This is a genomic window from Sneathiella sp. HT1-7 (assembly GCF_020731145.1).
GTDB lineage: Bacteria > Pseudomonadota > Alphaproteobacteria > Sneathiellales > Sneathiellaceae > Sneathiella.
This window is the reverse complement of record NZ_JAJFZN010000001.1, coordinates 57,672-113,382: the sequence shown is the minus strand read 5'-3', so window position 1 is coordinate 113,382 and position 55,711 is coordinate 57,672. Positions and strand designations below refer to the sequence as shown.

Below are 55,711 nucleotides of genomic sequence, written 5' to 3'. Positions count from 1 at the left end.
GGCGAGCGCGCCAAACAGAACGGCTTTCACAAATGCCGGGCTTTTACCATCTAGGGCGCAATAGAAACTGGCGGTTACATCATCGGCAAAAGGAACCTTGCCGATATTCCTGCGAAGTTTCTGGGCAAACTCCCGCATGACAAGGCGCTTGTCATTTTCAAGCTTTGTCTCATCAAAGGCGGAGATATCGTCATCGTTTGGTTCAGACATATGAGTAATATGTAGCTGCTTCCGTGGCTTTGCAAGAAGGCTGTTCTTCACAATTTGATGCAGGCAGTATATGGAAAGATATCAAATTCAGGATCATTCCACAAAATACTGGAGAACAAGAATGGATATTTCCGACAAATCAGCAATTGTTACAGGTGGTGCCTCAGGTCTCGGTGAGGCGACCGCCCGAATGCTGGCAGCTGCGGGAGTCAAAGTTGCGATTTTCGATATGAACACAGAGCTTGCGGAAAAGGTCGCATCGGAAATTGGCGGCGTCGCCTGCACCACCAATGTAGCTGACGACGCATCGGTGGAGGCCGCGTTCGATAAGGCGCGGAATACCCATGGACCAGCCCGCATTCTTGTAAATTGCGCCGGTATCGGCCCGGCGGCTAAAACCTATTCCAGCAAGGGTATGCACCCGCTTGATAAATTCGAGCAAGTCATCGCGGTTAATCTGGTTGGTACCTTTAACTGCCTTCGCCGGGCGAGCGCCGATATGGCTGCCCTGGATCCGATGGAAAGTGGGGAGAGGGGCGTCTGCATCAATACGGCGTCTGTCGCGGCCTTTGACGGTCAGATCGGTCAGGCGGCCTATTCCGCGTCAAAAGGAGGTATCGTCGGCATGACCTTGCCGATCGCGCGCGATCTCGCCTCAATCGGCGTCCGGGTTGTCACGATTGCCCCGGGTTTGTTTGAGACACCGCTCCTTAAAAGCCTGCCTGATGATGTACAGGCGGCGTTGGGCGCTTCCGTGCCATTTCCGAGCCGTCTTGGCTATCCTTCGGAATATGCGAAGCTTGCTCGACAGATCATGGAAAACCAGATGCTGAACGGGGAGGTTATCCGGCTTGACGGCGCGATCCGGATGGCACCGAAGTAATCTTATTCGGCGACTTTGTTCATAAAGGTTGCAAGCTCAATATCCTTGCTGCTCAGGCCATCAACGTCATGAGTGGCAAGGGTAACCTCCACCCGATTATAGACATTGAACCATTCGGGATGATGATCCATCTTTTCGGCTTTGAGCGCGACGCGGGTCATAAAGGCGAAGGCATGATTGAAATTCGAGAATTTGAACGATTTCTTGATTGCCTCTCGGCCGTCTACCGCCGTCCAGCCATTAAGGGCACGTAACGCCTCTTCAATTTCTTCCGCGCTTAGTCTAACAGTCATGGATATTCTCCCGTTAACAGGTTATGACGCCGGATAACTATGTTGATGCAAACTATGAATGTCTAGAGTGAGACGATAACCGATGACAAAAATAAGCGAGGTAAGCCGGAATTGGTGGCATGAGGAAACGGAAGGAATCGCTTTTACTCACGCCCTCGATATGGAGCTACTGCATTCCGAGCAGAGCCCGTTTCAAAAGATCGAGATTTATGAGCATCAGGTTTTCGGTCGAGTCCTTACGCTGGATGACCTTGTGCAGGCGTCACACGCGGATGAGTTCATGTATCACGAGATGGCGGTACATGTTCCGCTGCTGGGTCGCAAGCGGGAAAAGGCGAGCGTTCTGATCGTCGGTGGCGGGGATGGAGGCATCCTGCGCGAGGTCTTGCGCCATGATTTTGTAAACCGGGTTGTCATGGTGGAAATCGACCGCCGGGTGATTGAGGTTTCAAAAGAATACTTGGCCATTAACGGCGATTATGAGGATGCGCGAGTTGAGCTGATTATTGGCGATGCCGCAGATTATATGCGCACCGCACGGGCAACAGGAGATAAATTCGACCTGATCATCCTTGATCTGAGCGAGCCGGTCGGACCGTCCTCCAGTGTCTTCACCCGCGGTTTTTGCGAGGATTTCTCCGCCTGTATCAAGGAAGACGGAGTTGTCCTCGACAGCGACAGTATTTTTGTCGGCAAAGACCGTGCCTATTTCCTTCAGGAACTTTGCGGTGACACGGATCAGAATCTCGTCTCGATTATGCAGCGGGACAAGCTGCTTCCACATGTGGCGGGTTATCGTTCTATTGTTCAGCTCTATCCGGCGGCGGAGTTCGGCTTTTTTCTTTATAGCCACGACGGCCATGATTATTCTAATCCAGTCGCTTCCCTGACGGGACGGCATTATAATGCGGAATTGCACAAGGCTGCCTTCGCGCTACCGACCTGGTGGCGGGAAAATCTCGGATTTTGATAAAACTAGGCATATGAAGGAAACGCCCCTAACAGTAGATTTTGTTTCTGGCGCCGTTGACTACCGACGGCGCAAGGGCGGTGGTCGCGGGCAAGATCTCCCCAAGGCATTGGGGTTTCGGCCGGGCATTACACCCAATATTGTCGATGCAACAGCGGGGCTAGGGAGAGATGCCTTCTTACTTGCCTCTCTTGGGGCAAAGGTTACTTTGATTGAGCGGAACGACGCGGTGCATCGCCTGCTGCAAGAAGCGATGGCGCGTGCGCACGGCGCGAGCGATACACATGCGGAGATTATCCGTCGCATGACGCTGATCAACGCGGATGCGAGAGATATTCTGCCCGAATTAAAACCGGAAACGGTACTCATTGATCCGATGCATCCGCCCAGAGATAAATCCGCCTTGGTCAAGAATGAGATGCGGCAACTGCGCGATCTAGTCGGGACTGATCCTGATTGCACGGAACTCATGCGTGTTGCCCTTGAGGTGGCATCGAAACGGGTCGTCCTGAAATGGCCGCGCAGGGCTAAAGGAATTACTGACTTCCCCAAACCGTCCCATCAAATTATTGGTAAATCGACGCGATATGATGTCTTTATGACGGGACTGGCGAAAGCAGATCGAAACTGACTTCTTCCTGATAAATCGCGGCCGAGGAGGAAAGGTGGCTTGAAAACAGGGTGAAGCTAGTCACCGGCAAGGTTTCCGTTTTAAACAAGGCATGGTCGGTCAGGAAATTGCGGACCCTCTCATAGGGGGAGTTGTGGACGCGCGCGAGCGTAATATGAGGTCGAAATCTCCGGTCATCAACTGTTGCGCCGACAGATTCGATCGCGGTCACGATTTTCTGATGGAGTAGGTTGATCGCAGATGTCGGGCGTACACCGGCCCAAAGAATACGGGGCCGTTTATTGCTTCCAAAAACACCGACGCCTTCAATATCTATATCAAATGCAGGATATTTTATTCGGCCAAGTGCCAAAGAAATATCCATCATCATCGGACTCTGCACTTCGCCAATAAAGGCAAGAGTTACATGAGAATTTTCTGCGGCAATCCATCTAGCATCAGGAATGCCACCTCGCAACGCACCGATGCGCTCCTTGATTTCTTCTGGCAATGCGATGGCAACGAAAAGACGCATTGAGATTGTCCTTATTTCAGTAAACTGAAGATGGCTCTAACGATCAATTAACTCCGTCACATAGGGCAACATGTTGCCGACGATAACTTTTACGCCTTCAGCGTTTGGATGAATATAGTCATCTTGATTTAATGCCGGGTCGGCAGCAACGCCTTCCAGAAAAAAAGGGTAATAGTTGGTTTTATATTTGCGGGCAAGATCGGGAAAAATCTGGTCAAACGCATTGGCATATTCAGATCCCATGTTCGGCGGAGCTTTCATACCTGTGAGCAGTATGGGAATATCTTTCTTTTGAATGAGTTCGATAATCTGACTTAAATTGCGCCGTGTTTCCTCCGGCTCAATACCTCGAAGCGCATCATTGGCGCCAAGTTCCAGAATGATAAAATCGGCACCATTTCCGATTGCCCAGTCTAACCTCTGTAGTCCGCCTGCGGTGGTATCGCCAGAAACGCCAGCATTCTCTATTTTTACGTTGTAGCCTTTTGCCTGCAGTGCGGTTTCGAGTCGTGTGACAAAATCTTCCCCTGTCGGCAGGCCATATCCCGCGGTCAGGCTATCCCCGACGGCGACAATCCGCCTTGTTTCTTCGGCCTGAGCGTATGACGTTGTGCAAAAAACCGCAAAAATCAGCGCTAAAACATTGAATTTCATCATCTACCTGCCATATCCCATAAATTAGCATCTGTCGTCTTTTGCACTGGAATTACTTTGCCTCAAGAACCCATCATCAAACTATCAGACATTCACCTAACACTTAAGTCCGATGCCGGCCCCGTCAATATCTTACGTGGTATAGATTTGACATTACAACAAGGGGAGACTGTTGGGATTATCGGTCCATCGGGTTCAGGTAAATCCACTTTGATGTCGATCATGGCGGGACTGGAACTTCCGACATCCGGCTCAGTAGAGATTGCGGGGCAAACACTCGAAAATCTGAATGAAGATGCGTTGGCACGGTTTCGCCGGGAAAATATAGGCATTGTTTTTCAGTCATTTCATCTCATCCCGACGATGACGGCATTAGAAAATGTAGCCATTCCGCTTGAGTTGGCAGGTGACAAGGATGCATTTTCTGCCGCGACTTCCCGGCTTGAGGCCGTCGGCCTTGCGGACCGCGCGACCCATTATCCGGCGCAGCTATCCGGTGGGGAGCAACAACGCGTGGCTCTCGCGCGGGCATTATCAACAAATCCAAAAATCCTCCTCGCTGATGAGCCGACCGGAAACCTCGATGGGAAGACTGGAGAACTCATTGTTGATCTGATGTTTCAACTGCATGAGAAAGAGGGAACAACGATGGTGCTGATTACCCATGACGATGCGCTGGCCCGTAAATGTACGCATCAAATCCGTCTCGAAGATGGACGTGTTGTTTCACGGGAAACAGGTCGCGAAGAGGTATTGGCGGGTGAATAAAGGAAAAAACCCGGAATCACTTGCGCTTGCTTTGAAGCTGGCCAGACGGGATCTACGCGGCAATCTAAAAGGATTTCGCATTTTTCTGGCCTGTCTCATCCTGGGGGTGGCTGCCATTGCGGGCGTGGGCACCCTTTCAAGTTCCATCACCGCCGGATTGAGGGCAAATGGCCAGGTAATCCTTGGCGGGGATATCGATATCCGCCTGACCCATCGCAGCGCAGAGCAAGAAGAGCGTCAGTGGATTGAGGCACAAGGCGAGGTTTCAGAGGTGCAGACCTTGCGTGCAATGGTTCGGGATATATCGACGGATCGCCGGACTCTTTCTGAATTGAAAGCAATCGACAACGCCTATCCTTTGTTCGGGGCGTTGACCCTAACGCCAGAATCAGGAACGGAAACCCCTGATACTCTTCTCCAAAAAAGTGACGAGCTATATGGTGTTCTTATTGAACAAAGCCTGAGTGACCGCCTTGATCTTCCATTGGGCGGTCAAGTCCGGATCGGGGAGCTAAACTTCGAGGTGCGCGGCATTATCCTGTCGGAACCTGACAAAGCGTCGCAGGGTATGGCCCTCGGCCCCCGCACGATTATTTCTTCCGCAGCATTGAATGAAACTGGCCTTGTTCAGCCGGGTAGCCTGATCCGTTATCACTACCGAGTTGCGCTTGCGCCTGGAAAGACGGTTCCCGAATTTTATGAGGAGGTGAAGACTGCCTTTCCAGATGCCGGATGGCGGATACGGGATGCTTCCAACGGAGCGCCGGGTATCAAGCGCTTTGTTGATCGGGTGGCGCTCTTTTTGACATTAGTCGGGCTTACGGCACTGGTCGTTGGGGGCGTTGGCGTCGGTAACGCTGTCCGGGCGTATCTTGAGGGGAAGATCACCACCATCGCGACCTTGAAATGCCTTGGTGCCAGCAGCAGCTTCATCTTCCGGGTTCATTATCTGCAAGTGCTTATTCTCGCTGTCGCGGGATCACTGATCGGGCTCCTGCTCGGCGTAGGCGGATCGGTTATCGCGGCACAATTTCTGGCCAGCACGTTGCCGGTTCCGCCGGAAATCACAATCAACGCCGGACCGCTGCTGCTCGCGACGGCCTATGGTTTGCTGACGGCAACGCTGTTCACTATCTGGCCTCTGGCGCGCGCACGGGAAACCCCAGCAGCGGCGCTATTCCGGGATGTAGTGTCCGTACACAAACGACCACGCCCGGTTTACCTAATAACGCTTGGGACCTGTTTTGCGCTTCTTGTTGGGCTTGCCGTTCTCACCAGTCAGGAAACCTGGTTCGCTTTAGTCTTTACGATTGCCATCATCGGCATATTCGCGGTCCTGATACTGGTTGGATATGGTGTGCAGTTTGTGGCAAGGCGGCTTCCTCGCTCCCGCATCCCATCCTTGCGCCTTGCAATCGCAAATCTTTATCGCCCTGGGGCGGCGACGAACAGCGTTATCCTTTCCATGGGACTTGGACTCACGCTTTTTGTCACTGTAGCATTGATCGAGGGCAACCTCACCCGGCAGGTGCAGGAACAATTGCCAGAGAAAGCGCCGGCATTTTTCTTCATTGATATTCAGTCAAATCAGCTAGATGACTTTGTCTCGACGGCTGAGTCAGTCAGCGATGTCAGTGAAGTTAACCACGTTCCCAATATGCGCGGTCGTATTATTGAGGTGGCGGGTGTTCCGGCTGATCAGGTCGAAGTCGCTCCGGAGGCTCGCTGGGCGCTTCGAGGTGATCGCGGGCTCACGTATTCAGCGACGCCACCGGATGGTGCGGTTGTTGTGGCGGGAAGCTGGTGGCCTGAGGATTATAGCGGACCTCCTCTTGTCAGTATGGATCGCGAGATTGCGCAAGGTATGGGGGTTGGTATCGGCGACAGCTTGACCGTCAATGTCATGGGCCGGGAGATCAAGGCGGAGATTGCTAATCTGCGGGAGATTGACTGGACGACAATGGCGATCAACTTCGTGTTGGTTTTCGATAATAACAGTCTTCAAGGCGCGCCGCATTCCCATCTTGCCACGGCCCGCGCGGACGGTGAGGCGGAAAACCTGCTTTTCAGTGCGATAACAGATAAATTCGCAAATATCTCAGTGATTCGGATGAAAGAAGCGCTGCAGACGGTCAGCCGCATACTGGAGCAGCTTTCTTCTGCGGTCTCGGCGATTTCATCGATCACATTGGTGACCGGTGTTCTCGTCCTCGCCGGGGCGTTTGCCGCCGGGCATCGCAAGCGGGTATATGATGCGGTTATCCTGAAAGTTCTCGGTGCGACGAGAAAGGATATATTCATAACATTCTTACTTGAATATGCCTTGCTGGGCCTAGTCACATCTGTTATCGCGGCCGCGACAGGCTGGTTCGCAGCTTATATGGTCATTACGGATATTCTGGAAGCAAAATGGATCAGTTTGCCCTATACGATCCTCGCGACAATCCTGGTCAGCGTTCTTGTGACATTGCTGTTTGGACTGTTGGGGTCATGGCGGGCGCTGGGCGAGAAAGTAGCACCAGCATTGAGGTCAGATTGAGCGGATGCCGAAACAATTAAGGCCGCCAAAGGAAAGGAGCTCCTCTGACGGCCTTAATTTGATGAATTAAACCCGCGACGGGTTTAGCAAATTAGCTTTTAGTCGCCGCAGTATACTCTTCCATCGACAGTTCACCGCTTTTGTCGAGATCGACAGAAGCGAACTGTTCTTTGCTGGTATCCGGCATGACAACGATAAGCTCCTCAAAGGAAACCGAACCATTCCCATCCGTATCAATTGTTTTGAAATCTGGTGCTGCTGCCAACGTCGGTGCTGCTGCAAGAAGCGTAATCGTGGCAGTCGAAATAAGCAGTTTTTTCATAATAATCTCCATTCAATTTGAGTTGGACGGTTCGGCACCAAGTTATCGATGCATGTCCGCCGAACAACCGAAGGGCCGAAAACCAATAAAATCGGTCAATCGATGTTCTGAGGAGAAGATTGCCCTTCCAATGTGGCGGCAAAATGCTGTGAATTGGGCCAGTTAGTGAAATAATCTGGGCAAAATGTTGCGAAACAACCTCATTTGAATGCATTATTGATAAAAATTGGGGCGAGATGGCCCCATTCTTTATTAATTAACGCTAATGCCATATTATAGCGTCGATTTTCCTTGAAAATCAGAAGGAAAAATACAATATCAATGCAGAGTTAGGTACCTTCAGGGGAATTTATAGATGGCAACAGACTTTTCTAAGTTCAATACGGCAAGAACAGGGACGCAAGATCAAGCAGTTCTTGATGAGGGCCTGCGCAGCTATATGCTGAAGGTCTACAATTACATGGCGTCCGGCCTTGCTTTAAGCGGTATTGCTGCAGCATTAACGGCCTCAACGCCGGCAATTTACAATGCCGTTTTCGGTACACCGCTGCAGTGGGTTGTAATGCTGGCGCCGCTTGGCCTGTTGTTCGCTATGTCGCGGACAAGCGCGAGCACGACAAGAATTCTATACTGGATTATGGTGGCGACCTTCGGTGTGTCGATTTCCTATATTTTCCAGATATATACAGCTGAAAGCATCGTACGGGTCTTCTTCATCACCGCGGCAACCTTCGGATCGGCCAGCCTTTATGGCTACGTTACGAAGCGGGACCTGACGGGCATGGGCAGCTTCCTCTTCATGGGGCTGATCGGTATTATCATCGCATCCGTGGTGAATATCTTTCTAGCGTCCACAATGATGCATTTCGTTGTCTCTGTCTTGGGTGTGTTGATCTTTACCGGTCTGACAGCCTTCGATACGCAGCGGATCAAGTCCGAATATTATCATGGTCACAGCCAGGAAGTGCTGGAAAAGGGCGCGATCATGGGGGCCGTCTCTATGTATCTGAACTTCCTCAACCTGTTCATGATGCTGCTGAGCCTGCTCGGCAATCGAAATTAACGCAGCCAAAACTGCTAAGACGAAAACCCGGCCTTGTGCCGGGTTTTTTGTTGTGCGCAAAATGCAAGCTGATAAACTTGTTTGTCTGCAAACAACTCTCCAAATCAGCGAGAAAGGAATCGACTGATGCGCGTTCTTATTGCGATGATGAAACATGAAACCAATACCTTTTCACCCATTGTCGCGGACTGGAAGAGATTTCAGAACTGGGGAGCTTACATCGGCGAGGATGCCCTAAAGGCCTACGAGGGGACAGGTATGCCCTTTGGCGCCTATGTGGAGCTGGCCCGTGCAGCTGGCGCCGAAATCGTAACGCCGGTCGCGGCGGAGGCGATGCCCTCCGGCCCTGTAACGGAGGATGCCTATAATCATATGGCGGAACCCATTCTTGATGCGGTGCGGGAAGGGGTGGACGTAGCTCTGCTGGATTTGCACGGTGCGATGGTCGCGGAACATACGGATGATGGGGAAGGCACGCTGCTTGAAAAAATACGCGCGATTGACCCGGACCTTCCGATTGCCGTCACGCTGGATCTGCATTGCAATCTGACAGCCAAGATAGTGGAGAATTGCACGGTATTGATCGGCTATAAGACCTATCCCCATGTTGATATGTATGAGGTGGGTAAACAGATTGGCCAAGTATTATTTGATGCAATGGAGGGGAAGGTCAATCCGGTTATGTCCTGGGGCAATGCGCCGCTTTTGAGTCAAACCTTGTGTCAGGGCACAGATGATGAGCCCATGGCAACTCTGATCCGCATGTGCCGGGAAGCGGAGAAAGAGCCGGGCATATTGGCCGCGACAGCGTTCGGAGGCTTTGCGCTTGCCGATATGCGCGATGCCGGAAATTCGGTCATTATCGTGACTGATGGTGATCAAGCGAAGGCGGACGAAGTGCGGGATCGTATCCTTGCGAAAGCGTGGGAACTGAAAGAGGATTTCATCTATAAGCACACTCCTTTAGAGGATCAGGTCGCCAAAGCCAAGACAATGACGGATGGGCCTATTCTCCTGCTTGACCACGCGGATAACTGCGGCTCTGGCGCGACGCAGGATGTGATGACGGTGATTGAAGAGGTCTTGAAGCAGGGCCTTGAAGATGTAGCGGTCGCCGCTGTCTGGGATCCGGCGGCTGTACAGGAAATGCAAAAGGCAGGCGTTGGTAATAAAATTACCCTGAAGCTCGGTGGGAGGACTGATATGCCCTCCATTGGGGAGCCGGGGGAGCCACTTACCGTAACCGGGACAGTCAAAGCACTGACCAACGGGGAATGGATCGTGCGCGGTCCCATGTATACGGGGGTGAAGGTTTTTATGGGGCCGACGGCGCTTCTGGATACCGGAAATATGGAAATTGTAATTGTCTCTAACCATCATGAACCTTGGGATACGGGTGTCTTTACGTCGGTTGGGATACAACCGGAATACAAACGATATCTTATTTTGAAAAGTCGTATTCACTATCGCGCTGGCTTTGCGCCTATCGGCAAGGCAACGCTAACGCTGGATGGCAAGGGTGTTACGACGTCAGATAATAATCTCCTGCGATACGAGAAGGTCCGCCGCCCAGTCTATCCGCTGGATCTTTTAAACGAGGAGTAAGCCATGCGCGAAGATATGTTCGGAAACAGGCTTACAACCCAATCGGATCAAACGGTGGTTGCCATCAACCAGTTTGTTGAGAGCTATATCGGTTTTGGAACGGACTTCGCGCCAATTTTTGAGGCCTCCGATAATGATCCGGATTGTGCCATTGCCGCAGCATATGCTGCTTTGCTCGGCATCTTTATGGAAACGCCAGAAGGCCATGCGATCGCGCGGAAATATTACGCCCAAGCACAGTCAGGGATGAACAAGGCGACGGAGCGCGAGCAGCTTTTTATATCCTGTATTTTGGATATTTGTGACAATAGAATGGGTAGCCTGCTTAAGAAGTTGCGCCAACTTGTTATGGATTTTCCGGGCGATCTATTCGGGGCCAAGCTCTGTCAGAATACCTATTTCAATATTGGTGACGATGAGACATTGCTCTGGGTCGCGGATTCAGTGATCGACCGCCATACGTCCTGTGCCTATGCCTATGGGATGCGTGCCTTTGGGCGGGAGCAGTCCAGCATGCTGGATCTTGCGGAGGAAGATGGCCGCCGCGCGACCGAGATGCAGCGAAAAGAACCTTGGGCCCATCATGCCGTGGCTCATGTCCTGCTGACACAGGGGCGCCATGATGAAGGTATCAAATGGATGGATGATCTTTCAAATGAATGGGAAGATCGCAACAGCTTTATGTTTACCCACAACTGGTGGCATCAGGCTCTGTTCTTTCTGGAGCAGGAGGATTATGAAACGCCGCTAAAACTTTATGACGAAAAAATCTGGGGCGTTGACAAGACCTACAGTCTTGATCAGGTGAACGCCATTTCTCTCCTTTGGCGGCTTGAGCAACTCGGCGTCGATGTCGGGGATCGCTGGGAAGATGTCAGCCGTTATGTCGCTGAGCGTCAACAAACGAACGACGAGCCTTTCTATGATATGCATTATGGCTATGCCTTGGCGCGGGGCGGCCAGACAGAGGCATTGGGCCGCCTCATGTCGGGCATGGAAAAAATGGCCATTGATGCCCCGGATGTTACCAGAAAATCATGGGCGGATGTGGCGCTGCCCGCAACGCGGGGATTTATCGCAATTGCTGAGGGTAAGTTTGATGAAGCTGTGCGCTGGCTCTCAAAGGCGCAGCCAAGATATCAGGAAATTGGTGGCAGTCATGCACAGCGTGATCTGTTTGAGCTCGCGTGGGTGACGAGCTTGCTGGAAGCCGGAAAATTTGACGAAGCCCGCCCAATCCTTGAAGCGCGAGTAAAATTCCGGCAAGATGTCCCCATGGACGCTCGCTTGCTGGCGAGGGTGAACGGTCGCAATTAATAATCAACGTGGCATCGGGGAGGGAGCTATGGATAAACCGCAGATCGCGCAAAAGGGCGGGAACCGCCTTATATTTTCCCTGCTCAATGAATATGGGGCAAGCCATCAGAATGGCACAAACAAGTTTATTCACTGGATAGCGGTGCCTGTTATCGCTTGGACAGTCGTGGCGCTCTTTTGGGCGATCCCCGTGCCGGACGTCTTTGCGGCAGTACCTTACCTCAATTGGGCTACCATCGTGCTTTTGTTGACCATCATTTATTACGCGGTTCTCTCTTGGACATTGGCGATTGGCATGGTGTTGTTTGCACTGCTTTGTATCGGGGGGGTACAGCTTTACATGAGCACCCCACTGTTCGGGCTCTCGCTCTGGCAGTTCGCCGTCGGGGTTTTTGTGATCGCGTGGATATTTCAATTCGTCGGCCACAAGATCGAAGGCAAGAAACCCTCTTTCTTTAAGGATGTTCAGTTTCTGCTGATTGGCCCGGCCTGGTTGATGGGTTTTATCTACCGTAAACTGAACATCCCTATCTAGGTTAGCTTTTTACGACGAGCTTATAGTCCGGCGTTGTGTTTAAGGGGCAGGAATAGAGATACTCCCCTTCCTTCAATTCGACTTCATAGTTCAGCGTAGTCCCGGTATCCAGGCCGCCGCCGGAAACACTTATCTTGTTAAGTTTATGTAGTGGGTTCGCCCAGTTATAATCCTCCTCGCGAACCCAAAAACCGAGTGAGTAAGGTACGTTCTTGTTGCTGACACGGAAAATATATTTGCCGGGCTTTAGGGTTAGCACGTCGGAATTCGCCAGACGTGCGGCTCCGGTCTTGGCATTAATTTCCTCGCAGTCTGCTTTTTCCGTTGATGTATAGCCGTGATCGACGCCATTTTCCGATTCAACGAACTGGCAGGCAGTTTGGGTGAGGTTAATAACCGTAACTTCTTCGTCCGCAGCCAAGGCGGAGGTGGCAAATATTGGTGTAAGCAGAAGAGCCGCAACGCCCGGAAGAAAGAGGGAGCCATTCAATTTCATATTCTTGATCCGTTTCCTGAATAGGGTTTAGGTTACGAACCAAAATTTCGTTGAATTTTCAGAAATTACAAATCACGTGGCTTCACCCTTGCGTGAGGAAATCAGTCCGCTTCTATTGTCTGAAACCGTTTACGGTCGAAAACCCTGAGAACCTGCGCAAGTGTTTTGCCACGTTTCAAAACGCGGCCGCTCTGGCTGAGGACGGAATAGGCACCCTGTTTTGCGGCGAGGCGAGGTTCCTTATATATCCTGAAAAGAGGGCGGTCTGCTGTTCTGTGAAAAATTGCGAAGATACAGGCGTTCTTGGTCTCTCCAATGGCATAATCGCGCCATTCTGCCTTGGCGACCATGCGGCCATAGACCTGCAATATCTGGCCGAGTTCGTTGCGGTTAAAAAATACGTTCGGTTGTTGCGTTCCCGATCTCGCGTTCTTGGAAGATCGGACCAAATAGTGATCGTCGAAGCTTACAACCTCGCTCATTTTATCTCCTGCGTAACCTATGTGATTATTCTCTGCCATGTATATTAATTCGTCAAGTATTGAGAATTCCGTCATGGGGGCATATCTTCCATATGTGATGAGGGCGGAGACAGGTCAATTGGGCAAGTAAGAGAGGACATTCGAAATGACTGAAAAGATTACGAAAAGCGAAGCGGAATGGAAGGCTCAACTCTCGCCCGAGGAGTTTCACGTCGCCCGGAAAAAGGGAACCGAGCGAGCCTTTACCGGTAGGTATCATGACAATAAAGAGACGGGCATTTATCATTGCATCTGCTGCGGTGAGCCGCTGTTTGCGTCCTCAACCAAATTTGAATCTGGCACCGGCTGGCCAAGCTTTTGGGAACCAATTGACCCCGCGAATGTCGGTGAAATTGAGGATCGGAGCTTTTTTATGCGCCGGACAGAAGTCGTCTGCAATAAATGCGATGGGCATCTTGGTCATGTTTTCCCGGATGGGCCCGAGCCAACCGGTCTTCGTTATTGTTTGAATTCCGCTGCTCTTGATTTCAAGAAAGAAGAATAGAATTAGGCCTTATGTAGGAGTATGTTCGATGGGTAAGGAAAACCCGAACGAAAATATCGTTATGAGGGCACTTGATGTTGCGCCGCGTACAAAACCGTCAAATTACCCGGAACCCTTTTTCAGCCGCATGAGTCAGCGGGAAAAGCGCCAACTTGGTGATGTCTTCGGCATAAACAATTTTGGCGTTAATCTTACCCGCCTCTCTCCGGGAGGGGAGTCTGCTTTGCTCCATCGCCACAGCAAGCAGGATGAATTCATTTATATCCTAGATGGCACGCCAACACTGGTGACCGAGACTGACGAAGTCGCTATGCGGCCCGGTGATTGCGCGGGGTTCCCGGCTCAAGGCGCTGCGCATCAGTTGGTGAACCGCACAGAAACCGATGTCCTTTATCTTGAGGTCGGGGACCGTGTCGCGGGTGATGAGGGCAGCTATCCTAAGGATGATTTAAAGGCGATGCTCGGGCCGGATGGGCAATGGCAATTTACACATAAGGATGGATCGCCTTATTAGAACGGACCTTTATAAGCCGTCTTTCATCACACTGTCAGAAAAATGACAGGCCGCGAGATGGTCGGGAGCGACAGGGCTGAGCGGCGGCTTCACCTCTCTGCATACATCCTTGGCCATGGGACAGCGATCCTGAAAGGCGCAGCCAATACGTCGCTCAGTTTGGCCGGTTACATTTCCTTGTAGTTTGATGCGTTCGCGTTTTTTGCCAGCCCCTGGCTTTGGCACAGCATCGAGAAGGATGCGGGTATAGGGATGGGCCGGTGAACTGAATAAATCCTCCGTCTGGCCTTTTTCAACAATTTCTCCGAGATACATCACCGCGACCTCGTCGCAGAGATATTCAACAACAGCGAGATCATGGCTGATGAACATATAGGTGACGCCAAACTCATCCTGCAGGTCTTTCAAAAGGTTGAGAACTTGCGCCTGAACGGACACATCAAGGGCGGAGACAGGTTCGTCCGCGACAATCAGTTCAGGATGGGTAATCAGGGCGCGGGCGATGGCTATGCGCTGACGTTGCCCACCCGAGAATTCGTGCGGGTATTTTGAAATGTCCTGTGGTTTCAGTCCAACAGACTGCAATACATCTCGAACCCGGTTTTCGCGCTCTGTCTTTGAGATTGCGCCGAGGGCAGCCAGAGGCTCGGCGACAATGCGGCCGACATTATGGTGCGGATCGAGGGAGCCGTAGGGATCCTGAAAAACCATCTGGAAATGCTGGCGTAGGGGTCGAAGTTGATCGAAGCTGAGACCGACAACTTCTTTGCCCAATATCTTGACCGATCCGGCATCGGTAGGCTCAAGCGCCATGACATTGCGCGCGAGCGTAGACTTTCCGCAGCCGCTTTCCCCGACAATACCGAAGCTTTTGCCCTTATGAATTTCAAAGGTAACGCCATTTAGCGCAAAGACATGGCCGGGCTCGGCAAACAGACTCTCGCGTGGGAGACGGTAATGGCGCACAAGATCATGGACTTCCAAAACCGGAACAGGAAGGTTCTCTGTTGTCATGAAAAGAGTTCCTCCGTCTTGCGGTTGCGGGCTGCGTCGATATGATGGCAGGAGGCAAAGTGATTTGCGGTCACCTCAATGGCGGGCGGCGGCGTATTGCGGCACATATCTGTTGCAAGGGGGCATCTGTCGGTGAAGGTACAGCCAGACGGCAGGCTGATCAGGTCGGGGACAGTTCCGGGGATTGTCACTAAACGTCCGCTGCGCGCCCTGCCGAGCTTTGGCATCGCCGCGAAAAGTCCTTGCGTATAGGGATGGATCAATTCGTCAAATATCTGTTCTGTCCCGCCTGTTTCCACTGCGGAGCCGCCGTACATCACTAGAATATTATCCGTATTCTCTGAAATGACGCCCAGATCATGGGAAATAAGAATAAGCGCCATACCTTCTTCGCGGACAAGAGTGTGGATCAACTCCAAAATCTGGTCCTGAATCGTAACGTCCAGTGCCGTTGTGGGCTCATCCGCAATCAGGATATCAGGCTGGCAGGATAGCGCGATAGCAATCATCACCCGCTGCCGCTGTCCTCCGGAGAGTTGATGCGGATAGTTATCGACGCGCTCCTTTGGATTGGGAATGCCAACCCGGTCTAAAAGACGGATAGTTTCGGACTTGGCCTGGTTATCCGACATATTTCGATGCAGGCGCAAAGGCTCCATTATCTGGTGGCCAACCGTATGAACCGGGTTGAGGGATGTCATCGGCTCCTGAAAAATCATCGCGAGCCGGTTGCCGCGGATCTGGCACATTTCGGCATCGGTTTTATCCAGCAGATTCTGCCCGTCGAACGTGATTTCCCCAACCGTTTCACTTTGTTCTGGGAGCAGCCCCATTAGCGCAAGTGCTGCCATGGATTTACCGCAACCGCTTTCACCTACAATACCGAGTGTCTCTCCCCTGTTCAGGCGGAAATTGAGATTACGCACCGCACGGGCGGGTCCTTCACTGGTTGATAGAATGACGGACAGGTCTTTGACGTCAAGTAAACTCATTTAACGCTTCCTCGACAGTCGGGGGTCCAGTACATCGCGCAATCCATCACCAAGCAGGTTCAGACCGAACACCGCAATTGCAATGGCAAACCCCGGATAAATGGCTTGCATCGGGTCCAGGAACATCAGGGTTTGTGCCTCATTCAACATCCTCCCCCAGGACGGCTCTGGCGGCTGGGTGCCAAGACCAAGGTATGAAAGCGCCGCCTCTGCCAGGATGGCGATGGCAAAAAGGATTGTCGCCTGCACAATGATGATGGATAGAATATTGGGCAAGATATGCTCGAACGTGATGCGAAATCGGCCCTTGCCGGACGCGCGGGCGGCCATCACGAATTCTCGTGCCCATATGGAGTTGGCCGATCCCCGGGTCAACCTCGCAAATACCGGGATATTATAGAGCCCGATGGCGAGAATTGAATTCACCCCGCCAGGACCGAGGATGGCTGTAAGCATAATTGCGGAGAGGATCGCGGGAAACGCGAAGGAAAAATCCGAAAACCGCATGATGATCTCTTCCGTCCAGCCGCGTTTTGCCGCGGCGAGCAGGCCGAGACCGACACCGATAAAAAGGCCAATTGAGACAGCGACAACGGCGACAACGATCGAGTTTTGCGTTCCCGTCATCAACATTGATGCGATGTCGCGTCCGAATTGATCTGTCCCCAGCCAATGAGCGCCGGAAGGCGGTAAAAAGCGATTGGCGATTGTGATGTCGTAGGCGGAACCCGGTGTCCAGAAAAGAGAGACGATTGCGCACATCAGCAGGAACGCGGTCATGACGCCCCCAACCACAAAGCTGCGGCTGCGGCGGCATCGGTTCACGAAGGAAAGGGATCGATCTTCACTCATATGTCATGCGCCTTGAGTCGTGGATCGATAACCGCATAGAGAATATCAACGACGAAATTCACGACAATGATCATAGTGGCAAGCAGCAACACGACATTTTCGACGACGATTGTATCGCGGTTGTTGATGGCCTTCAAGACAAGCGAGCCAAGTCCTGGTATGTGGAATACATTTTCAACAACAACCGTACCTGTCAGAAGCGCGGAGAATTGAATGCCGGTGACAGTCAGGACGGGGATCAACGCATTTCGCAGGACATGCCGCCAAAGGGTCGCCTGCTTACTCAGGCCTTTGGCGCGCGCTGTGCGAACATAATCTTCGCGAAATACCTCAAGCACAGAAGAGCGTGTGATTCGGGCCAATATGGCACCGACAACCGTTGCAAGAGCGAGAGAAGGAAGCAGCAATGCTCTCAGGCATGCCCACAGGCCTTCATCCCAGCCCGGAAAGCCACCAGCAGGAAGCCACCGTAAATTTATCGCGAAGAGCATGATCAGAAGGATGGCAAGCCAGAAATTCGGGATAGAAATGCCAAGCTGGCTTATCCCCATCAAGGTGACGTCTCCTGCTTTGTTATGATTGGCCGCCGCATAAAGGCCGATGGAAAGCGCGAGAACGATGCTGAGTAAGATCGACATAATCGCAAGGGGAATGGTGATGAGAAGCGCGCCCTCTACGAGTTCCCAGACAGGGACCTTATAGGCGTAGCTTTTGCCCAGCTCCCCCTGCAATATTCCGGTCACCCAGTCCCAGTAACGCACCAGTGGAGGTCGATCGAGACCGAGTTCCTTTGTGAGCGCGTTAACAGCCTCATCAGACGCATCGACGCCCAATATCACCAGCGCTGGATCGCCCGGCAGGATTTCCATGACGAGGAAAATAACGATTGATGCGCCGATAAGGGTCACAAACAACGTCAAAACTCGCTTCGCAATAAAAATGCTCATATAATTACTTGGTGCCAAACATTACGCGTGAGAGCAGAGAATAAATTTAAATGCGTAAAAACAAGTTATCTGCAGAAAGTTGAGGGGTCAATCTCTGATCCGGATGCTTATTGTATGCTATGCGATAGAATGACGCAGTATACAATTTTAGCTTGTCGTAACAATGCAGGCGACCTATGCAGGTCGTTCGGAAATTTATGTTTAGTTGGTAACTTCGAGCTCGTTTTTTAGATGAACAAGATATTTGCATTCTTTATTGCCATTTTTCTGTTGGCCAGTGCCGCTGTCATTGGGCTTTGGATGTCTGGCAATTTGCCTGGTATTGGCCAGGGAAAGTCTGAAGGTTCTTCAGTTCTGGCAGGTGTGCCGCAGATCGGCGGGCCTTTTTCCCTTATCAATCATAAGGGGGAGACGGTTACCGATGCAGATTTCAAAGGTAAACTTCTCTTAATGTTTTTTGGGTTTACCAATTGTCCTGACGTATGCCCGACGGAGATGCAGACAATTTCTCTCGTCCTGCAGGAACTTGGCGATGATGCTGAAGAAGTGGTGCCTGTATTTGTCACTGTCGATCCAGAGCGGGATACACCTGAAATCATGGCAGAGTTTGTCGCCGCCTTCCATCCTGCAATTGTCGGGCTTACCGGCAGTGAAGATGCAATTAGTGATATAAAGAAAAAGTATCGCGTCTATTCGCAGAAACAGAATGAAGACGACCCGGACTTTTATCTCGTGGACCATACCTCCTTCACATACTTGATGGGGCGTGACGGTGATTTGATCACGGTTTTCTCTTATGGCGTGCCAGCCGAGGAAATGGCGTCGAAAATACGAGAGCAGCTATAAACGGATAAGGAAAAATGATGAAATACCTTAAATATCTCCCCTTTATTCTCTTGGTTGGGGTTTTGATCGTGAACGCGGAATCTGACCTGTTTGCCTCCCACGCATCCGAGAAGAATGGAATGGCTGTGAAAGACGCCTGGTCGCGGGCACGTCCTGCGAATGCTGCGGTCGGCGGTGCCTTTATGACCTTGCATAACATGGAAGGCGAGGCAGATCGTCTTGTTGCCGCAGAGAGCCCCATTGCTGATCGGGTGGAAATTCATAATAGCATCATGAAAGACGGTGTTATGAGCATGGTGCGGATGGACGAATTGCTTATTCCCGCAGGGGAGACAGTAATGTTGAAACCGGGCAGTTTCCACGTCATGCTCATGGGCCTGAAAAAGCCACTTCACAAGGGATCAGAATTTCCAGTGACGCTCAATTTTGCGCGCGCCGGGCAGATTACGGTTACCGTTCATGTGAAGGACGCAGGTGCAATGGACATGAAAATGCATGACCATAAGCACAAACAAGACTAGTTTGTAATTACAGATTCAATGAAAAGGGGCCGCTTGTACGGCCCCTTTTTTTTAGAATTCTGCGGTTGCTTTGACGGCAAGTTCACCCGTGGGTCCCTGGACCCAAACGCTGCACGCGTCATTATTCTCAGGCTTTCCATCCAGTGTGAAAGAGGCGATGTCGAAAATCGGATTGAAGTTGCGAAAGCTGAATTTCCGAAGCGGTCGCCCATCCATTTTGTTGACCGCAAGACGCATTAACAAAGTACCCAGAAGAGGCCCGTGCACGACAAGGCCCGGATATCCTTCCTTCTCAAGGCAATACTCACGATCATAATGAATGCGATGTCCGTTGAAGGTAAGGGCGGAATAACGGAATAGCATAACGGAATCAGGTTTCACCGTTTCTTCCCAAACGCCGTCATCAGGGGCGCCTTGCATGTCCTTTTTGCCGCTGCTGGCCACGCCTGCAGCTTCGCGGAAAACGATATCATGCTCTTCTGTCAGGCATAATCCGGCTTGATTCATCACTTGATGTTCGACTGTGACAAAAACCAGCGCACCTGTTCGTCCCTGCTTTTCCACGACGCTCTTGATCGTCGAAATCTTTTTGGCTTTGTCGCCAGCACGTAGCGGGGCATGAAATTCGAGCCTTCCGCCCGCCCACATCCGTCGTGGCAGTTCCACAGGGGGCAAAAAATCCCCCTTGATTGGATGCCCGTCAGGGCCGATTCGGGATTGTCTGTCAGTCGGTAAAAAATACATCCAGTGTCCCCCTGGAGGAACAATGTCGGAGGCGGGGTCGCCTTCATCCATAAGGGCCGCAAAGCCGTTCAGTGACTGTTGATGTATGATTTCTTCATGAGATATTTGATTGCCAACCCAGTTTTCCAGTTTTTTCATTTGTTTTTATCTCTTGGTTGCTTTTCGTATCATGGTTTGAATAGCATAAATGCATTATAGTTGGGGTAAATCTTACTAGCCAGAAGAGTCGTGATGTCATCCAAGTCGAAAGTTCATAAATTATCGCATATCGATCTTACGGAAAGTATGGATGTCGAGACAGCGGCGAAAGCGATTTTTCACGGGTGCGCCCATCATCTGAAGGAAAATTTTCGACAGTTCAAGGACGAGGGAGATCCGTTGGCGTTGATGCAAATTCGCATCGGGGTGCGCCGCATGCGCGTAGCGCTGTATATTTTTCGCGCCATCATCCCAAAGGAAATTCGAGCGAAATTTAACCGGGAATACCGTTATTTTGGAAACCTCCTTGGTGATGCCCGGAATATGGATGTATTTCTGGATAGTACGCTCATGCCTGAAATCAAGACTAAGGATTTTAGGAAGGTGTCGAAAGAACTTCTGATGCTGGGGGAGGAATTTCGCGCCGAAGAATATGACATCATAATACATGAAATCTCCGGCGGCCATTTTGAACGGCTATCTAAATCCTTTGACAAATGGCTGCAGGGAAACTGGGCGACAAAGCTCGGCAGGTCCGCGCGCAAAATCATGAGTAGCCCCGTTGCGCCTTTTGCCTTGAATGCGATCGAAGAGGGTGGCGTTGAACTTTTAAATCGCGGAGCAGATGTGGAAAATCTCTCGGCCAACGAGCTCCATGATTTGCGTAAATATATAAAACGCTCCCGCTATCATTTGCGGTTTTTTTCCTCCCTGATTCGCAAGGAAAAAATTGATGAGGGATATGATCTTCTGGTTCAGATGCAGGATTATCTTGGCCATATTAATGATGTGAAAGAAGGTATGGTCATCCTCAGCCAGTTGAGCGCTGCCGTACGCGCCGAGTATTTTGCCGAAGCATTGCGCTTCAATGCCCGGGTTTATTGTGATGCCAGTAAAGAAGTGGAGCAGAATCTGAAGGAGTTTCTGAAGCTCTGGCGGAAATTTGAGGATTTCACTGTCGATAAAAAGGATTTGCGAAAGGCGACCTGAGGCTGTTTATCGTTTAACGAACGGAAGAGACAGCATCCAGAGAATACTTTGTTTGCGTTCTTCCTGATACTCGCTAAGGCCAATGGTCATTTTGTCATGGCCTGCCGATGGCTGGGGAAGATAAGTGCCGAATAGATAGTCCCACCAGGGCAGGTTGAAGCCGTAATTGCTGTTATGCTCTCCCCGTATCACCGAATGATGAACGCGATGCATGTCCGGGGTGACAACAATTTTTCGCATTATCTGATCGATTTTTTCCGGTAAGCCTGCGTTGGCATGATTGAACATGGCGACTGAGCTCAAAAGAATTTCGAATATAATTACTGCCACAACGGGTGGACCCAGCAAGAAGACAACCACCAGCTTGAGCAGCATGGAAAGAAAGATTTCTACGGGGTGAAATCGGGCGCCGGTAGAGACATCATAGTCGACATCTGCATGGTGCATTTTATGAAATCGCCAGAGAAAGCCGACGCGATGAAAGATTACATGCTGCCAGTATATCACCAAATCCTGTAGGATAACCGCAATCACGATGGAAAGTGCGATCGGTATTTCAATGATATTGAGGAGGCCCCAGCCATTTTCTTCGGCAATTGCGGCTAGCCCGACCGCCAGAATGGGGAATAGCAGCCGTAGTAGAAAGGTGTTCAGGAACGTCACGCCGAAATTGTTCAGCCATCGCCACAGGGTCGAAACAGTTTGTGGGCGTTTCGGGGCGACGACCTGCCAAATACCAATCATCCCGAGCGTTCCCAGAAAAAAGCTCAGGCGGATGGTCGGTTCATGGCTCGCAATGTAATCCAGCATGATTTTGTCAGAGTCTCCTTCGTTCCTCTGACAAAATAGGGCGCTCCAAATGAAATAACCATTGAAATCATCGGCATAGCGAAAACGTGAAGATCCACTAAACTTCGTGATCGGATCTTGTGTGAGGCCGCGCTAATTGATAGGCACAGCCGCCTGACCCGATCCGATCTCTCCCATATGCTTTATGTCGCGGCCGACTTCCTCCAGAATTGGACACGCGCGGTCAAAATCTTCTGCTCGGCCGCCAACGCGAATACTAAGCCGACCCTCGGTCGCGTCCTGCTCACTTCCTATCGCCGGGGCATCCAACCAATGGGCGCCTTTTTCCTCCACCATTTTGGCATATTTTTTCGTAGCTTCGGAGGAGGTCTGACCAAGATCAACTATTAGCGCGCCGCTTGCAAGATTGGAAAGCAACCCGTCTGGCCCATTGAGAAAAGCGTCAATCAGTGCCTGTTTAGACAGCATCAGGAAAATGATGCCATCCTTTATCTGGTCATTCACTTCACTCGGCGCTTTGTACAAATTGACCGCATCGCGGGCCATTTTATAGCGCAAAGCTGGTGAACGGCTTGTTGCATGGACATCTGCACCACGCGCTTTTAGCCGCCGTAATACTGGCCGACCAACGTCGCCGAGCCCTAAAAACCCGACAGAAACCCCTGTTAAACCACCCATTAATAACCCTCCCACTTTTATTATTAAAAAGGATTATTATCGGATGTCAGCCGTTTGGCAAATATTAGTTATATCAGGGGCGGGCGTACCGGACGGCGGAACCACGCTCGATCGCGGCGGCAGTGAGGCGATCGACGTCAAGTCCATGGCGTAGCATTTCAAGCATACGAAGTTCTTCCTGGCTCAACTGGCCATCAGAAACCGCGACGTCGCAAGCAAGGGCGTAGGCCGTATCGTAAATCTTTTTTGGCAGAACAGCCCGGATCTTGCCAATGATTTCGTCCAGTTTTTGGTCTCCGTTCAGCATGTCGACGCAAGTCGTCGCATCATCCGGAAGATGTTCTTCCTCGTAATCGGCAAATACCGGAAGGGTGCGGACTATCTCACCGATTGTGAACAGTTCCCGGTCCGTCATTTCACGGTCTGCAGCGGATACAATTACCATTGTTGAAATAAGGGCGGTATGCAGGTTAAGCGTCGTCATGCGACAGTATCTCCGGTCTGAAATGAAACAATTACTCACAGGATATGAGGTTCATTCCCGATTATCCAATGATATTTTTTTCAATGCCTGTTCTTTTTCGGAAATAAAATTCCGGGTAAGCGCTATGGCGTCTTTCAGGCCAAGCCGATGGATCTCGACTTCCGGTGGAAAGGCGGAGGCAAGGCGGGAGGGCATCATGCTATCCAGCATCACGAAGACGCCGAAGTCATTTTCTCGCCTAAGCAATCGGCCAAAAGCCTGCTTTAGTTTAAGGCGAGTCAGCTTGTCATCATATTTACTGCCGCCAAAAGCCTTCTTACGGGCTTTATGCTTGATATCGGGGCGCGGCCAGGGGAGCCGGTCGAAAACGAGAAGGCGCAGGGACCTGCCCGGCACATCAACGCCATCGCGAACGGCATCCGTACCTAGCAGGATTGAGTTTTCCTCCTCCCGAAAAATATCGACGAGCGTTGATGTATCCAGCGCATCCTGATGTTGGGCATAGAGGTCATATCCGGCAGCGGCGAGAGGCTTTTTGATATTTTCATGCACTGCGCGCAGACGCCAGATTGCCGTAAAGAGGCCCAAGGCGCCGCCACCGCTTGCGAGAAATAATTCACGATAGGCAGCGGATACTTCCTTCATATGATCCCGTCGGACGTCCGTGACAACAATCACCCGTGTCTGATTGGCGAAGTCAAAAGGGGAGGCGAAATGCGATCGCATCGGCGGCAACACCATATGGTGCGCGCCGGTTCGCATATCCGCCGACTGCCAGCTTTCCTCCCCATCATGGTTGTCGCGCAAGGTTGCGGAGGTAATGACGGCGCCATGGGATTTTTTCAGGATGGTTTCCGCGAAGGGGAATGTCGGGTCGACATAGCTCCTGTAATAGCCGAGATCGAGCTCGCGCCCGCCGATGCGTTCAATCGCGAACCAATCTACGAACCCGTCAGGCGTTGGGTTTTCTATTTCCTTCAGCATGGCGCGCCAGGGTGCAATATTCATCGTAACGCGGCGCGTAATGCCCTGCACGGCAGCTTCAATCCGGTGGCGCGTGGCGCTATCGAGGTCTTCGGCTTCCGTATCCAGCCGGTTTAGTAGAATTTTACCAAGTGTCGTCATTGGACCGGCCAGACCGCTCAAGGCCTTGTCCAGCTTTTCTGCCGCGTCAGCCAAGCCGGGGAGAATTTCGTCAATTGTACATTCGATAGAGTAGGGGCTGTCCGGTTGCCTGCACCTTGCGAGAACCTGAGTCCGGACAAAACTGAGTAATTCCTCCATCGGGCCGCTTGGTGCACCGTCGCGCACACGGGTTAGCCAGCCATCTGTCGGCAGTCTGCGCGCCGCCCGCATGGCTTTTTGTAGAGCATCAGCGCCCTTCTCATCATCACCGATTAAGTCCCCGATACGGTTTTCAAGGCCGCGCATCCTGCTTTTCCGACCTGTATCACTTCCCGCGATCCAGCGTCGCAGCTCCGCTGTTTCTTGCCCGGTTAAGTGCGCGGCAAAGGCACTGTCCGCGGCATCGAACAAATGATGGCCTTCATCAAATACATAACGCTTGGGAAGATAGGGATCGTCCGGGCGTGTTGCTCCGTTTATCATCACGAGGGCATGATTGGCGATGACGATGTCCGCTTTGCGTGCCTTACGGCTTGATTTTTCGATAAAGCATTTTCGATAATGCGGACAGGCGGAATAGATGCATTCCCCCCGCCGGTCAGCAAGTCGGATGACACGAGACCGACCTTCCAGCTCCAGCAGCCAGCTTGGAAAGTCGCCACCCACCATATCGCCGTCGCGGGTTGCGGATATCCATCTCGCGACAAGGCCCTGAACAATCTGTTCAGATTTTGGTGCGGCGCCTCCTTGTAGAGCCTCCTCAAAATTCAGAAGGCATAGATAATTTTCCCGGCCCTTCCTGACGACGGCCTTTTCCATTTTTTCCGCAGGAATTGGGTAAAGGCGGTTGAGTTCACCATCAATCTGCCGCTGCAGGTTCTTTGTAAACGTGGAAATCCAGACCGCCGCCCCATTCTTTTCCGCCCACAGGCTGGCAGGTGCTATATATCCAAGTGTCTTGCCCGTACCGGTCCCAGCTTCCGCGAGAACGAGGTTCGGGGCATCCGCCTGATCACGCGGAATAAAGGCATGGGAGGTGAGGGCGCTGAAATCTGCCTGCTGCGGCCTTGCTTCCGCATTGTCCCCTAACATTTCCTTGAGCCGCTCCCGCGCCTCGATCTCGCTGACAGCGATATCATCGGGCGGAGGCTCAGGTGCATAGTCTGCCCACTCCGAAAGGGTGCGCCATGTATCCATTCCGCCGAAGCGCTCCCGGCTCTCGGGTGTGCCAACGGCAGCTAGAATCGCCGGAGCCCAGTTCCACCCCGCCTGACCCATTGTCATGGCAATTGTGGATGCTTCAATTCGATATTTTTCATTTAAACCGGTTAAATATTTTAATATAGAATTTGCAGCTTCGAACAGGGTCAGTGTTTGCTCTTCCGTATCGGCTGTTATCTCCAAATCGAGAGCACGAGCGACCCCTCTTGCTGTTGGGAGGCATTGCCGCGCTGGAAAGGCAAAGGCAAAGAGTTCCAGCAGGTCATATGCAGGGAAGGGATTAATGCCAAGGCGCTGCGCCATATTTAGTCGATGAACCAGCAAGGGAGGTTGGCTAACGACGCGGACAGCGGTCTCGTCAAGGGTGGTTTTTGCCATCTCGCCATCTGTCGTGAGCCAGTATCCACCATCTCCACCGAGCACAAGAACGGGTGCGTCGGGCAGCTTGATATCTCCATAAGCAGGGCTGTTGTCGTTTTTTTTAGCCATTTTTCCCATTTGCGCATGCAAATTTGCCTTGCGATCGTTGACGGCACCTGTTTGTGCGCCTACATTCCGCGCTTTCTAGTGATCCCTTCTTCCAACGAGGTTTATAATGTCATCGGACGCGGAAATTGCACTATCGAGCAACTCCTGGGCTTTTGTCGAGGCAAAAAAACTTGTGGATCGCTATGCGAAGAAAGCACCGGAAAAAGGTTATGTGTTGTTCGAGACCGGATACGGTCCGTCTGGCCTGCCACATATAGGTACGTTTGGGGAAGTGGCGCGGACGTCTATGGTGCGACACGCCTTTAGTATCCTCTCGGACATTCCGACGCGGCTGATCGCCTTTTCTGACGATATGGACGGACTTCGTAAAGTACCGGACAATGTTCCGAACCAGGAACTGCTCTCGGCCAATCTGAATAAGCCGCTGACACAGGTGCCGGATCCATTTGGAACACATAACAGTTTTGGCGAACATAATAATGCTCGCCTGAAGGCTTTTCTCGATCAGTTCGGGTTTGAGTATGAGTTCCGTTCCTCTACCGAATGCTATAAGTCTGGCGAGTTCGATGAGAGTTTGATGCTCGTACTGAAACATTATGACGCGATCATTAATGTGATTCTGCCGACATTGGGGCCGGAACGGCGTGCAACTTATTCCCCTTTCCTGCCGATCTGCCCTCGCACGGGAGAGGTTCTACAGGTACCAGTTATTGCGCGGGATGAAGCGGCCGGAACCGTTACCTATAAGGACCCGGAAACAGGCGAAGACGTATCCGTCCCCGTCACTGGCGGTCATTGCAAGCTTCAATGGAAGGTAGATTGGGCGATGCGCTGGCATGCTCTTGACGTTGATTATGAAATGGCGGGTAAGGACTTGATCGACAGTGTGACCCTGTCCAGCAAGATTGTCCGGATTATGGGCAAAAAGCCGCCGGAAGGCTTTAACTACGAACTTTTCCTCGATCAGGAGGGGAAGAAAATATCAAAGTCAAAGGGCAATGGCATCACCATTGAGGAATGGCTGAAATATGCGTCACCCGAAAGTCTGTCACTTTACATGTACCAGAATCCGAAGAAGGCAAAGCGGCTGCATTTCGATGTGATCCCAAAGGCAGTTGATGAGTATTTTACGTTCCTCGGGAAATATTCAGAGCAGGAAGCGAAACAAAAATATGCCAACCCGGTTTGGCATATTCATTCAGGACATCCGCCGAGCGAAGGCCTGCCGATTACCTTTGGCATTCTGCTTAACTTGGCGGCGGTCGTGAACGCGCATGAACCCTCTGTGCTGTGGGGATTCATCTCTCGCTATGTGGACGGCGCGACGCCGGAGACCAATCCGGAGCTTGATAAGCTCGTTGGCTATGCGATCGCTTATTATCATGATTTTGTGAAACCGACAAAGCAGTACCGACTGCCGACGGAGAAAGAACGTAAGGCTCTGGAACAGCTCGTTGCATTGCTAAAAGAGTTGCCCGACGGTGCAGAGGCAGCGGATATCCAAAATGAGGTCTTCAATGTCGGTAATGAAAACGAATTTGAAAACCTGCGCGATTGGTTCAAGGCGCTTTATGAAACCCTGCTCGGGCAATCACAAGGCCCGCGGATGGGTTCCTTCATCGCCCTTTATGGAGTGAAGGAAACCATTCAACTTATCGAGCGTGTTCTGGCGGGGGAGGATTTGGGTGCGGCATAGCGCCTGCTTCCTTATCTAGAAAAGCTGGCTGTCGCGGGCGAAGTCCATATACATTGCACGCAGCTTCATGGCGACAGGGCCGGGCTGTAGCTCGCGATCCTCGATGCGGGTAACCGGCATGATCTTGCCAAAATTGCCACTGTTGAAGATTTCATCCGCTGTCATAACATCTTCGCGTGACATGAAAGTTTCCTGAACCTCGATTCCCGCAGCATCCGCCAGAATTTTCACCCGCGCCCGCGTTATGCCGGCAAGGAAACATCCTGTCGCGGCGGGCGTAAAGGCAACACCGTCTTTAACAGTCCAGATATTCGCGGTGGCAAATTCCGCCACATTGTCATTTGCATCCATCAGGATCGCGTTATCGAAACCGGCTTTACGCGCCGCAGCAACTGCGCGGCCGGAATTCGGATAGAGGCAAGACGCCTTGGCATCCGTCGGGGCCATGTCCCGCGCGGGGCGTCGTTCCTTCGCAAAATGGGCAGAAAAGCCGTCGGCCTCCGGCATAGGGCTATCATAAACGGCGAGGATAAATTCGGCGCTATCCGGCTCCGGATCAATAAATCCATCACGGGCGAAATACATCGGGCGGATATAAAGCTCTGATTCCTTGGGCAGCTTGCGAACAGCCTGCTTGCAAAGATCGATCACCTCCTCGGTTTCCATGGTTGGCTCAAACCCGAGCGCTCTGGCCGAGCGAGCCAGACGGGCGCAATGTTTATCTAAGTCTGGGGCCATCCCCTGAAAAGACCGTGCGCCGTCAAAAACTGTTGAGGACATCCAGAAAGCATGATCCATCGGGCCGGTTACCCGCGGGCTTTCATCATACCAGTCACCATTGTAGAAAAAAACACCAGCCATGTTTGAAGCACCTTCATTATCTTGCAGTCCAAAATTTCTATCAGATAAAAGTCGATATAGGCAAGCGCTGTGCTAGCGACCTCCATCACAGATAGTTGTTTTCGCTTCTCAAAAGTTTAGCCATCCTGTAGTTATGCGGCGGAACTGAGGATGGAAAGCTGACATGACAGTAATTTATCATATGGCGGACAAGGCGGATTGGCAGTCGGCACTGGAAACCGGTGTCTACGAAGGCACAGCCGCAGATAAAGCGGATGGTTTTATTCATTTTTCAACGCGGCAGACTGTTGCCGAAAGTGCGGCAAAGCACAGAGCGGGCGCTGGAAACCTGCTCTTGATATCGATTGATGCCGATCTTCTGGGCGATGATCTGAAATGGGAATCAGCGCGTGGTGGAATTATGTTTCCGCATCTATACGGTCCGCTTGATCCCGCCCTGGTGAAAGAGGTCGTGGATTTACCACTCGGCCCAGATAATCTTCATATTTTTCCGGAGCTGGAATAGCAGTTGGGCAATTTTTATCAAATTCTGCGACCGTTTCTTTTCGCATTTGAGGCTGAGAAGGCGCATAACCTGTCGATCCGGGCGCTGAAGAATGGACTGCTGCCACGCGTAGACAACACGGTCGACCCCATCCTCGAAAGCAAGGTTTTTGGTCTTAACTTTCCCAATCCTATCGGACTCGCGGCGGGATATGATAAGAATGGGGAGGCGCTAACAGCCCTATCCGGGCTTGGGTTTGGTTTTTTGGAAGCCGGAAGCATTACCCCGCAGCCGCAGCCGGGCAATCCCAAGCCCAGGATTTTTCGCCTTACAGACGACGAGGCGGTGATCAATCGGCTCGGATTTAATAACAAAGGCCTGGAAGAGGCCGCGCGGAACTTTGCCAATAAGCCTTCCTCCCTGATTGTTGGCGCGAACCTTGGGGCGAATAAGGACAGCAGGGACCGGATCGCGGATTACGTAATGGGCATGGAAAAACTTGCTCCGCGAGCAAACTATGTGACTGTCAATATCTCTTCGCCCAATACGCCGGGCCTTCGGGCGCTTCAGGGACGGGCGGAACTGGAAGATTTGCTCGGAAGGATCAGTGAAAAACGGCGAGGCATGGTAGCGGAGGGAACAGCCTTCTTTCCAATTCTCCTTAAAATCGCACCGGACCTGACCGACGCTGACAAGGCGGATATCGCGGCAGCAGTGCTCGATCATCAAATCGACGGGTTGGTTATCAGCAATACGACGATTACCCGGCCCGAAAGCCTGCGGAGTCCGCAAAAATCTGAAACAGGTGGGTTGAGTGGTCAGCCGCTGAAACATATCTCCCTTGCTGTGTTGAAGGACATGTATCAGGCAACCGGGGGTAAGTTACCCATTGTCGGGGTCGGTGGTATTCAAAGCGCGGAAGATGCCTATGCACGTATCCGGGCAGGGGCCTCACTTCTGCAGCTCTATAGTGCAATGGTTTATAGGGGCCCTTATGTTGCAGTGGAAATTGCGAAAGGCCTCGCGCGCAAATTGCGGGAGGACAATTTAGCTTCGATTGAGGTAGCTATCGGTATTGATACACCGCTTTAATCTTAAAAGCTCGGTGGTGTGCAGGCGCTGACGACGACGACTTCTTCTTCACCTAACGCGCGGAATCGGTGCGGGCGGTGGCTTTCGAAGTAATAGGCATCACCGGCCTTGAGAACCTTCTTATCCGCGCCAACGGTTACCTCTAATCTGCCTTTGACAATGACACCGGCTTCCTCCCCCTGATGGGATAACATGTTTCGTCCCGTGTCAGCGCCGGGAGAGTAGATTTCATGTAAAACCTGCAAAGCTTTCCCGGTAAGATCGCGCCCGACCTGCCGATAAGAGATATTTCCCTCGGAAATAGTCGTCAACTCGTCGCGTTCATAAAAAATTTTGCGGCGAGATGAAAAGTCATTTGCAAAGAAATCAGCAAGGCCGACCGGAAAACCGTCCAGTACTTTCTTGAGCGAACCAACAGCAGGGCTTGTCCGGTTCTGTTCTATCATGGAAATGGTTCCATTGGTCACGCCGGCCCTTTTTGCAAGTTCGCGCTGGGATAGGCCATGCTGCTCTCTTAGGCTGCGCAACCGTGCGCCAAGATCAAAGTCCATCATTATAGTTTTCCCATGATTCGCCATAGTGTTTAGATTTTTAAACATAAACATCATCATGACAACGATGAATCCTCAGAAAACAGAGATTTATTTTTCATCTTGTGCAAATAAATAACCCGGATAATGTCGATGAAACTATTATCCGGGAGTGCTTCAATATGTCTGATACCGCCGCTTCAAGTCCAAACAACCTCGACGCCTTTTGGATGCCTTTCACGGCAAACAGGCAGTTCAAATCGAACCCTCGCATGCTTGTTGGTGCCAAGGGGATGTTTTACAAAAATGCCGAGGGGCAATCGATCCTTGATGGTACATCAGGGCTCTGGTGCTGTAATGCAGGCCATGGCGACCCGCGTGTCGTCAATGCCGTCAGTCAGCAGATAGCGGAACTGGACTATGCGCCCTCATTTCAGATGGGCCATCCGAAAATTTTTGAACTGGCCGCGCGCGTCACCGGGATGTTCCCAAGTGGTCTGGATCATATGTTCTTCACGAATTCCGGATCTGAATCAGTCGACACGGCGCTTAAAATTGCGTTGGCATATCACCGCGCACGTGGAGAAGGTACCCGGACCCGCCTGATCGGAAGGGAGCGAGGATATCACGGAACCGGCTTTGGCGGCATTTCCGTTGGTGGCATTGTCGCAAACCGACGGACGTTTGGTACAATGCTGACAGGCGTGGATCACATTCCGCATACTCATCTCCCGGAAAAGAATGCCTTTTCCCGCGGCCAGCCCGAGCATGGCGCGGAGCTTGCCGATGAGCTTGAGCGGCTGGTAACGCTGCATGACGCTTCTACTATCGCGGCTGTCATTGTTGAGCCGGTTGCGGGTTCAACCGGCGTTATCCTGCCGCCAAAAGGATATTTGGAGCGGCTTCGGAAGATTTGCGACAAGCATGGTATCCTGCTGATCTTTGATGAGGTGATCACAGGTTTTGGGCGACTTGGCGCGCCCTTTGCGACCGATTTTTTCGGCGTTAAACCCGACCTGGTTACGCTTGCAAAAGGGCTTACCAGTGGCACGATCCCGATGGGCGGTGTTGTCTGTTCAAAAGATATTTACGATGCCTTTATGACCGGACCGGACAATATGATTGAGCTGTTTCACGGCTATACCTATTCCGGTCACCCGGTTGCCGCCGCCGCCGCCCTCGCAACACTTGACTGTTATAAGGAGGACAACCTTTTTGAACGGGCGAACGAGATTGCATCCTATTGGGAAGATGCCCTGCACTCACTTAAGGGTGTTCCCAATGTCATTGATTTGCGCAATCTCGGACTAATCGGCGCGATCGAATTGGAGCCCATTCCCGATAAGCCCACGGCGCGGGCATATGAAGCCTTCATCAAATGTTATGAAAAGGGTCTGATGATACGCACGACGGGGGACATTATCGCACTTTCGCCGCCGCTAATTGTTGAAAAAAGCCATATCGATCAAATCTTTGACACGTTACGTACTGTGTTGAAAGAGGTGGCCTGAGGAATTAGCCATCCTTCCTTTCGATCGCATCGGGTTTTATATTTATGAGTACTGGACGGAGGCAATTTTGCCTCCGTATTTTTTCGCATATTATATAATATTGAAAGTCAGAATGACTTGCAATTGCTGCATTTCCGGTTTAAGACTCCCTGCTAATTGAGAATAATATTCATTATCGATGAGGATCTAAAATGCGCTTGAAATATACTGCCTCCCTTGCCTTGGCGGCCGTTGCTATGACTTCCATGGCGACGCCTGCGCTCTCGGCGGAAGAGGTAAATCTATATTCCACACGGCAGGAAAGCCTGATCCGTCCGATTCTTGACGAGTTTGAGAAGGACAATAACATCAAGGTAAATGTTGTGTTTGCCAAAAAAGGCATGCTGGAGCGGTTGAAGTCTGAGGGAATGAACAGTCCCGCTGATGCCGTTCTGACCGTTGATATCAGCCGTATTGCAGCACATAAGGCTGCAGGCGTGTTGCAGCCAATTGAGTCAGAAAAATTGGATGCAAATATTCCGGCTCACTATCGCGATCCGGCCGGAGAATGGTTTGGGCTGTCAGCAAGAAGCCGCGTCATTTTCTATTCGAAAGATCGTGTGAAACCGTCTGAGCTTTCGACATATGAGGATCTGGCTGACCCGAAATGGAAGGGCCGTATTTGCGTCCGTTCTTCCAGCAATGCCTATAACCAATCACTGTTGGCCTCACTCGTCGTTCATAACGGAGCGGAAGCTGCAGAAAAATGGGCTCAGGGCATTAAGGACAATCTCGCTCGCAAACCTCAGGGTGGTGATCGTGACCAGATTAAAGCGGTTGCAGCTGGCGAATGTGACATCGCGATTGCAAACACTTATTACTATGGTGCCATGCAGAATTCTGATGATGCGGTTCAGCTGGATGCCACTAAAAAGGTAGCTATGTTCTGGCCGAACCAAGACGGGCGCGGTGCGCATTTCAATATTTCCGGCGCGGGTGTTACAAAGTCGGCGAAAAACAAGGAAGCTGCGGTTAAGTTGATCGAATATCTTTCCGATACAAAGGCTCAGGAATTCTATGCCTCCACCAACTATGAATTTCCGGTTAAATCCGGCGTAGAGCTGGATGAAACAGTTGAAAGCTGGGGCGAATTCAAGGCGGACGAAGTTGGTCTTGATAAAGTCGCGGACGCTCAGACAGAAGCCGTCAAGATTTTCGACCGCGTTGGCTGGCGCTAAAATTTAGTCGATACGAATAAAAAAGGGGCCTATTGGCCCCTTTCTTTATGCGCTGTGGCGTGGTTATTTAGAAAAGGCTTCGCGAAGTGCCGCGACTCCTTCATTGACGCATTCTGTGGATTTATCGACCACACTCCCGAGATTTATGAAGCCATGCACCATGCCTTCATAATGGGTATGCTTGGCTTCGCAACCTTCTTTGTTCATGCGTTCCGCATAGGCGATTGCCTCATCCTGCAGGGGATCGAATCCGGCGGTCTGAATCAGGGCAGGTGGAAGGCCTTTGAGGCTTTCTGCGCGTAACGGTGACGCCCGCCAATCCTTTTTATCTGCGTCGTTTTTTAGATAATGGCCCTGGAAATATTCCATCATTGAACGCGTCAGAAAATATCCTTCCGCAAATTTTTCATGGGACGGGGTAGTCATTTCCATATCGGTCGCCGGATAGATCAGCCATTGGAACTTCGGCAGATAGGAATTTTCTTTAAGTGCGGCCAAGCAGACGACGGCCGAGAGATTCCCGCCCGCGCTATCGCCACCTACCGCAATTTTATCCGGGTTGCCATTATACTCTGCGATATTTTCTGCTGTCCAATTGAGAGCCGCAACGGAATCTTGGACAGCTGCCGGGAATGGGTGCTCCGGACCCATGCGATAATCCACGGACACAACAACAAAGGGGCCGGAGTTCGCAATCAGGCGGCACAGGCTGTCATGGGTATCGCGACTGCCGATGACCCATCCACCGCCGTGATAATACACAAGAACGGGCAATGAGTTTGTCATCCCGACCGGCTGGTAGATACGAATGGGGACATCGCCAATTGGTCCAGGAATGTCGAGATCGATTGCCTTGCCAATATCTACATCCTTGAAAGTTAACGTCAGTGCTCTTTCTTCATAGGCGGCCTTAGCTTCGGTTGGGGTTAATTGATCAAGTGACGGCAATCCCTTCTCTTCAGCAATATCAAGCACCCATTTTGCCTGTGGATCTAAAGCCATTCCCTGTCTCCTTTTTCTATACTTATTTCTTGAGGGCTTTCTCTACAAACTGAAGCCGATCCTGACCCCAGAACAGCTCATCTCCAATGATATATGTCGGAGCTCCGAACACGCCCCTTGCGATCGCGTCATCCGTGTTCTTATCATAGAGTGCTTTGATTTCAGGAGCCTGGCTTTCTTTCAGCAACTCAGCGCCATTGAGGCCTGCCCGATTAGCCACTTCAACCGCTGTAGCTTCATCTGCAATATTGCCCTCCTCAATCCAGACTAATCGCTGAAACATCCCGGTGAGGCCGATTGCGTCTCCGCCGCGCATCGCCACAGTAGTGACCATCAACGCTGCGATCAGGTCCGAGGCGGGGAAAAACTTCGGGTGGATATTGATTGGGACGTTATGTTCCTCTCGCCATCTGGCGAGTTCCATCAGGCGATAACTTTTCCGTTGTTCACTTCGCTTGCCGAGCGGCAACCCGCCTGTTGCGGCGAATATAGTTCCGTAGTTGACGGGAATAACGTTAATCTTGGCGTCATTTTGCTTCGCCATCTTAAGGAAGCGATCATGGCCAAGAAAAGCCCAGGGCGATACAAGCGTCAGATAATAGTCGATGGATTTTGTCACGAGGCAATTCCGATTTTTGTTATTTGAATTGCCTAGAGTTTAAAGGTCAATGGAGGCGTTTGGGAAGCAGTTTTTCCATCAACCCTTCGAGAGACATGCCATCTTCCCACCCGTAAGTTTCCGCTATCCGATCGATCATACGTTGGCGAAAATTATCTAGATCGGCGCGCGGATGATAATGGGTTGCTTTACGATGCTCTTCCATCGCTGTTTTAAAGGCTGTGTAGAGATAAGGCGGCAACTCAGCGCGGTCATAGAGGCGCTGAAAGCCGAGATAACCCCGCCCAGACGTCAGCGATACGACACGCTTCTTTGAAATACCAGAGGCATGACCAAGTGCGGCGGCAAAAAATGCGTGATTGCCGTTGATGAGCAAGCGCAACATCAGTGTCGCCGTCAGGCGCCCCTCCCGTTCAAGCGCGAGTGATTTCTTTTTCTGTTCGTGATCGGTCATTCTCCGATCCAGACTCTTGGCAAGTGCTTTTTCGCGGGCGTTGAGAATTTTTTGGACGGAAGTGTTGTTCTCTACCGGATTTCTCTCGATGAGAATTTGCTTATATTCTTCAGAAATAAAATCGAACAACCGAGAAACAATCTGCTCGGGGAGGAAGGGACGATGAACCAAAAGGGCTTGTATGGGGTCTATATCGCCAAAACGACCAAGGATATGATCATAGGCCGTCTTTCCGATAATCGCCGTTTCATTTCTCAAGCAGGCTTTGATGGCCGAATAACATCCGATTTCGGCGATACAGGCCGTTGATTTCACACCAAGGTGCGGCCGCGAAGCAATAGTAGTTTGAATGCTGTTGCTGGCGGTTTGTAGGATCGTCCACAGATCCTCATCTGAAAGGATCGGTGAATGAGTGACGATAGGGGAGGATATTTCGTCTACGTCCAGAGCGAGCTTCATCGCCATTTCCTTAGACAGGAACTCACATTCCTTGACGGCATCGGCAATTGCATGCCGCACGGCCGTATCGATATCATTCACAAAATAATTGATGATAGCTTCTGTTAGTTCCAGGTCATCATCGGTCAATTCCCGCGCAACAAATCCTTCTGCCGCCGTGCGTGCGGTATTTATACGCATCGGCGTCGGCATTTTGGCAAACATTGCGGCGATATGGTCGCCATAAAGGGTAGAATCAACCAACATGGATGTCATCAGCCTGAAATCTAAAAAAATAATTCTAGGAGATTTAGGTTAATAGGGGGTTACCAGCTGCTAAAAACTCTAGGAAAGCGGGATTAAACAATCCCTCTGATCTCGCGGAACTGTCGTACCGCGAAAGAATCGGTCATGCCCGAGACGAAATCAGTAATGCCGAGAAGCCAGTCATAACGTTTGCCTGGGTTCTCATTGCCGTCCGGAAAAAGGGTCATCAGGACGGAGGATCTTGGGTTCATAGCCGTGCCGTCACGATTAAATCTTTCCCAATCGAGGTTGGCGTCATAAAACGCATCCAGCAGGGTCGTAAGTATTTCTGAGCCGCTCAATTCGGCCTGAATACGCTCCGGATGGCGGTAGATCTCACGCTGACAGAGCGCGTATATTTCATCGAAGAGTTTTGCCCGCCGCGAATGATGCAAGAGGTCTCCTTTGAAGTTTCCGGCGAGAATTTCTCCTTCACAATCCTTGAAGATGTCGGAGACTTCTCCAATCAGGCGGCCGATACATTTTGCGCGAAGATAGGAAATTCGCTCCGATGGATCATCGACTTCCGCATAGCGCTTTGGTTTGTCGCCAAGAATGCGCAGCATCAAATCTTCGGTCTCACCATAGCCAAGGCGGCCAAGTTTATACCCATCCTCGATGTCGACGACGCTGTAGCAGATATCATCTGCCGCTTCGACCAGGTAGGCGAGGGGGTGCCGGCACCAGTAGTCATCATTTCCCCGCTGAAGCAGCCCAAGCTCATCCGCAATTTCGTGAAATGCTCTCAGTTCGGACTGCATTACCCCAAATTTTTTGCCGCCGCTGTCTGCCGGGGACGGAGCAGAGACAATGGAGGTCCGAGGATATTTCATGAATGTGCCGAGAGTGGCATAGGTCAGCCGCAAACCGCCGGCATTTCGCCAGTTCTGCAATTTCGTCAGAATGCGAAACCCTTGCGCATTGCCTTCAAAGAGCTCAAGGTCGCGAGCCTCGTCTTCGCTTAAGCCTTCCGCCCGCTCCGCTGCGCCATGGCCATTCTTGAACCAGTGGCGGATAATCTCTTCGCCGAAATGCCCAAAAGGCGGGTTGCCGATATCATGGGCAAGACAGGCGGCGGAGACTATATGACCGAAATCCGCGGGGCTATATTCACTGCCTTTTAAATGACGGTCGATAATGACCTGTCCGGCATTTGCACCAAGCGAGCGGCCAACGGACGCCACTTCCATGGAATGAGTAAGGCGGGTCCGCACATAATCGCTTTCCGCTAGAGTATGAACCTGTGTCTTGTCCTGCAACCGTCGAAAGGCGGAGGAAAATACAATGCGGTCCTGATCTTTGTGAAACGGGCTGCGCGAGGCGATGACGGGATCGTTATGATCCTGCCCATAGCGCCGAGTCGAAAGAAGTTTGTTCCAGTCCATCATAGGGTCAAGCTACTTCATAACTACTTACTATAGAATGAATATTTTTATAGAGGGGCATAAAATCAACTGTCCACATCTTGGGCGCGACGTGAATTTTTCAGCCCCATCCAGGGTAGGCGAGGATTAGTTCGGCCAAAAATTCGCGGTTATTCCGATCCATAGACTGGATAATCCGGGAGAGGCTACCCAGACTTTCTTCGAATAGCTGATCAGCTGTCGCGCCTTCCCACAATGCGACAAGTGTCATCAGCATTCGTCGTTGTGCATGAGATAACTTGAGACCACCGCTGTCGGCCTGATCGCGCTTGATCGCGTCAATATCGGGCATCAGGTCGTAATGGCTATCGACGTCCTCAATCGGGCCGGAGGTGGTTTTGAAGTAGCGCTCCAACTGATTGTAGCGAACGACGTCTTTCAATAATGCCGTAAATGATTTTTCGTCCAACAGTGCCTCTTGTTTCAACAAAAAAGTGAAGGGACGCCAAAGTAATACATATGCGACTTCTTGCAAATCGGGAAAATATCCCTACTATAAACAGTGATATTTCCTCCTCATATAGAGGGAATGTTCTCAGGGCAGGGTGAAAGTCCCTACCGGCGGTAAAGAACAGGTTTCTGTTCAAGCCCGCGAGCGCCCGCTTCGGCGGGGTCAGCAGATTCGGTGTAAATCCGAAGCCGACGGTGATAGTCCGGATGGAAGAGAACAGGATAAAGGGTGGTCAGGCCATGCAGGTCTGTGCATGCCTTTAACCTATTTGCCTTGGGTTTTTGTCAACTTGAATAAACAAGGCCCAAAAATGAAAATCAAAAACACGACATCTGACAATAAAACCCCCAGCATCCACAAAAGCCATAGCCGCATTGCCATCATTCAGGCGAATTGGCATGCCGATATCGTCCATCAAGCGAGTAAGTCTTTCATCGCTGAACTGCGCGGCTTTGGATATGACGCTGATTCTTTCGATATCAATGATGTTCCGGGCAGTCTGGAAATTCCATTGATGGCGCAAAAGCTTTCGGAAACCGGGCGTTATGATTTGATCATGGCGACAGGACTAATCGTGGATGGAGGAATTTACCGACATGACTTCGTTTCTCGGACCGTGCTCGATGGTATGATGCGGGTCCAGCTTGACAGCGACATCCCGGTTTTATCGGTCGTCCTGACACCACATCATTTTCAGGAGACGGAGGCGCATATGAGCTTCTTCAAGGAACATTTTGTGCTCAAGGGTCAGGAGGCGGCTAGAGCCTGCCACCAGACACTTGAAAATATGCGCGGCCTGAAAGAGCTCAAGCTCGCGTCATAGGATCAGACAATCCGGGATTTCTTCTCGCCCCAATATTTGTCTTTGAGAAGCCTTTTATAAAGCTTCCCCGTCGGATGGCGGGGAAGTTCCGCTTCAAAGTCAACAGACCTTGGACATTTAACATGGCTGATGTTCGTACGGCAGAACTCTATCAACTCGGCCTCTAGATCGTCGCCCGCGAGTTTAATATCTACAGGCTGAATAACGGCTTTGACTTCTTCACCAAAATCCTCGTTTGGTACGCCAATCACTGCCGCGTCATATACCTTTGGGTGGGTCAGGAGCAAATCTTCAATTTCCTGCGGGTAGATATTCACGCCGCCGGAAATGATCATGTAGGTCTGCCGGTCAGTGAGATAGAGGAAGCCGTCTTCATCTAGATACCCAACATCCCCGAGCGTACTCCATCCCTTATCGTTGAAGCTCTCCGCTGTTCGTTCTGGATCATTATGATAGGTAAACTCACGCCCATCCGAAAAATAGATGGCTCCGGTCTTCCCGGCGGGGAGCTCATTACCTTCTTCATCGACAATATGCACAATGCCGGTCAAGGCCCTGCCAACTGTTCCTGGGTGTAAAAGCCATTCCTCAGGAGTAACGGCGCAATATCCGTTCCCTTCAGTACCTGCGTAATATTCATATAAAATCGGACCCCACCAGTCCATCATCTGATGCTTAACTTTTTCGGGGCAGGGTGCGGCAGCATGAATGGCGACCTGCAGGCTACTGACGTCATATTTCTTCCGCACTTCTTCCGGCAGTTTCAGCATCCGGACGAACATGGTTGGTACAAGCTGGGAATGAGTCACCTTGTATTTTTCTACAAGGCGAAGATATTCTTCCGCATCAAAATGTTCCATGATGATGCAGGTGGCACCGAAGCGTTGCGTGCGCATGTTATACCGCAACGGCGCAGCGTGATAGAGCGGCGCCGGGGAAAGGTAGATTGTATTATCTGTAACGTTATACTGATTTTTTAGCAGGCCAGTAAGGTTATCATCCTCTCCGATTGGGTTGCCGATTTCCGTTGGTTTGATTCCCTTCGGTCGGCCCGTAGTGCCAGATGAATAAAGCATATCGGAGCCTTCGCATTCATCAGGAAGAGGAGCTGTAGAGTAGCCGCTGATCGCCTCTTCAAAAGACTGATATCCGGGAATAGTACCGTCAATCATTAGCCGCTCTTCGACATTCGGCATTCGTTCAAGTAGCTGAGCGGCAAGTTCCGATTTGTAGTTCGAGGTGATAAAAATCTGGGCGCCGCAATCATTGATAATATAGGCCGCCTCTTCCGCCGTAAGCCGGGAACTGATGGCTGTATAATAAAGTCCTGCGCGATGCGCCGCCCAGCAAATTTCATAGAATCTAGGGGTATTTTCTAAAAGAAGGGCGATATGGTCGCCAATTTTCAGGCCCATATTGCGAAAATACTGAGCCCCCTGATTGGACCGTTCGTTGAGTTGTTTATAGCTGACCGTTTCACCGCTGCCTGCCATTATAATGGCAGGTTTTTCCGGCATTGTCTTTGCGAACTCACGTATATGCATAGCCAGTTTCTTTTTCTAGTTATTATGGGCCGTATATTAGGTTTTTGAACAAAGAATACCGGAGGATATAAGTCTGTCAATTTCTCCTTCCGACATACCAATTTCCTGCAGGATTTCCCGGTTATGCTCCCCATGACGTGGGGCGTGTCGTCGAACTTCCCCGGGGGATGCTGAAAATTCTGTGTGAATTCCCGGATATACCAGTTTCCCTTCCGATGGATGATCCATTGTTTTCCAGAAATTCACCGCCTGAAGATGTTCATCCTCAAGAAGATCTTCCGGGTCGTTGATTGGTACCGCCGGGATGCTTGCGGCATCCAGATCTTTAAGCCATTCTTCGGATGTGCGGGTCTCGATGATCTCGCTCAGTACTTCATAGGCCGCATCGATATTGTCGAGCCGGGCTTCAATATTGCAAAAACGGGGATCCTCCATCAATTCCGGACGGCCAGCCATTTCAAAGAACGCCTTCCATTGTTTATCAACATACGGAAGAACGCCGATCATTCCGTCTTTGGTTTTATAGGGATGGCGGTTTGGGGAGATAGCGCGCGGATAACCAACAGACCCTATCGGCGGATCGAAATTCCCACCGTAAAGATGTTCCAGCATATGGAATTGCACCATCGTCTCAAACATCGGAATTTTAACTTCCTGTCCTTCGCCCGTGCGTTCGCGATGAAACAACGCCATGGTCACCGCATAAACAGCCGTCAGTGCCGTCGCCTTATCGGCAATCACTGTTGGCATATATCCTGGCCGTCCCATCAGTTTTGATTGGGTAGCCGCAAGTCCGCTGACACCCTGGATCATGTCGTCATAGGCCGGCTTGTTCGCATAGGGCCCGTCCTGTCCAAACCCGTAGGCACCGCAATAGACAATGTTTGGATTGACCGCTTTCACATCGTCATAAGTAAGGCGCAGCCGCTTGATTGCGGAAGGTCGCATGTTGTGCAGAAAAACATCGACAGTTCCGAGCAGCTTGAGAAGGGCGGCGTAGCCTTCCTCTGATTTCAAATCAATGCCCAATGCCCGCTTGTTACGGTTGGCGTTCAGATATATGGCTGCCATACCAGGAGAGCGGCGTGGTCCGAGATCGCGGGTCGTATCACCCTCGGGTCCCTCGATCTTGATCACGTCCGCGCCCATATCGCCGAGGGTTTGCGTCGCATATGGCCCGAGTAGAACAGACGTAAGGTCGGCAACTCTTATGCCTGTTAGAGGCCCATTATTAGCTTTGCTCATTTCTCACCTGTGTCCGAGGGAAAATGTTTTTATCAATAGGATTTCGGTAATCCGAGCGCCTTTTCAGCAACGTAACAGAGTACCAGCTGTGGGCTGACAGGGGCAATCCGGCAGATCATGACTTCGCGCATCAGTCGCTCAACGGTGAACTCCTTGGCATAGCCCATGCCACCATGGGTCATGACCGCCTGAGTACATGCTTTGAAGCCTGCTTCCGCGCCAAGATATTTGGCGGCATTGGCAAAAACGCCTGCTTCAAGCCCCGCATCGTAGTTTGACGCGGCTTTCATTGCCATTAGGTAGGCGGCCTCTAACTCCATCCAATTTTCAGCGAGCGGATGTTGGATTGCCTGATTCTTACCAATCGGGCGACCGAATACTTCTCTTTCACGGGCGTATTGTGCCGCCCGGCCGAGTGCATTCATGCCAAGACCGATGGCTTCCATGCCGACAAGAACGCGCTCCGGGTTTAGGCTGTGCAGGAGGTAATAAAACCCCTTACCTTCCTCTCCGATCAGATCTTCCTTTGGCACCGGTAAGTTGTCTATAAAAACTTCGTTGGAATCAACAGCTTTGCGGCCCATTTTGTCAATAACACGAACATCCATATAGTCACGGTTCATGTCTGTGTAAAAGATGGACAGTCCGTCAGTTGCTTTCTTGCAGTTTTCTTTTGGTGTCGTGCGGGCCAGAAGCAACATCTTGTCTGCTTCTTGTCCCGTGGTTGTCCAAATCTTTCGACCGTTCACAAGATAGCCGTCCGCCGTTTTCTCAGCCCGTGTTTCAAGGGCCGTCGTGTTTAGGCCGGCGTTGGGTTCTGTCACCCCAAAGCATGTCTTGACCTCGCCCTTGATAAGCGGAGGGAGCCAACGGTTTTTCTGATCTTCGCTGCCGAAAACAACGATCGGGTGAGGTCCGAAAATATTGATGTGAATGGCCGAAGCCGCAGACATCCCGCCAGAGGATTTTGCCACCGTATGCATCATCAGTGCAGCTTCGACAACGCCGAGCCCGGCGCCGCCAAATTCCTCGGGCATAGTAATACCAAGCCATCCGGCCTCTGCCATTGCCGTATGAAAATCAAACGGGAAATCGCCAGTGCGATCTTTCTCTAGCCAGTAACTATCGTCGAAGCGCGCACAAAGCGCCTCGACATTTTCGACAATAGCATGCTGTTCTTCGGTGAGCGTAAAATCCATTTACCTACTCCTTTTTATTTTTGATTTTGGCAGGAGGCCGGAAGATGTAGTTTAAATCAGTTTAGCATGGTTTGCGGCAACCAGACAATCAATGCCGGGAAGGCAATGAACAAGGCGATGGTCAACACATCAGCGATAAAGAACGGACCGATCCCGCGGAAGACATCCGATAATGGTATATCCGGTCTGACCCCATTCACCACATAACAATTGAGGCCGATGGGTGGGGTAATCAGGCAGATTTCTACCATCTTCACAACAATGATACCAAACCAGATTGGATCATACCCAAGCCCGATAACCGCTGGATAAACAACGGGAAGCGTCAAGAGCAACATCCCGATTGCGTCCATGAACATGCCGAGGATAGCATAGCCGCACAAAATCAGGATAATGATGACAGTCGGGGGCAAGGGCAGGCCAAGGATCCATTCTGCGAAGGCTTCGGGCAGACCCGAAAATCCGAGGAACCGGACAAAAACCAGCACACCCCAGATGATCGAGAAGATCATCACAGTAAGCTTGGCAGTTTCGAACAATGCGTCCTTCAACTCTTTCGTTCGCATCCCATGGAAAAAGGCCATGATGAGGACGACAAAGGCACCGAGTGCGCCCGCCTCAGTTGGCGTCGCCCAGCCACCGTAAATAGCACTGAAAATAATGCCAATAACGGCGACGATTGGAAGCGTGCCGGGTAAGGACTTCATCTTCTCACCCATCGTGAAGCCACGAACGGGTGGGCCTAGTTTCGGATTTATGGTCGCCCGGAACATAATAATAAGCGCATAGATAAGCGCAGAGACTATTCCCGGTATAAAGCCTGCCAGCAGGAGCGCGCCAACGGATTGTTCGACAATAATGGCATAGATTACCAGAATGGCACTCGGCGGGATCAGGGAGGCGAGTGTTCCACCCGCGGCGACAACGCCTGCGGCCAATCTCCGATCGTAACCATTTTCTAACATTTCGGGAATAGCTACCCGACTGAAAACCGCTGCTGTGGCCGTGCTTGCGCCCGAAACAGCCGCGAACCCCGCCGCCGAAAATACAGTCGCAACAGCGAGGCCACCTGGGACCCACCCTATCCATTTTTTCGCGGCATCAAAAGCGGCTGTCGTTATTCCGGCATGAAACGCGAGGAAGCCAATGAGGATGAACATCGGCAGCACGCTCAGGGAATATAGGGTGGATTTCGAGTGCGGGATTGTTCCAACGATACCGGTGCCGGCACTCCAACCAATAATGGACACAATGCCTAACATGCCAACAACCGTCGCGGCGATGTAGACCCGAACACCCAAAAATACCATAACGATCAGCGCGCCCATGCCGATTATGCCGGAAAGGAGAGGATCCATCTCCATTATTTTTTACCCTTTTTAATATAGGTTTCGTCGAATTTTGCTTCTTTTGCGGCGTCTTCGCCGAGCGCATCTTCAATCTCGTGCCGGGCCGTCGTAATAACGTCTTCGATCACGGGTACGGCAATAATCTCCGCAGATGGGTAAATAGTCAGCCGGATGAAACCAATGAACTGAAGCGCAAATCGCACCCAGAGAACCATAAACGCAAGCGGGATGGCAATTTTCGCAGGCCAGATAGGTATTCCGATATCAATCGTTGAATCCCCAAGCTCGTAAGCCCTCAAAAAATGCAGCCAGCTGGTGTCAATCAAGATGGTGATAACAACAAGTCCAACCAGCGTTGCTAATGCTTCAAGGAAATACAATGGCCGCCCGCTAAATTTTGCCATAAAGAGGTCCATGCGCACATGTCCCCCAAGCCTCTGGCAATAGGCAATTCCGAAAAACGCAAAAACAACCATGCTTTGTTCGATAAAGTCGATATAACCGGGAATCGGCAAATTGAGAAGCTTCCGGCTGAATACCTGAGTGACACCAATCAGCATCACAAAAAATATTGCAAGAGCGGAAATTCCGTTCAGGAAATTTTCGAGTTTGGAAAAGCCACGGTCAAATGCGGCAAAAGCCGATCCGGACGCCGAACCCTTAGGGGGATTTGATGATGTCATGAGTTTTTCTTATGTTGAAAGAGGGCCCGGCAAGCCAGGCCCTCAATTCAAAGTTTAGTTACTGGAGGCTTCTTTTGAAGTCGTCATGATCAATTCAAAAAGTTGATCGCCGGGATATCCATCGGCATTCATTTTTGCGATCCATTCGTCCCAGACTGGCTTTGCGCCAACAGCACGGAACTTGGCGATCTCTTCATCAGAGAAGGTGATCGCTGTCATGCCTTTTTCCTTCATAATCGGAAAATTTTTCTTGTCCGCGGCATCATACGCAGCATAAAGGGCTTCATATGCAGAAGGTTTGGCATCCTGGAGAAGCTGTTGATACTCAGGCGGAAGCTTTTCATACGCCGGAATGTTGACAACAACCGGGCAGTTATTCGCGCCAGGAGACATGTTCGCAGTATACCATTCACCGATATCTGTCAGGCGGTAGGCCACATGAGCATAGGTGAACGGGAAGGATGCAGCTTCAATCGTACCGCGTTCCAGTGATGTGTAAACTTCCGGTGCAGGCACAGTAGTTGGAACGGCACCAATTTTCTTCATTGCTTCACCAATGCCGCCCAAAGCACGAACGCGCATGCCGTTCCAGTCTTCCAGCGTGACCGGAGGCTTGCCGACACCCGTAAATTCATACTGCGGTAATAGTGAACTCATCAGCAGCTTTGCGTCCCAGCGGGCCAAATCTTTTGCGACTGCAGGGTCAGCATAATAGGTTTCATGCACTGCCGTTTGAACTTTCAGGTTAGGAAACGGCAAGAAGGGAAGGTCTAGTCCCGACAGTGTCGGGTGCTTAGCCGGATGGTAGGCAGAGCAAAACATTGCCATCTGAAAGGCGCCAAGTTTAATGCCGTCCAGGTTTTCTCTCGCCTTGGAGAGGGCCTCACCATAATGTATCTTGATCTTGAATTTACCGCCTGTGCGTTCAGCGACATAGTCTCTGATCGCTTCTACGCTTGCCGTAAAGGCTCTTTGTTTGCCCCACGTAGATACATTCCAATTAACGTTAGGTCCATCTACGACGTCAGCAGCAGACACACTGAACGCCATCATCGATGCAGCGGAGAACGCCGCAATCGACATAACTGTACGTTTGAACATTTTTATCTTCCTCCCATTCGGAACCAATTATTCTTAACCCATGGCTTTGATTTTACTTTTTGCCACTGATGAAAAGCATTATCGCATACTTCAACACTTGCGGGCCACTAAAATCTAAATACCTAGGTTAGATAGCGACGTAAAGAGAAAACGAGGTGATTTTTTTTCCAGTTTTGGCCGAAAAATTGTAAACACAATGCTATGATGAAATTTAGCCGCACCACCTTGGTCTTTAACAAGATTTGCCAATGCCACCTACGCGTCCGTCAGTCCTTATAGTTGCCCATGGTTCCAGTGTGTCGGTTGACGCACAGGAGGCTGCCAAGCAGCATGCGTTGACATTGCAGCAAAGCAATCGCTATGGACAGGTGGGGGTTTGTTTCCTTGCTGGTAATCACACATCCCCCAATTTGCCGGGCGGAGAAGTTTTTCTGTTACCATTCTTTATGAGCAACGGATATTTTGTTGCGCGACGCATTCCGGAACTATTTGAGTTGACGGAGGGGCAGCGTATTTGCACAGATCGCCAGCTGTATCAATGTGATGCCCTCGGAATTGATCCTGAATTGGCCGGAATAATATCCGCCATGGCACAGGAAGTTTGTGCTGATAAGGGATATGCTCCGGTGGACATTCATCTCGTCCTTGTCGCCCACGGTTCAGAAAAATCGCGTGCCTCTGCCGAGGCGACCTATCTGCAGCAGAGGACGGTTGAAAGCAGGCAAGAATTTGCCAGGGTTTCTGTTGCCTTCCTGAATGAAGCGCCGTTCCTCGGTCAATGGCTAAAGAATCAACCTGAGAACGGACCGCCGCTAGTCCTTGTAGGTTTGTTCGCAGCGGACGGGCCGCACGCGATGGAGGATGTGCCCGGCGCGATTGCCGAATGGCAGCGGGAAACGGGAAGCAAGCTGCCGGCTCACTATGCGGGGGCGATCGGAACCCGCCCAGAAATTGTCCGGTTAATCCAGCATAGCATCTCCCGCTGCGCGGCCAAATTCAATAAAATCTGAAAACTGCGAAACTGTTAGGAACGGCGGATTAAATAAGGCTACAGACAGCCGCGTTCTGATCTGATACAAAATCACGGAAATATTTGAGCTTTGCCCCTATATTGGGTATTGCACCGTTTGTTATAAATAATGAGGTCCTTTAAGGATGAATGATCGTAAGCCGTCCAAGCCCGTCCGTAAGAATATATCGGCGACTGTAAAATTTTTCGATGAAGCCAAGGGATTTGGTTTTGTCTCGCCCGCCGATGGGTCTCCAGATGCCTTTGTCCATATTTCGGTTCTGCAAAACACTTCCTATACTGAACTCCGGGAAGGTATGCAGATTAATTGTGACCTTGCAGATGGGGATCGCGGCCAGCAGGTTGTCGCAATTCATGAGCCGGAAGAGGAAGAAGAGGTTGTCGTCGGTAATGATATCGAGGTGACGGGTGTTGTGACTACCTTTGTTCCCGAACATAAATACGGGTTTGTGACGCCGGATGGTGGTGGAGAGGATGTCTTTATCCACATTAATATGCTGGAGCGTTCTGACATCAACCTTGAAGATATAGGTCTGGATACCAAGGTTAAATGTGTTGTCCGCATGGGCGTAAAAGGACCGATCGCAGACTCACTCGAAATTCTATAAGAAACGCGGGGCCATAATGACGAGAACGGAAACATTAAAGGTGCAGCGCTACCTGCGGGAAAAATTTGGCAATGAAGAGTTCAATGTCAAAGAGCGTCGGCCATCCGATGGAACGGCTGAGGTTCTGCTCGGTGATGAATTTATCGGGGTTGTCTATCGGGATGAGGATGAAGGCGAAGTGTCATTCGCTTTTCATATGACCATACTTGATATGGATTTGCCGTCGACTTCTTAACGAAATCGAGTATCAGTCGATTTTGAACCCGGTTGCTTTCCCGCAATCGGGTTTTTGTTTTGTTAACCATGCTTTTTTATGATGTCACCATGCGGACAAGACATAAATTAGGGATTGCGGTAATGCTGATGCTTGCCCAGTTTTCGGGCATGCCTGTCGTTGCGGGTAAACAGGACTTGATTACATTGGAAGTTTCGGGGGATCTAGGCGCAGCCTTTGCCGGGGATTGCCGGATTTCGACTATAGGAAAGCCTGAAAAACGATATCGTATTCAAGGCAAAGTGCCCGCAAAATTCTGGCTTCCGGGCGCTGCAATTCGGTGTAGCCTTGAAAAATCAAACCTGAGTACCCGATTGAGCGCACAAGTCACACGCGGCAGTATGGTTGAAGTTCGAATTGTGAGCCCGGCACCCATGCGCTGGCTTTCCGTAATGAGCACGGGCCCATGGGGAGAAGCAAAAGGCATTGCCAGCGCGGCGCGACCACTCTGGCAGTAAAGCTATTTTTCCAGAATTTCGTCGGTGCTGCAATTGCCATGTTCAAGCTGCAATGTCGCGTGGTCAATTTCAAATTCGGAAAGCAAAAACGCGTTGATTGCGTGTAGCGTAGATTTTATATCCGCTGACGGCTTAACTTGAATATGCATAGTCACAATTGGCTTTTCTGCAGTAAGGGACCAGGCATGCATATGGTGGACGTCGATGATTTCTGGCATATACGCGACCAGTTTTTCCCGAATCAGCATCATGTCCAGATTCTCTGGTGTGCCTTCCAGCAAGATATGGCCGGACCGTCGAACAAGGCTGTAGGCACTTTTCAGGATAATGACCGCAACCAGTATCGACAGGATGGGGTCCGCGGCCATCCATCCGAACATAAGGATGATGATAGCCGCGACAATGGCGGCGACAGAGCCCAACAAATCCCCCATCACATGCAGCAAGGCGCCCTGCATATTTACATTATGGCGGTCGCCACGATGGAGCAGATAGAAACCAACGATATTGATCACCAGTCCGCCGCATGCGATGACAAGCATCATGCCGCCGATGACCTCTCCGGGATACATCAGGCGTTCAACTGCCTCAAAAATGATCCATCCGGCAATGAAGAAAAGGGTTAGGCCATTGGTGAAGGCCGCCAGAATCTGAAAGCGGTGATACCCGTAGGAACGTTTACTGTCCGCTGGTTTGGAAGCCAGGCGAAAGGCAAACCACGCGAGGCCAAGCGCTGCTGTATCGGAGAGCATATGCCCGGAATCAGCAAGCAGGGCGAGGGAGCCGGAGAACAAACCGCCCAGCGCTTGCAATATCATGTACCCGCCAGTTAGGCACATAACCCAGAAAATACGCCGCTCGCTATCTTCCGTTACTTTCGGTGCATGATCATGCGAATGACTATGTGCTTTGCTGTCGGTATGTGAATGTGATGATGCCATAAAATAGACCGGTTTCGAGAGGAATTCCGCTAATTAGACAGGGGCGGCACATTGGTTGTCCATAGAATTTTGACATAAAGATGTAATATCCGAAAACTAGGGTGACGCGAGTTCACCAGTCGCAGTAAAATGCGGCGTGGACAAATCTGTATGCATAAGTGGTGGAATAAATGGCAGTCCGGATTGGGATAAACGGGTTTGGTCGCATGGGGCGGTTGTTCCTGCGCGCGGCATTGGAACATGCTAAGGAGAGGGAAAGCGGCCCGGCTTTTGATGTTGTCCATATCAATGAAGTAAAGGGTGGCCCGGAAACTGCGGCTCATTTGCTCGAGTTTGATAGTGTTCATGGGCATCTCGACATTCCAGTTCTCTGGGAAAAACCGTATCTGAAAGCCGGTGATTTCTCGATGACATTTTCCGACCATGCTGATCCGGCCGAGATTCCCTGGGCAGAGCGAGATGTTGATATCGTTATTGAATGCACCGGCAAGTTTAAAAAACGGGATGTGTTGCAGCTCTATCTTTCCGGAAGTGTAAAGAAAGTAATCGTCGCTGCCCCAGTCAAGGACGCGGACATAAATATCGTGATGGGCGTTAACGATCATCTCTATGATCCGACTGCGCATCATATTCTGACCAACGCGTCCTGCACCACGAATTGTCTGGCACCGCTGATTAAAGTGATACAGGAAAATATCGGCATTCGGCACGGCCTGATCACGACAATTCATGATGTCACTAATACGCAGATCATTGTTGATGCACCGCATAAGGATTTACGTCGGGCAAGGTCCGCGTTGAACTCTCTTATTCCTACATCAACCGGCTCGGCGACGGCGATTGCCATGATATATCCGGAGCTTGCAGGTAAACTGAATGGCGTCGCGGTAAGGGTTCCGCTGCTGAATGCGTCGATCACGGACTGCGTATTGGAAGTCGCCCGCCCAACAACGGTGGAAGAAGTAAACAGCTTCTTCAAAGCCGCGAGCGAGGCGGAACTTGAGGGCATTCTCGGCTATGAAACGCGCCCGCTCGTTTCCGCTGATTTCGTCAATGATCGTCGTTCTTCAATTGTTGATGCGCCATCGACGATGGTTGTTGATGAAACTCAGGTCAAAATCCTCTCCTGGTATGACAATGAAACCGGTTATGTCTGGCGAATGCGGGAATTGGCGGCTAAGGTCGCGAAGGAAATCCGATGACTGCGTGGCGCGATTATGCCGTAGTTACAAGCGCCTATTGGGGGTTAACCCTGACCGATGGCGCGCTTCGGATGATCGTCCTTCTGCATTTTCATAGTCTGGGTTACACGCCCATTGAACTCGCGGCATTATTCGTTCTGTATGAATTTTTCGGGGTTGTTACTAATCTGGTAGGGGGCTGGATTGCGGCAAGGCTTGGCTTGCGCTTTACTTTATACGCGGGCCTATGGCTGCAAATTGCGGCACTTTTTATGCTCTCCCAGCTTGATCCGAGTTGGTCCAGAGAAATGTCGGTGCTCTATGTCTTCCTGTCTCAGGGACTGTCGGGAGTCGCCAAAGATCTCACCAAGATGAGCGCCAAATCCTCCATCAAGATATTGTTGCCTGAAGGTGGCACCTCCCGGCTGTTTAAGTGGGTGGCGGCGCTGACAGGTTCAAAAAATGCCTTGAAGGGCGCAGGCTTCTTCCTCGGTGGTGCATTGTTGACGTCTATCGGTTTTGAAGGGGCATTGATTTTTATGGCGGCTGGCCTTGCGGTAGTTTTGGTCGCGTCTTTCCTTCTCTTGAAGCAGTTTGCCGGGCAGCCGACCTCAAAACCTCCCTTTTCGCGCATACTCTCCAAGACACGAGACATAAACTTGATCTCCCTGGCCCGATTCTTTCTGTTCGGCGGTCGGGACGTCTGGTTTGTGGTCGGCGTCCCCTTGTTTTTGGATGAAGTTCTGGGATGGAGTTTCGTCGAAATCGGCACCTTCATGGCTGTGTGGGTCATTGTTTATGGATTTGTTCAGGCCGTGGCGCCGCGCTTTGTTCAAAAATCGCCTGACGGGGTTACAATGGAGGTGATCGCGGCGAGCCTTTGGGGCGGGGCGCTGGCGATTGTCCCCCTGTTGCTTGCTGTTGTAATTTATCTTCTGACTGATCAGATTGCTTTAACGGACAATATCGCTTGGCTCGGTATTGTAACGGTTGGCGAGTTGGCGTTGTTTGGTATTCTGTTCGCGATAAATTCATCGCTTCACTCTTACCTAATTCTCGCGATCTCGGACACGGATCAAACCACACTCAATGTCGGGTTTTACTATATGGCGAACGCAGGAGGGCGGTTTTTGGGTACGCTCATGTCCGGCATGCTATATCAAATCGGCGGTGTGGAGGTATGCCTGATCGGTTCAGCCGTTCTGATTGCGGCGGCAGCTATCCTAGTACGAGGAATTGGCCGTCAAGAAACCGTAACGAATGTTTCATAAGTATGAATGTTAAAGTCATAAATATGGTCGTTAGTTGCCGTATTTAGGACATTTTTATTTCATAGGTTTTATTAAGTATTTGCAAAATAAGAGTTGAAACAACGCACAAATAGCTTATTTCAGCTTTATGACAGTGAATTTTATTGTTTGCTGCTCTGCAACGTACTAGTATTAACCATACTTGGTGTTATACCAGTGCACCTTGGAAAGGGTTGAGGGGAAGATTATGAAAAATACGATTAGATTTGCGATTGTTGGCGCAGCTTCGCTCGTGCTGGCGGCATGTGGTGGCAAGTTGGAACAGGCCGAACGGTTAAGCCCGAGCGGGAGTGAGTACCAGCAAGCGCTTTACACAGGTTATATTGAACTTGCGAAAGCTGAATATAACGAAGGCGACTACATTGATTCTGACCGCTTTGCAGAAAAGGCAATGGCGGCAACACGTGGGGAACAGGTTGATCCCTATCACCCAGAAGAATGGCATCTTCCTTCCGACAGAGAGCCGGTCCTGATCGGCGCGCGGGAACGTTTGATGGAGGTTCTGAATGCTGGCGCACGTGAGAAGCTTCCGATGCAGGCAGCAAAAGCCCAGACAAGCTTTGATTGCTGGGTGCAGGAGCAGGAAGAAAACTGGCAGCCGAAAGATATCGCCGCTTGCCGGGATGCCTTCGTGCTAGCGATGGAAGAGATTGAAGCTGCAATGGCACCGGTCGCGGTTGTTGTTGAAGAAAAAGTTGTCGTCATGAAGAAGAAAGAACCCATGATGGCGCCGCAATCCTTCGAAGTGAATTTTGATTTCGATTCCGATACACCACTGCCAGGCTCTATGGAAGAGGTCAAAGCAGCTGCGGAATACATGAAAAAATTCAAGGATCCGAAGATCACGATCGCTGGCTATACAGATACAGTCGGTAGCGTAGTCTACAATGACAAGCTTGGTGAACGCCGTGCCGAAAACGTTGCCTTCATGGGTATCGAGGAAGGCATGGAGCCGAAGCGGATTATCATGCGCTCCTACGGTAAGAAGGACCTAAAAGTCCAGACTGCTGATGGTGTTAAAAACGCGGCAAACCGTCGTGTGGTAATTACCGTCGAAAGCAAGTAATCTTGACACTCAAGAAGGGACGGGACGCGGAAACGCGCCCCGTCCTTTTTTTGTATCTGGAGGGAAAAATATGATTAGGAAATTTGTCGGCTTTATTCTTTTGTCCGTTTTTGCGCTGGGACTTGCGGCTTGCGACCCGGAAGTGGGGAGCAAGGAATGGTGTGAAACAATGAAAGAAAAGCCCAAGGGCGACTGGTCCGCGAATGAAGCAGCTGATTTCGCAAAGAATTGCGTCCTGACTTCTGACTGACCGTATGATATGGGGAGGGAACCGCGTGAGTAATTCCCTCCAATTTTTTGTGGCATGCAAAAAAGCTCTCTGCTAAACCCGGGATATGGTCCCGTAGCTCATCAGGATAGAGCGCAAGATTCCTAATCTTGAGGTAACAGGTTCGAGTCCTGTCGGGATCACCACTCTCATTTTATCTATTTAGGGCCTGTGCCGACGGGGTGGCTAGCCAATATTCTTTTGAATAGGCGGCAGTTCGACAAACTCGGCGGGCCGTTTTTCGGCATTGGCCTTCATCGCCTCAAATATTTCCTCCCGCTGCAACATGCTGGCATTCCATATAGCGATATAATCAAGGCTATCCTCTATCGAATGATCGCGTGAATAATTCATCATGCGCTTGCAGCCCATGATCGCAAGCGGTGCCTTGCTGGCGATTTCCTTTGCTATTTCCATGACGGCGCCGAGAAGTGCCTCCTGATCTTTATAGACGGTGTTAAACAGGCCTGCGGATTTTGCCTCATTCGCGGGCATCCGGCGGCCCGTATAGGCTAGCTCCCGTGCAAGGCCGTCGCCGATCACCTTGGTAATTCGGGGGAAAGTTCCGACATCAGCGGTCATGCCAATATTTGTCTCGAAGATTGTGATAAACGCATCTTCGGTGGCATAGCGCATATCGCAGGCTGTGATTAGATCAACCCCACCACCGATACAGCCACCTTGAATGGCCGCAAGGACGGGTAGGCGGCAGTCCTGCAACGCCGTGAAAGTCTGCTGCATGTTCTTGACGGCGCCATAAAATGCGGCGCCAGCGCTAATTTCCGAGGCTCGTTTTTCTTTTGGATCGGTTATTTCTGGCTGCACGAAAGAGGCGACATCCAGCCCGGAGGAGAAATGCGGCCCGGTCGAGGAAATAACGATCACTCTTGCCTTTGCATTTTCATCGATGTCCCGAACAATCTCGGGAAGTTCATTCCAGAATGCCGGGATCATGCTGTTGCGCTTTTCAGGCCGGTTAAGAATGATATGAGCGATCTGATTTTTTATTTGAACGTCGAAGCAGCTATATGTCACGGCGGATTATCCCTTCTCAGAGTTTGAATGCTTATTATTTTGGCCCATCTTACGGCGATATAGGGCAGGTATCAAACCTCTTCGGAGGCCAAAGGGCTTTTACAAAATGGTGAAAGCGGGCATGATGAGAGGAACAACAGGGACACCATAAAATATTATTGTATTGGCGAAGCGGGAAATGATGGCCGCGCATAAATATAGTGAGCGGCCCATAATCCGCCTGACGGAGAAAATTCAACAATAACCTGCAGACAAAAAAAGCAAGACGGGGAGGAAAATATGAGCGTAACGCATTACGACTGGCTGGCCCATCACACAGAGAGGGTTCCGGGAAAAGAGGTCTGGGTAGATCTCCATTCCAATCGCCATTTTACCTATGCCGAGGCAAATGACAGGGCCTTGCGCCTTGCTTTTCATTTGCAGAAAAATTGTGAGATAGAAAAAGGTGACCGGGTCGGGGTTCTCGCCATGAATTCGACTGATATGTTGGAAATACAGGCGGCTTGCGCCAAGATTGGCGCTATATTTCTGCCGCTTAACTGGCGACTTACAGTCAATGAACTCGATTTCATCATCCGCGACGCTGGGCCAAAAGCTCTTATCCATGATTCACAGTTCTCTGTAGAAATAGGGGAGCTAAAGGAAAGAACTGACGTCCTTCATTTTCTGGAAACGAGCGGAGGCGGAGGCGATACACCCTATGAGGCGGCAATCAAGGCCGCGAACCCGACACCAACACTCACAAATGTCACCCATGGCGATGTTTGGACGATCATGTATACCTCTGGCACGACCGGCCTGCCGAAGGGCGCGATGAATACTTATGGCATGGCTTTTTATAACGCGGTGAACCTAGGCGTTCCCACCTATTTCACGCCGGATGCCAAGACACTAACAATCTTGCCCTTATTCCATACAGGCGGACTTAACTGCTACAGCTCCGTTGCGCTCTATTTTGGCGGAACAACATTGGTCATGCGGGCCTTTGATCCGGGGGAATGTCTTCGCATCATTGATGATGAGGAGATAGGTCTTACCCATTTCTTTGGCGTGCCAGCAAATTACCTTTTTATGAGCCAACATCCTGAATTTAACACAACGGATTTTTCACGCCTTGCCTGTTCTGGCGTCGGCGGGGCACCTACGCCTGTGCCACTCCTTGAAACCTATAAGGCGCGGGGGCTGGCCTTGCAACAAGGGTATGGAATGACAGAAACCAGCCCGACAGTGACAGTGCAAGATGCGGAAATGGCGTTCAGT

60 protein-coding genes, 1 tRNA gene and 1 riboswitch (2 of these 62 only partly in view) are annotated in these 55,711 nt (G+C 51.0%); of the genes, 30 read left to right on the top strand and 31 right to left on the bottom strand.

What is annotated here, in order from left to right; translation table 11 throughout:
• On the bottom strand, positions 1-210 hold the 5' portion of the coding sequence (locus tag LKE13_RS00560; protein ID WP_227947737.1) for a YkvA family protein. 171 nt of this gene lie to the left of the window's left edge; the window shows 210 of its 381 coding nt (coding positions 1-210); the start codon lies at positions 208-210; its stop codon lies off the left edge, out of view.
• A gap of 121 nt (positions 211-331) precedes the next feature.
• Here LKE13_RS00560 and LKE13_RS00555 point away from each other — a divergent pair, with 121 nt between their 5' ends.
• Positions 332-1,093: a 3-hydroxyacyl-CoA dehydrogenase gene (locus LKE13_RS00555; RefSeq protein WP_227947736.1), complete on the top strand. Its 762-nt coding sequence runs from the start codon at positions 332-334 to the stop codon at positions 1,091-1,093.
• Between the two features lie 2 nt (positions 1,094-1,095).
• Here the strand turns inward: LKE13_RS00555 and LKE13_RS00550 are convergent, their stop codons facing one another.
• Complete coding sequence (locus tag LKE13_RS00550) at positions 1,096-1,386, bottom strand: 4a-hydroxytetrahydrobiopterin dehydratase (protein ID WP_227947735.1); 291 nt, start codon at positions 1,384-1,386, stop codon at positions 1,096-1,098.
• A gap of 82 nt (positions 1,387-1,468) precedes the next feature.
• Between LKE13_RS00550 and LKE13_RS00545 the strand changes: the two genes are divergently transcribed.
• Together LKE13_RS00545 and LKE13_RS00540 are read left to right on the top strand one after the other, a co-directional pair.
• Positions 1,469-2,356 (top strand): hypothetical protein, encoded by an 888-nt coding sequence (locus LKE13_RS00545; protein WP_227947734.1) that lies wholly within the window; start codon positions 1,469-1,471, stop codon positions 2,354-2,356.
• Positions 2,357-2,369: 13 nt separating this feature from the next.
• Positions 2,370-2,987: a class I SAM-dependent methyltransferase gene (locus LKE13_RS00540; protein WP_265334736.1), complete on the top strand. Its 618-nt coding sequence runs from the start codon at positions 2,370-2,372 to the stop codon at positions 2,985-2,987.
• On the opposite strand, the gene thpR is transcribed toward LKE13_RS00540, so the two are convergent.
• Entirely contained in the window at positions 2,953-3,501 is a 549-nt protein-coding gene (gene thpR, locus LKE13_RS00535) for an RNA 2',3'-cyclic phosphodiesterase (protein WP_227947732.1), read from the bottom strand. The two genes, LKE13_RS00540 and thpR, sit on opposite strands and share 35 nt — an antisense overlap.
• A 36-nt stretch (positions 3,502-3,537) precedes the next feature.
• On the bottom strand, positions 3,538-4,155 hold the full coding sequence (locus LKE13_RS00530) for an arylesterase (protein WP_415776484.1): 618 nt from the start codon (positions 4,153-4,155) through the stop codon (positions 3,538-3,540).
• A gap of 57 nt (positions 4,156-4,212) precedes the next feature.
• Between LKE13_RS00530 and LKE13_RS00525 the strand changes: the two genes are divergently transcribed.
• Positions 4,213-4,923, top strand: a complete 711-nt coding sequence (locus tag LKE13_RS00525; protein WP_227947730.1) for an ABC transporter ATP-binding protein — start codon at positions 4,213-4,215, stop codon at positions 4,921-4,923.
• Entirely contained in the window at positions 4,916-7,462 is a 2,547-nt protein-coding gene (locus LKE13_RS00520; RefSeq protein WP_227947729.1) for an ABC transporter permease, read from the top strand. Before LKE13_RS00525 ends, LKE13_RS00520 begins: the two co-directional genes overlap by 8 nt.
• Positions 7,463-7,553: 91 nt before the next feature.
• Here LKE13_RS00520 and LKE13_RS00515 read toward each other — a convergent pair whose 3' ends face one another.
• A complete protein-coding gene (locus LKE13_RS00515) occupies positions 7,554-7,784 on the bottom strand; it encodes an EF-hand domain-containing protein (protein WP_227947728.1) in 231 nt (76 codons plus the stop codon).
• 355 nt (positions 7,785-8,139) lie between these two features.
• On the opposite strand from LKE13_RS00515, the gene LKE13_RS00510 reads away from it, so the two are divergent.
• The 4 genes from LKE13_RS00510 (at position 8,140) to LKE13_RS00495 (ending at position 12,304) form a co-directional block, all read left to right on the top strand.
• Positions 8,140-8,847: a Bax inhibitor-1/YccA family protein gene (locus LKE13_RS00510; RefSeq protein ID WP_227947727.1), complete on the top strand. Its 708-nt coding sequence runs from the start codon at positions 8,140-8,142 to the stop codon at positions 8,845-8,847.
• Positions 8,848-8,973: 126 nt separating this feature from the next.
• Complete coding sequence (locus tag LKE13_RS00505; RefSeq protein ID WP_227947726.1) at positions 8,974-10,452, top strand: M81 family metallopeptidase; 1,479 nt, start codon at positions 8,974-8,976, stop codon at positions 10,450-10,452.
• 3 nt (positions 10,453-10,455) lie between these two features.
• Positions 10,456-11,769 carry a tetratricopeptide repeat protein gene (locus LKE13_RS00500; RefSeq protein WP_227947724.1) on the top strand — a complete coding sequence of 438 codons (1,314 nt, stop codon included), beginning with the start codon at positions 10,456-10,458 and terminating at the stop codon, positions 11,767-11,769.
• A 28-nt stretch (positions 11,770-11,797) separates the two neighbouring features.
• Complete coding sequence (locus tag LKE13_RS00495) at positions 11,798-12,304, top strand: DUF962 domain-containing protein (RefSeq protein WP_227947722.1); 507 nt, start codon at positions 11,798-11,800, stop codon at positions 12,302-12,304.
• A gap of 1 nt (position 12,305) precedes the next feature.
• Here LKE13_RS00495 and LKE13_RS00490 read toward each other — a convergent pair whose 3' ends face one another.
• Positions 12,306-12,800, bottom strand: a complete 495-nt coding sequence (locus tag LKE13_RS00490) for a hypothetical protein (protein WP_227947721.1) — start codon at positions 12,798-12,800, stop codon at positions 12,306-12,308.
• Positions 12,801-12,901: 101 nt separating this feature from the next.
• A complete protein-coding gene (locus tag LKE13_RS00485; protein WP_227947720.1) occupies positions 12,902-13,282 on the bottom strand; it encodes a DUF2794 domain-containing protein in 381 nt (126 codons plus the stop codon).
• A gap of 145 nt (positions 13,283-13,427) precedes the next feature.
• On the opposite strand from LKE13_RS00485, the gene msrB reads away from it, so the two are divergent.
• Positions 13,428-13,826: a peptide-methionine (R)-S-oxide reductase MsrB gene (gene msrB, locus LKE13_RS00480; RefSeq protein WP_227947719.1), complete on the top strand. Its 399-nt coding sequence runs from the start codon at positions 13,428-13,430 to the stop codon at positions 13,824-13,826.
• Between the two features lie 28 nt (positions 13,827-13,854).
• The gene (locus tag LKE13_RS00475) at positions 13,855-14,340 is read left to right on the top strand and encodes a cupin domain-containing protein (protein ID WP_227947718.1); all 486 of its coding nucleotides are present in this window, start codon (positions 13,855-13,857) and stop codon (positions 14,338-14,340) included.
• Between the two features lie 9 nt (positions 14,341-14,349).
• Here the strand turns inward: LKE13_RS00475 and LKE13_RS00470 are convergent, their stop codons facing one another.
• From LKE13_RS00470 to LKE13_RS00455, 4 genes are read right to left on the bottom strand one after another with little or no spacing between them, the layout of a single operon-like run.
• On the bottom strand, positions 14,350-15,354 hold the full coding sequence (locus LKE13_RS00470; RefSeq protein WP_227947717.1) for an ABC transporter ATP-binding protein: 1,005 nt from the start codon (positions 15,352-15,354) through the stop codon (positions 14,350-14,352).
• On the bottom strand, positions 15,351-16,346 hold the full coding sequence (locus tag LKE13_RS00465) for an ABC transporter ATP-binding protein (RefSeq protein ID WP_227947716.1): 996 nt from the start codon (positions 16,344-16,346) through the stop codon (positions 15,351-15,353). The genes LKE13_RS00470 and LKE13_RS00465 overlap by 4 nt, the downstream gene beginning before the upstream one ends.
• Positions 16,347-17,198: an ABC transporter permease gene (locus tag LKE13_RS00460; protein WP_227947715.1), complete on the bottom strand. Its 852-nt coding sequence runs from the start codon at positions 17,196-17,198 to the stop codon at positions 16,347-16,349.
• Positions 17,195-18,145, bottom strand: coding sequence for an ABC transporter permease (locus LKE13_RS00455; RefSeq protein ID WP_227947714.1), 951 nt, complete (start codon positions 18,143-18,145; stop codon positions 17,195-17,197). Before LKE13_RS00455 ends, LKE13_RS00460 begins: the two co-directional genes overlap by 4 nt.
• A 231-nt stretch (positions 18,146-18,376) precedes the next feature.
• Between LKE13_RS00455 and LKE13_RS00450 the strand changes: the two genes are divergently transcribed.
• Both LKE13_RS00450 and LKE13_RS00445 read left to right on the top strand, forming a co-directional pair.
• The gene (locus tag LKE13_RS00450; protein WP_227947713.1) at positions 18,377-18,991 is read left to right on the top strand and encodes an SCO family protein; all 615 of its coding nucleotides are present in this window, start codon (positions 18,377-18,379) and stop codon (positions 18,989-18,991) included.
• 14 nt (positions 18,992-19,005) lie between these two features.
• A complete protein-coding gene (locus LKE13_RS00445; RefSeq protein WP_227947712.1) occupies positions 19,006-19,512 on the top strand; it encodes a copper chaperone PCu(A)C in 507 nt (168 codons plus the stop codon).
• Positions 19,513-19,563: 51 nt separating this feature from the next.
• Here LKE13_RS00445 and LKE13_RS00440 read toward each other — a convergent pair whose 3' ends face one another.
• Positions 19,564-20,394, bottom strand: coding sequence for an FAS1-like dehydratase domain-containing protein (locus LKE13_RS00440; protein WP_227947711.1), 831 nt, complete (start codon positions 20,392-20,394; stop codon positions 19,564-19,566).
• Positions 20,395-20,487: 93 nt separating this feature from the next.
• On the opposite strand from LKE13_RS00440, the gene LKE13_RS00435 reads away from it, so the two are divergent.
• A complete protein-coding gene (locus tag LKE13_RS00435) occupies positions 20,488-21,444 on the top strand; it encodes a CHAD domain-containing protein (protein WP_227947710.1) in 957 nt (318 codons plus the stop codon).
• A 6-nt stretch (positions 21,445-21,450) separates the two neighbouring features.
• Here LKE13_RS00435 and LKE13_RS00430 read toward each other — a convergent pair whose 3' ends face one another.
• From LKE13_RS00430 to LKE13_RS00415, 4 genes are all read right to left on the bottom strand, one after another.
• Entirely contained in the window at positions 21,451-22,254 is an 804-nt protein-coding gene (locus tag LKE13_RS00430; RefSeq protein WP_227947709.1) for a sterol desaturase family protein, read from the bottom strand.
• Between the two features lie 132 nt (positions 22,255-22,386).
• Entirely contained in the window at positions 22,387-22,932 is a 546-nt protein-coding gene (locus LKE13_RS00425) for an NAD(P)-dependent oxidoreductase (protein WP_227947708.1), read from the bottom strand.
• A gap of 73 nt (positions 22,933-23,005) precedes the next feature.
• Positions 23,006-23,416 carry a tellurite resistance TerB family protein gene (locus tag LKE13_RS00420; protein ID WP_227947707.1) on the bottom strand — a complete coding sequence of 137 codons (411 nt, stop codon included), beginning with the start codon at positions 23,414-23,416 and terminating at the stop codon, positions 23,006-23,008.
• Positions 23,417-23,467: 51 nt separating this feature from the next.
• Positions 23,468-26,251, bottom strand: a complete 2,784-nt coding sequence (locus LKE13_RS00415) for an ATP-dependent DNA helicase (RefSeq protein ID WP_227947706.1) — start codon at positions 26,249-26,251, stop codon at positions 23,468-23,470.
• Positions 26,252-26,357: 106 nt separating this feature from the next.
• Here LKE13_RS00415 and LKE13_RS00410 point away from each other — a divergent pair, with 106 nt between their 5' ends.
• Entirely contained in the window at positions 26,358-27,947 is a 1,590-nt protein-coding gene (locus LKE13_RS00410) for a lysine--tRNA ligase (RefSeq protein WP_227947705.1), read from the top strand.
• Positions 27,948-27,962: 15 nt separating this feature from the next.
• On the opposite strand, the gene LKE13_RS00405 is transcribed toward LKE13_RS00410, so the two are convergent.
• Entirely contained in the window at positions 27,963-28,808 is an 846-nt protein-coding gene (locus tag LKE13_RS00405) for a branched-chain amino acid aminotransferase (RefSeq protein WP_227947704.1), read from the bottom strand.
• 163 nt (positions 28,809-28,971) lie between these two features.
• Between LKE13_RS00405 and LKE13_RS00400 the strand changes: the two genes are divergently transcribed.
• Both LKE13_RS00400 and LKE13_RS00395 read left to right on the top strand, forming a co-directional pair.
• Positions 28,972-29,313 (top strand): DUF952 domain-containing protein, encoded by a 342-nt coding sequence (locus LKE13_RS00400; RefSeq protein WP_227947703.1) that lies wholly within the window; start codon positions 28,972-28,974, stop codon positions 29,311-29,313.
• A gap of 3 nt (positions 29,314-29,316) precedes the next feature.
• Positions 29,317-30,384 carry a quinone-dependent dihydroorotate dehydrogenase gene (locus LKE13_RS00395; protein ID WP_227947702.1) on the top strand — a complete coding sequence of 356 codons (1,068 nt, stop codon included), beginning with the start codon at positions 29,317-29,319 and terminating at the stop codon, positions 30,382-30,384.
• Positions 30,385-30,386: 2 nt separating this feature from the next.
• Here LKE13_RS00395 and LKE13_RS00390 read toward each other — a convergent pair whose 3' ends face one another.
• Entirely contained in the window at positions 30,387-30,935 is a 549-nt protein-coding gene (locus LKE13_RS00390) for a cupin domain-containing protein (protein ID WP_415776483.1), read from the bottom strand.
• 161 nt (positions 30,936-31,096) lie between these two features.
• Here LKE13_RS00390 and LKE13_RS00385 point away from each other — a divergent pair, with 161 nt between their 5' ends.
• Complete coding sequence (locus tag LKE13_RS00385; protein WP_227947700.1) at positions 31,097-32,425, top strand: aspartate aminotransferase family protein; 1,329 nt, start codon at positions 31,097-31,099, stop codon at positions 32,423-32,425.
• 191 nt (positions 32,426-32,616) lie between these two features.
• Complete coding sequence (locus LKE13_RS00380; RefSeq protein ID WP_227947699.1) at positions 32,617-33,642, top strand: Fe(3+) ABC transporter substrate-binding protein; 1,026 nt, start codon at positions 32,617-32,619, stop codon at positions 33,640-33,642.
• Between the two features lie 63 nt (positions 33,643-33,705).
• Here LKE13_RS00380 and LKE13_RS00375 read toward each other — a convergent pair whose 3' ends face one another.
• The 5 genes from LKE13_RS00375 to LKE13_RS00355 form a co-directional block, all read right to left on the bottom strand.
• Positions 33,706-34,644 carry an alpha/beta hydrolase gene (locus tag LKE13_RS00375; protein ID WP_227947698.1) on the bottom strand — a complete coding sequence of 313 codons (939 nt, stop codon included), beginning with the start codon at positions 34,642-34,644 and terminating at the stop codon, positions 33,706-33,708.
• A 22-nt stretch (positions 34,645-34,666) separates the two neighbouring features.
• Positions 34,667-35,263 carry a 2-hydroxychromene-2-carboxylate isomerase gene (locus LKE13_RS00370; protein ID WP_227947697.1) on the bottom strand — a complete coding sequence of 199 codons (597 nt, stop codon included), beginning with the start codon at positions 35,261-35,263 and terminating at the stop codon, positions 34,667-34,669.
• A 46-nt stretch (positions 35,264-35,309) separates the two neighbouring features.
• Positions 35,310-36,422 (bottom strand): DUF2336 domain-containing protein, encoded by a 1,113-nt coding sequence (locus LKE13_RS00365; RefSeq protein ID WP_227947696.1) that lies wholly within the window; start codon positions 36,420-36,422, stop codon positions 35,310-35,312.
• Positions 36,423-36,514: 92 nt separating this feature from the next.
• Complete coding sequence (locus tag LKE13_RS00360) at positions 36,515-37,849, bottom strand: deoxyguanosinetriphosphate triphosphohydrolase (protein WP_227947695.1); 1,335 nt, start codon at positions 37,847-37,849, stop codon at positions 36,515-36,517.
• Between the two features lie 97 nt (positions 37,850-37,946).
• The gene (locus tag LKE13_RS00355; RefSeq protein WP_227947694.1) at positions 37,947-38,294 is read right to left on the bottom strand and encodes a hypothetical protein; all 348 of its coding nucleotides are present in this window, start codon (positions 38,292-38,294) and stop codon (positions 37,947-37,949) included.
• Between the two features lie 118 nt (positions 38,295-38,412).
• A riboswitch (FMN riboswitch) is annotated at positions 38,413-38,558 on the top strand.
• 88 nt (positions 38,559-38,646) lie between these two features.
• Here LKE13_RS00355 and LKE13_RS00350 point away from each other — a divergent pair.
• The gene (locus LKE13_RS00350; protein ID WP_227947693.1) at positions 38,647-39,159 is read left to right on the top strand and encodes a 6,7-dimethyl-8-ribityllumazine synthase; all 513 of its coding nucleotides are present in this window, start codon (positions 38,647-38,649) and stop codon (positions 39,157-39,159) included.
• Between the two features lie 2 nt (positions 39,160-39,161).
• Here LKE13_RS00350 and LKE13_RS00345 read toward each other — a convergent pair whose 3' ends face one another.
• Genes LKE13_RS00345 through LKE13_RS00320 form a run of 6 tightly spaced genes read right to left on the bottom strand, consistent with a single transcriptional unit; the run spans position 39,162 to position 46,280 of the window.
• Positions 39,162-40,703: an AMP-binding protein gene (locus LKE13_RS00345; RefSeq protein ID WP_227947692.1), complete on the bottom strand. Its 1,542-nt coding sequence runs from the start codon at positions 40,701-40,703 to the stop codon at positions 39,162-39,164.
• 36 nt (positions 40,704-40,739) lie between these two features.
• Complete coding sequence (locus LKE13_RS00340) at positions 40,740-41,948, bottom strand: CaiB/BaiF CoA transferase family protein (protein WP_227947691.1); 1,209 nt, start codon at positions 41,946-41,948, stop codon at positions 40,740-40,742.
• A 32-nt stretch (positions 41,949-41,980) separates the two neighbouring features.
• Positions 41,981-43,147: an acyl-CoA dehydrogenase family protein gene (locus tag LKE13_RS00335; RefSeq protein ID WP_227947690.1), complete on the bottom strand. Its 1,167-nt coding sequence runs from the start codon at positions 43,145-43,147 to the stop codon at positions 41,981-41,983.
• 56 nt (positions 43,148-43,203) lie between these two features.
• Positions 43,204-44,505, bottom strand: coding sequence for a TRAP transporter large permease (locus tag LKE13_RS00330; RefSeq protein ID WP_415776482.1), 1,302 nt, complete (start codon positions 44,503-44,505; stop codon positions 43,204-43,206).
• A 5-nt stretch (positions 44,506-44,510) separates the two neighbouring features.
• Positions 44,511-45,179: a TRAP transporter small permease subunit gene (locus tag LKE13_RS00325; protein ID WP_227947688.1), complete on the bottom strand. Its 669-nt coding sequence runs from the start codon at positions 45,177-45,179 to the stop codon at positions 44,511-44,513.
• A gap of 54 nt (positions 45,180-45,233) precedes the next feature.
• Positions 45,234-46,280, bottom strand: coding sequence for a C4-dicarboxylate TRAP transporter substrate-binding protein (locus LKE13_RS00320; protein ID WP_227947687.1), 1,047 nt, complete (start codon positions 46,278-46,280; stop codon positions 45,234-45,236).
• Between the two features lie 248 nt (positions 46,281-46,528).
• Here LKE13_RS00320 and LKE13_RS00315 point away from each other — a divergent pair, with 248 nt between their 5' ends.
• From LKE13_RS00315 to LKE13_RS00295, 4 genes are all read left to right on the top strand, one after another.
• Positions 46,529-47,290, top strand: a complete 762-nt coding sequence (locus tag LKE13_RS00315) for a CbiX/SirB N-terminal domain-containing protein (protein ID WP_227947686.1) — start codon at positions 46,529-46,531, stop codon at positions 47,288-47,290.
• A gap of 145 nt (positions 47,291-47,435) precedes the next feature.
• Positions 47,436-47,918: a cold-shock protein gene (locus LKE13_RS18830; protein ID WP_415776476.1), complete on the top strand. Its 483-nt coding sequence runs from the start codon at positions 47,436-47,438 to the stop codon at positions 47,916-47,918.
• Positions 47,919-47,934: 16 nt separating this feature from the next.
• Positions 47,935-48,153 (top strand): DUF3126 family protein, encoded by a 219-nt coding sequence (locus tag LKE13_RS00300; RefSeq protein ID WP_227947685.1) that lies wholly within the window; start codon positions 47,935-47,937, stop codon positions 48,151-48,153.
• Between the two features lie 122 nt (positions 48,154-48,275).
• Positions 48,276-48,650, top strand: coding sequence for a hypothetical protein (locus tag LKE13_RS00295; RefSeq protein ID WP_227947684.1), 375 nt, complete (start codon positions 48,276-48,278; stop codon positions 48,648-48,650).
• 2 nt (positions 48,651-48,652) lie between these two features.
• On the opposite strand, the gene LKE13_RS00290 is transcribed toward LKE13_RS00295, so the two are convergent.
• On the bottom strand, positions 48,653-49,591 hold the full coding sequence (locus tag LKE13_RS00290; protein ID WP_227947683.1) for a cation diffusion facilitator family transporter: 939 nt from the start codon (positions 49,589-49,591) through the stop codon (positions 48,653-48,655).
• A gap of 170 nt (positions 49,592-49,761) precedes the next feature.
• Here LKE13_RS00290 and LKE13_RS00285 point away from each other — a divergent pair, with 170 nt between their 5' ends.
• From LKE13_RS00285 to LKE13_RS00265, 5 genes are all read left to right on the top strand, one after another.
• Positions 49,762-50,793, top strand: coding sequence for an ArsJ-associated glyceraldehyde-3-phosphate dehydrogenase (locus tag LKE13_RS00285; RefSeq protein ID WP_227947682.1), 1,032 nt, complete (start codon positions 49,762-49,764; stop codon positions 50,791-50,793).
• Positions 50,790-52,043, top strand: a complete 1,254-nt coding sequence (arsJ, locus tag LKE13_RS00280) for an organoarsenical effux MFS transporter ArsJ (protein WP_227947681.1) — start codon at positions 50,790-50,792, stop codon at positions 52,041-52,043. Before LKE13_RS00285 ends, arsJ begins: the two co-directional genes overlap by 4 nt.
• A 226-nt stretch (positions 52,044-52,269) precedes the next feature.
• Positions 52,270-53,148 carry an OmpA family protein gene (locus tag LKE13_RS00275; RefSeq protein WP_227947680.1) on the top strand — a complete coding sequence of 293 codons (879 nt, stop codon included), beginning with the start codon at positions 52,270-52,272 and terminating at the stop codon, positions 53,146-53,148.
• A 70-nt stretch (positions 53,149-53,218) separates the two neighbouring features.
• Positions 53,219-53,398: a DUF3012 domain-containing protein gene (locus tag LKE13_RS00270; protein WP_227947679.1), complete on the top strand. Its 180-nt coding sequence runs from the start codon at positions 53,219-53,221 to the stop codon at positions 53,396-53,398.
• Positions 53,399-53,485: 87 nt separating this feature from the next.
• Positions 53,486-53,562, top strand: a tRNA-Arg gene (locus tag LKE13_RS00265).
• A gap of 40 nt (positions 53,563-53,602) precedes the next feature.
• Here LKE13_RS00265 and LKE13_RS00260 read toward each other — a convergent pair.
• Positions 53,603-54,451 (bottom strand): crotonase/enoyl-CoA hydratase family protein, encoded by an 849-nt coding sequence (locus LKE13_RS00260; RefSeq protein ID WP_227947678.1) that lies wholly within the window; start codon positions 54,449-54,451, stop codon positions 53,603-53,605.
• A 279-nt stretch (positions 54,452-54,730) separates the two neighbouring features.
• Here LKE13_RS00260 and LKE13_RS00255 point away from each other — a divergent pair, with 279 nt between their 5' ends.
• On the top strand, positions 54,731-55,711 hold the 5' portion of the coding sequence (locus LKE13_RS00255; protein ID WP_227947677.1) for an acyl-CoA synthetase. The gene runs 561 nt beyond the window's last position; 981 of the gene's 1,542 nt are visible here — the first part of the coding sequence; the start codon lies at positions 54,731-54,733; its stop codon lies off the right edge, out of view.

Coding starts and splice junctions, on each gene's coding strand:
- LKE13_RS00555 (WP_227947736.1), top strand. CDS start 332: ATGGATATTTCCGACAAATCAGCAATTGTTACAGGTGGTGCCTCAGGT.
- LKE13_RS00550 (WP_227947735.1), bottom strand. CDS start 1,386: ATGACTGTTAGACTAAGCGCGGAAGAAATTGAAGAGGCGTTACGTGCC.
- LKE13_RS00545 (WP_227947734.1), top strand. CDS start 1,469: ATGACAAAAATAAGCGAGGTAAGCCGGAATTGGTGGCATGAGGAAACG.
- LKE13_RS00540 (WP_265334736.1), top strand. CDS start 2,370: ATGAAGGAAACGCCCCTAACAGTAGATTTTGTTTCTGGCGCCGTTGAC.
- thpR (WP_227947732.1), bottom strand. CDS start 3,501: ATGCGTCTTTTCGTTGCCATCGCATTGCCAGAAGAAATCAAGGAGCGC.
- LKE13_RS00530 (WP_415776484.1), bottom strand. CDS start 4,155: ATGAAATTCAATGTTTTAGCGCTGATTTTTGCGGTTTTTTGCACAACG.
- LKE13_RS00515 (WP_227947728.1), bottom strand. CDS start 7,784: ATGAAAAAACTGCTTATTTCGACTGCCACGATTACGCTTCTTGCAGCA.
- LKE13_RS00510 (WP_227947727.1), top strand. CDS start 8,140: ATGGCAACAGACTTTTCTAAGTTCAATACGGCAAGAACAGGGACGCAA.
- LKE13_RS00505 (WP_227947726.1), top strand. CDS start 8,974: ATGCGCGTTCTTATTGCGATGATGAAACATGAAACCAATACCTTTTCA.
- LKE13_RS00500 (WP_227947724.1), top strand. CDS start 10,456: ATGCGCGAAGATATGTTCGGAAACAGGCTTACAACCCAATCGGATCAA.
- LKE13_RS00495 (WP_227947722.1), top strand. CDS start 11,798: ATGGATAAACCGCAGATCGCGCAAAAGGGCGGGAACCGCCTTATATTT.
- LKE13_RS00490 (WP_227947721.1), bottom strand. CDS start 12,800: ATGAAATTGAATGGCTCCCTCTTTCTTCCGGGCGTTGCGGCTCTTCTG.
- LKE13_RS00485 (WP_227947720.1), bottom strand. CDS start 13,282: ATGAGCGAGGTTGTAAGCTTCGACGATCACTATTTGGTCCGATCTTCC.
- msrB (WP_227947719.1), top strand. CDS start 13,428: ATGACTGAAAAGATTACGAAAAGCGAAGCGGAATGGAAGGCTCAACTC.
- LKE13_RS00475 (WP_227947718.1), top strand. CDS start 13,855: ATGGGTAAGGAAAACCCGAACGAAAATATCGTTATGAGGGCACTTGAT.
- LKE13_RS00470 (WP_227947717.1), bottom strand. CDS start 15,354: ATGACAACAGAGAACCTTCCTGTTCCGGTTTTGGAAGTCCATGATCTT.
- LKE13_RS00465 (WP_227947716.1), bottom strand. CDS start 16,346: ATGAGTTTACTTGACGTCAAAGACCTGTCCGTCATTCTATCAACCAGT.
- LKE13_RS00460 (WP_227947715.1), bottom strand. CDS start 17,198: ATGAGTGAAGATCGATCCCTTTCCTTCGTGAACCGATGCCGCCGCAGC.
- LKE13_RS00455 (WP_227947714.1), bottom strand. CDS start 18,145: ATGAGCATTTTTATTGCGAAGCGAGTTTTGACGTTGTTTGTGACCCTT.
- LKE13_RS00450 (WP_227947713.1), top strand. CDS start 18,377: ATGAACAAGATATTTGCATTCTTTATTGCCATTTTTCTGTTGGCCAGT.
- LKE13_RS00445 (WP_227947712.1), top strand. CDS start 19,006: ATGATGAAATACCTTAAATATCTCCCCTTTATTCTCTTGGTTGGGGTT.
- LKE13_RS00440 (WP_227947711.1), bottom strand. CDS start 20,394: ATGAAAAAACTGGAAAACTGGGTTGGCAATCAAATATCTCATGAAGAA.
- LKE13_RS00435 (WP_227947710.1), top strand. CDS start 20,488: ATGTCATCCAAGTCGAAAGTTCATAAATTATCGCATATCGATCTTACG.
- LKE13_RS00430 (WP_227947709.1), bottom strand. CDS start 22,254: ATGCTGGATTACATTGCGAGCCATGAACCGACCATCCGCCTGAGCTTT.
- LKE13_RS00425 (WP_227947708.1), bottom strand. CDS start 22,932: ATGGGTGGTTTAACAGGGGTTTCTGTCGGGTTTTTAGGGCTCGGCGAC.
- LKE13_RS00420 (WP_227947707.1), bottom strand. CDS start 23,416: ATGACGACGCTTAACCTGCATACCGCCCTTATTTCAACAATGGTAATT.
- LKE13_RS00415 (WP_227947706.1), bottom strand. CDS start 26,251: ATGGCTAAAAAAAACGACAACAGCCCTGCTTATGGAGATATCAAGCTG.
- LKE13_RS00410 (WP_227947705.1), top strand. CDS start 26,358: ATGTCATCGGACGCGGAAATTGCACTATCGAGCAACTCCTGGGCTTTT.
- LKE13_RS00405 (WP_227947704.1), bottom strand. CDS start 28,808: ATGGCTGGTGTTTTTTTCTACAATGGTGACTGGTATGATGAAAGCCCG.
- LKE13_RS00400 (WP_227947703.1), top strand. CDS start 28,972: ATGACAGTAATTTATCATATGGCGGACAAGGCGGATTGGCAGTCGGCA.
- LKE13_RS00390 (WP_415776483.1), bottom strand. CDS start 30,935: ATGGACTTTGATCTTGGCGCACGGTTGCGCAGCCTAAGAGAGCAGCAT.
- LKE13_RS00385 (WP_227947700.1), top strand. CDS start 31,097: ATGTCTGATACCGCCGCTTCAAGTCCAAACAACCTCGACGCCTTTTGG.
- LKE13_RS00380 (WP_227947699.1), top strand. CDS start 32,617: ATGCGCTTGAAATATACTGCCTCCCTTGCCTTGGCGGCCGTTGCTATG.
- LKE13_RS00375 (WP_227947698.1), bottom strand. CDS start 34,644: ATGGCTTTAGATCCACAGGCAAAATGGGTGCTTGATATTGCTGAAGAG.
- LKE13_RS00365 (WP_227947696.1), bottom strand. CDS start 36,422: ATGTTGGTTGATTCTACCCTTTATGGCGACCATATCGCCGCAATGTTT.
- LKE13_RS00360 (WP_227947695.1), bottom strand. CDS start 37,849: ATGATGGACTGGAACAAACTTCTTTCGACTCGGCGCTATGGGCAGGAT.
- LKE13_RS00350 (WP_227947693.1), top strand. CDS start 38,647: ATGAAAATCAAAAACACGACATCTGACAATAAAACCCCCAGCATCCAC.
- LKE13_RS00345 (WP_227947692.1), bottom strand. CDS start 40,703: ATGCATATACGTGAGTTCGCAAAGACAATGCCGGAAAAACCTGCCATT.
- LKE13_RS00340 (WP_227947691.1), bottom strand. CDS start 41,948: ATGAGCAAAGCTAATAATGGGCCTCTAACAGGCATAAGAGTTGCCGAC.
- LKE13_RS00335 (WP_227947690.1), bottom strand. CDS start 43,147: ATGGATTTTACGCTCACCGAAGAACAGCATGCTATTGTCGAAAATGTC.
- LKE13_RS00330 (WP_415776482.1), bottom strand. CDS start 44,505: ATGGATCCTCTCCTTTCCGGCATAATCGGCATGGGCGCGCTGATCGTT.
- LKE13_RS00325 (WP_227947688.1), bottom strand. CDS start 45,179: ATGACATCATCAAATCCCCCTAAGGGTTCGGCGTCCGGATCGGCTTTT.
- LKE13_RS00320 (WP_227947687.1), bottom strand. CDS start 46,280: ATGTTCAAACGTACAGTTATGTCGATTGCGGCGTTCTCCGCTGCATCG.
- LKE13_RS00315 (WP_227947686.1), top strand. CDS start 46,529: ATGCCACCTACGCGTCCGTCAGTCCTTATAGTTGCCCATGGTTCCAGT.
- LKE13_RS18830 (WP_415776476.1), top strand. CDS start 47,436: ATGAATGATCGTAAGCCGTCCAAGCCCGTCCGTAAGAATATATCGGCG.
- LKE13_RS00300 (WP_227947685.1), top strand. CDS start 47,935: ATGACGAGAACGGAAACATTAAAGGTGCAGCGCTACCTGCGGGAAAAA.
- LKE13_RS00295 (WP_227947684.1), top strand. CDS start 48,276: ATGCTGATGCTTGCCCAGTTTTCGGGCATGCCTGTCGTTGCGGGTAAA.
- LKE13_RS00290 (WP_227947683.1), bottom strand. CDS start 49,591: ATGGCATCATCACATTCACATACCGACAGCAAAGCACATAGTCATTCG.
- LKE13_RS00285 (WP_227947682.1), top strand. CDS start 49,762: ATGGCAGTCCGGATTGGGATAAACGGGTTTGGTCGCATGGGGCGGTTG.
- arsJ (WP_227947681.1), top strand. CDS start 50,790: ATGACTGCGTGGCGCGATTATGCCGTAGTTACAAGCGCCTATTGGGGG.
- LKE13_RS00275 (WP_227947680.1), top strand. CDS start 52,270: ATGAAAAATACGATTAGATTTGCGATTGTTGGCGCAGCTTCGCTCGTG.
- LKE13_RS00270 (WP_227947679.1), top strand. CDS start 53,219: ATGATTAGGAAATTTGTCGGCTTTATTCTTTTGTCCGTTTTTGCGCTG.